The organism is Microbacterium oleivorans, assembly GCF_001691565.1.
In the GTDB taxonomy this organism is placed as follows: domain Bacteria; phylum Actinomycetota; class Actinomycetes; order Actinomycetales; family Microbacteriaceae; genus Microbacterium; species Microbacterium oleivorans_B.
In genome coordinates, this window is record NZ_MAYO01000003.1 from 2092810 (window position 1) to 2147951 (window position 55142).

The 55142-nt window shown below is 70.2% G+C and carries 58 protein-coding genes (2 of these 58 only partly in view); 30 read left to right on the top strand and 28 right to left on the bottom strand.

Translation table 11 applies throughout. The features are described 5' to 3' along the window. On the bottom strand, positions 1-554 hold the 5' portion of the coding sequence (gene purM, locus BBA86_RS12780; protein ID WP_065571899.1) for a phosphoribosylformylglycinamidine cyclo-ligase. It extends 565 nt beyond the left edge of the window; 554 of the gene's 1119 nt are visible here — the first part of the coding sequence; it begins with the start codon at positions 552-554; the stop codon falls past the left edge of the window. Between the two features lie 79 nt (positions 555-633). Between purM and BBA86_RS12785 the strand changes: the two genes are divergently transcribed. Continuing rightward, on the top strand, positions 634-1242 hold the full coding sequence (locus tag BBA86_RS12785) for a zinc-binding alcohol dehydrogenase (protein WP_065571900.1): 609 nt from the start codon (positions 634-636) through the stop codon (positions 1240-1242). On the opposite strand, the gene BBA86_RS12790 is transcribed toward BBA86_RS12785, so the two are convergent. From BBA86_RS12790 to BBA86_RS12800, 3 genes are read right to left on the bottom strand one after another with little or no spacing between them, the layout of a single operon-like run. Next, positions 1243-1560 carry a potassium transporter Trk gene (locus tag BBA86_RS12790; protein WP_065571901.1) on the bottom strand — a complete coding sequence of 106 codons (318 nt, stop codon included), beginning with the start codon at positions 1558-1560 and terminating at the stop codon, positions 1243-1245. A 22-nt stretch (positions 1561-1582) separates the two neighbouring features. Then, the gene (locus tag BBA86_RS12795) at positions 1583-2335 is read right to left on the bottom strand and encodes an HtaA domain-containing protein (RefSeq protein ID WP_065571902.1); all 753 of its coding nucleotides are present in this window, start codon (positions 2333-2335) and stop codon (positions 1583-1585) included. Positions 2336-2368: 33 nt separating this feature from the next. Continuing rightward, a complete protein-coding gene (locus tag BBA86_RS12800; protein WP_065571903.1) occupies positions 2369-2839 on the bottom strand; it encodes a MarR family winged helix-turn-helix transcriptional regulator in 471 nt (156 codons plus the stop codon). A gap of 55 nt (positions 2840-2894) precedes the next feature. Here BBA86_RS12800 and BBA86_RS12805 point away from each other — a divergent pair, with 55 nt between their 5' ends. Next, on the top strand, positions 2895-3773 hold the full coding sequence (locus BBA86_RS12805) for an NmrA family NAD(P)-binding protein (protein WP_083199589.1): 879 nt from the start codon (positions 2895-2897) through the stop codon (positions 3771-3773). Positions 3774-3778: 5 nt separating this feature from the next. Here the strand turns inward: BBA86_RS12805 and BBA86_RS12810 are convergent, their stop codons facing one another. Together BBA86_RS12810 and BBA86_RS12815 are read right to left on the bottom strand one after the other, a co-directional pair. After that, complete coding sequence (locus BBA86_RS12810) at positions 3779-4663, bottom strand: hypothetical protein (RefSeq protein WP_141677879.1); 885 nt, start codon at positions 4661-4663, stop codon at positions 3779-3781. A 55-nt stretch (positions 4664-4718) separates the two neighbouring features. Then, complete coding sequence (locus tag BBA86_RS12815; protein ID WP_065571905.1) at positions 4719-5072, bottom strand: sterol carrier family protein; 354 nt, start codon at positions 5070-5072, stop codon at positions 4719-4721. A gap of 44 nt (positions 5073-5116) precedes the next feature. Between BBA86_RS12815 and purD the strand changes: the two genes are divergently transcribed. Beyond that, positions 5117-6388, top strand: coding sequence for a phosphoribosylamine--glycine ligase (gene purD / locus BBA86_RS12820; protein ID WP_065571906.1), 1272 nt, complete (start codon positions 5117-5119; stop codon positions 6386-6388). A gap of 63 nt (positions 6389-6451) precedes the next feature. Here purD and BBA86_RS12825 read toward each other — a convergent pair whose 3' ends face one another. From BBA86_RS12825 to BBA86_RS12835, 3 genes are read right to left on the bottom strand one after another with little or no spacing between them, the layout of a single operon-like run. Continuing rightward, positions 6452-7942, bottom strand: a complete 1491-nt coding sequence (locus tag BBA86_RS12825; RefSeq protein ID WP_065571907.1) for an MFS transporter — start codon at positions 7940-7942, stop codon at positions 6452-6454. Beyond that, on the bottom strand, positions 7939-8562 hold the full coding sequence (locus tag BBA86_RS12830; protein ID WP_065571908.1) for a PadR family transcriptional regulator: 624 nt from the start codon (positions 8560-8562) through the stop codon (positions 7939-7941). The genes BBA86_RS12825 and BBA86_RS12830 overlap by 4 nt, the downstream gene beginning before the upstream one ends. 53 nt (positions 8563-8615) lie before the next feature. Continuing rightward, positions 8616-9158, bottom strand: a complete 543-nt coding sequence (locus tag BBA86_RS12835; RefSeq protein ID WP_065571909.1) for a hypothetical protein — start codon at positions 9156-9158, stop codon at positions 8616-8618. On the opposite strand from BBA86_RS12835, the gene BBA86_RS12840 reads away from it, so the two are divergent. Both BBA86_RS12840 and BBA86_RS12845 read left to right on the top strand, forming a co-directional pair. Continuing rightward, positions 9157-10095 (top strand): phosphoribosylaminoimidazolesuccinocarboxamide synthase, encoded by a 939-nt coding sequence (locus tag BBA86_RS12840; protein WP_223247097.1) that lies wholly within the window; start codon positions 9157-9159, stop codon positions 10093-10095. The two genes, BBA86_RS12835 and BBA86_RS12840, sit on opposite strands and share 2 nt — an antisense overlap. Positions 10096-10173: 78 nt before the next feature. After that, the gene (locus BBA86_RS12845) at positions 10174-11532 is read left to right on the top strand and encodes a uracil-xanthine permease family protein (RefSeq protein WP_065571911.1); all 1359 of its coding nucleotides are present in this window, start codon (positions 10174-10176) and stop codon (positions 11530-11532) included. Between the two features lie 16 nt (positions 11533-11548). Here BBA86_RS12845 and BBA86_RS12850 read toward each other — a convergent pair whose 3' ends face one another. The 5 genes from BBA86_RS12850 to BBA86_RS12870 all read right to left on the bottom strand — a co-directional run bounded on the left by BBA86_RS12850 (position 11549) and on the right by BBA86_RS12870 (position 17402). Next, positions 11549-12571, bottom strand: a complete 1023-nt coding sequence (locus tag BBA86_RS12850) for a LacI family DNA-binding transcriptional regulator (protein ID WP_223247098.1) — start codon at positions 12569-12571, stop codon at positions 11549-11551. A gap of 44 nt (positions 12572-12615) precedes the next feature. Continuing rightward, entirely contained in the window at positions 12616-14061 is a 1446-nt protein-coding gene (locus tag BBA86_RS12855; protein ID WP_065572315.1) for a GH1 family beta-glucosidase, read from the bottom strand. Between the two features lie 43 nt (positions 14062-14104). After that, a complete protein-coding gene (locus tag BBA86_RS12860; protein WP_065571912.1) occupies positions 14105-15022 on the bottom strand; it encodes a carbohydrate ABC transporter permease in 918 nt (305 codons plus the stop codon). After that, positions 15019-16047 (bottom strand): carbohydrate ABC transporter permease, encoded by a 1029-nt coding sequence (locus tag BBA86_RS12865; protein WP_065571913.1) that lies wholly within the window; start codon positions 16045-16047, stop codon positions 15019-15021. Before BBA86_RS12865 ends, BBA86_RS12860 begins: the two co-directional genes overlap by 4 nt. Positions 16048-16127: 80 nt before the next feature. Next, complete coding sequence (locus BBA86_RS12870) at positions 16128-17402, bottom strand: ABC transporter substrate-binding protein (protein ID WP_065571914.1); 1275 nt, start codon at positions 17400-17402, stop codon at positions 16128-16130. 229 nt (positions 17403-17631) lie between these two features. On the opposite strand from BBA86_RS12870, the gene purS reads away from it, so the two are divergent. Together purS and purQ are read left to right on the top strand one after the other, a co-directional pair. Beyond that, positions 17632-17877, top strand: coding sequence for a phosphoribosylformylglycinamidine synthase subunit PurS (gene purS / locus BBA86_RS12875; protein ID WP_065571915.1), 246 nt, complete (start codon positions 17632-17634; stop codon positions 17875-17877). Then, a complete protein-coding gene (gene purQ / locus BBA86_RS12880; protein WP_065571916.1) occupies positions 17874-18581 on the top strand; it encodes a phosphoribosylformylglycinamidine synthase subunit PurQ in 708 nt (235 codons plus the stop codon). The genes purS and purQ overlap by 4 nt, the downstream gene beginning before the upstream one ends. Positions 18582-18587: 6 nt before the next feature. Here the strand turns inward: purQ and BBA86_RS12885 are convergent, their stop codons facing one another. Then, the gene (locus BBA86_RS12885; RefSeq protein ID WP_065571917.1) at positions 18588-21134 is read right to left on the bottom strand and encodes an excinuclease ABC subunit UvrA; all 2547 of its coding nucleotides are present in this window, start codon (positions 21132-21134) and stop codon (positions 18588-18590) included. A 55-nt stretch (positions 21135-21189) separates the two neighbouring features. Between BBA86_RS12885 and BBA86_RS12890 the strand changes: the two genes are divergently transcribed. Further along, complete coding sequence (locus BBA86_RS12890) at positions 21190-22104, top strand: 2-hydroxyacid dehydrogenase (RefSeq protein ID WP_065571918.1); 915 nt, start codon at positions 21190-21192, stop codon at positions 22102-22104. On the opposite strand, the gene BBA86_RS12895 is transcribed toward BBA86_RS12890, so the two are convergent. Then, positions 22105-22623 carry an adenine phosphoribosyltransferase gene (locus BBA86_RS12895; protein ID WP_065571919.1) on the bottom strand — a complete coding sequence of 173 codons (519 nt, stop codon included), beginning with the start codon at positions 22621-22623 and terminating at the stop codon, positions 22105-22107. 64 nt (positions 22624-22687) lie between these two features. Between BBA86_RS12895 and BBA86_RS12900 the strand changes: the two genes are divergently transcribed. From BBA86_RS12900 to BBA86_RS12915, 4 genes are read left to right on the top strand one after another with little or no spacing between them, the layout of a single operon-like run. After that, complete coding sequence (locus tag BBA86_RS12900) at positions 22688-24379, top strand: alpha-amylase family glycosyl hydrolase (RefSeq protein ID WP_065571920.1); 1692 nt, start codon at positions 22688-22690, stop codon at positions 24377-24379. Between the two features lies 1 nt (position 24380). After that, complete coding sequence (locus BBA86_RS12905) at positions 24381-25406, top strand: LacI family DNA-binding transcriptional regulator (RefSeq protein WP_065571921.1); 1026 nt, start codon at positions 24381-24383, stop codon at positions 25404-25406. Between the two features lie 10 nt (positions 25407-25416). Beyond that, positions 25417-26631: an amidohydrolase gene (locus BBA86_RS12910; protein ID WP_065571922.1), complete on the top strand. Its 1215-nt coding sequence runs from the start codon at positions 25417-25419 to the stop codon at positions 26629-26631. After that, positions 26628-27440: a hypothetical protein gene (locus BBA86_RS12915; RefSeq protein WP_065571923.1), complete on the top strand. Its 813-nt coding sequence runs from the start codon at positions 26628-26630 to the stop codon at positions 27438-27440. Before BBA86_RS12910 ends, BBA86_RS12915 begins: the two co-directional genes overlap by 4 nt. Here BBA86_RS12915 and BBA86_RS12920 read toward each other — a convergent pair. After that, complete coding sequence (locus tag BBA86_RS12920; protein WP_065571924.1) at positions 27434-28498, bottom strand: VanZ family protein; 1065 nt, start codon at positions 28496-28498, stop codon at positions 27434-27436. The two genes, BBA86_RS12915 and BBA86_RS12920, sit on opposite strands and share 7 nt — an antisense overlap. Positions 28499-28560: 62 nt before the next feature. On the opposite strand from BBA86_RS12920, the gene BBA86_RS12925 reads away from it, so the two are divergent. The 3 genes from BBA86_RS12925 to sufU are packed head-to-tail and all read left to right on the top strand — an operon-like array spanning position 28561 to position 32408. Then, a complete protein-coding gene (locus BBA86_RS12925) occupies positions 28561-30612 on the top strand; it encodes an APC family permease (protein ID WP_065571925.1) in 2052 nt (683 codons plus the stop codon). Between the two features lie 42 nt (positions 30613-30654). Then, a complete protein-coding gene (locus tag BBA86_RS12930) occupies positions 30655-31950 on the top strand; it encodes a SufS family cysteine desulfurase (RefSeq protein WP_223247099.1) in 1296 nt (431 codons plus the stop codon). Further along, positions 31947-32408 (top strand): Fe-S cluster assembly sulfur transfer protein SufU, encoded by a 462-nt coding sequence (gene sufU, locus BBA86_RS12935; protein WP_065571926.1) that lies wholly within the window; start codon positions 31947-31949, stop codon positions 32406-32408. The genes BBA86_RS12930 and sufU overlap by 4 nt, the downstream gene beginning before the upstream one ends. A gap of 33 nt (positions 32409-32441) precedes the next feature. On the opposite strand, the gene BBA86_RS12940 is transcribed toward sufU, so the two are convergent. The 4 genes from BBA86_RS12940 to BBA86_RS12955 form a co-directional block, all read right to left on the bottom strand. After that, positions 32442-33410 carry an SRPBCC family protein gene (locus BBA86_RS12940; protein WP_065571927.1) on the bottom strand — a complete coding sequence of 323 codons (969 nt, stop codon included), beginning with the start codon at positions 33408-33410 and terminating at the stop codon, positions 32442-32444. Positions 33411-33433: 23 nt separating this feature from the next. Further along, entirely contained in the window at positions 33434-33775 is a 342-nt protein-coding gene (locus BBA86_RS12945) for an ArsR/SmtB family transcription factor (protein ID WP_065571928.1), read from the bottom strand. A gap of 62 nt (positions 33776-33837) precedes the next feature. After that, complete coding sequence (locus BBA86_RS12950) at positions 33838-34125, bottom strand: metal-sensitive transcriptional regulator (protein ID WP_065571929.1); 288 nt, start codon at positions 34123-34125, stop codon at positions 33838-33840. A gap of 81 nt (positions 34126-34206) precedes the next feature. Further along, on the bottom strand, positions 34207-34479 hold the full coding sequence (locus BBA86_RS12955) for a helix-turn-helix transcriptional regulator (protein WP_065571930.1): 273 nt from the start codon (positions 34477-34479) through the stop codon (positions 34207-34209). Between the two features lie 91 nt (positions 34480-34570). Between BBA86_RS12955 and BBA86_RS12960 the strand changes: the two genes are divergently transcribed. From BBA86_RS12960 to BBA86_RS12980, 5 genes are all read left to right on the top strand, one after another. Next, positions 34571-36040, top strand: coding sequence for a proton-conducting transporter membrane subunit (locus BBA86_RS12960; protein WP_065571931.1), 1470 nt, complete (start codon positions 34571-34573; stop codon positions 36038-36040). Beyond that, on the top strand, positions 36037-38592 hold the full coding sequence (locus tag BBA86_RS12965; RefSeq protein ID WP_065571932.1) for a DUF2309 domain-containing protein: 2556 nt from the start codon (positions 36037-36039) through the stop codon (positions 38590-38592). Before BBA86_RS12960 ends, BBA86_RS12965 begins: the two co-directional genes overlap by 4 nt. Next, positions 38589-38912 carry a P-II family nitrogen regulator gene (locus BBA86_RS12970; RefSeq protein ID WP_065571933.1) on the top strand — a complete coding sequence of 108 codons (324 nt, stop codon included), beginning with the start codon at positions 38589-38591 and terminating at the stop codon, positions 38910-38912. Before BBA86_RS12965 ends, BBA86_RS12970 begins: the two co-directional genes overlap by 4 nt. Next, positions 38909-39727, top strand: a complete 819-nt coding sequence (locus tag BBA86_RS12975) for a DUF6671 family protein (protein WP_065571934.1) — start codon at positions 38909-38911, stop codon at positions 39725-39727. Before BBA86_RS12970 ends, BBA86_RS12975 begins: the two co-directional genes overlap by 4 nt. A 175-nt stretch (positions 39728-39902) precedes the next feature. Next, a complete protein-coding gene (locus BBA86_RS12980) occupies positions 39903-41219 on the top strand; it encodes an HNH endonuclease signature motif containing protein (RefSeq protein WP_065571935.1) in 1317 nt (438 codons plus the stop codon). A gap of 24 nt (positions 41220-41243) precedes the next feature. Here BBA86_RS12980 and BBA86_RS12985 read toward each other — a convergent pair whose 3' ends face one another. After that, positions 41244-41582 (bottom strand): TraR/DksA family transcriptional regulator, encoded by a 339-nt coding sequence (locus tag BBA86_RS12985; RefSeq protein ID WP_065571936.1) that lies wholly within the window; start codon positions 41580-41582, stop codon positions 41244-41246. 97 nt (positions 41583-41679) lie between these two features. Here BBA86_RS12985 and BBA86_RS12990 point away from each other — a divergent pair, with 97 nt between their 5' ends. Continuing rightward, positions 41680-41901 (top strand): hypothetical protein, encoded by a 222-nt coding sequence (locus tag BBA86_RS12990; RefSeq protein ID WP_065571937.1) that lies wholly within the window; start codon positions 41680-41682, stop codon positions 41899-41901. A gap of 6 nt (positions 41902-41907) precedes the next feature. Here BBA86_RS12990 and BBA86_RS12995 read toward each other — a convergent pair whose 3' ends face one another. Together BBA86_RS12995 and BBA86_RS13000 are read right to left on the bottom strand one after the other, a co-directional pair. Next, a complete protein-coding gene (locus BBA86_RS12995; RefSeq protein WP_189318469.1) occupies positions 41908-42423 on the bottom strand; it encodes a septum formation family protein in 516 nt (171 codons plus the stop codon). A 53-nt stretch (positions 42424-42476) separates the two neighbouring features. Beyond that, entirely contained in the window at positions 42477-43061 is a 585-nt protein-coding gene (locus tag BBA86_RS13000; RefSeq protein WP_189318470.1) for a septum formation family protein, read from the bottom strand. Positions 43062-43198: 137 nt separating this feature from the next. On the opposite strand from BBA86_RS13000, the gene purL reads away from it, so the two are divergent. From purL to BBA86_RS13010, 3 genes are read left to right on the top strand one after another with little or no spacing between them, the layout of a single operon-like run. Beyond that, the gene (gene purL / locus BBA86_RS13005) at positions 43199-45520 is read left to right on the top strand and encodes a phosphoribosylformylglycinamidine synthase subunit PurL (protein WP_223247100.1); all 2322 of its coding nucleotides are present in this window, start codon (positions 43199-43201) and stop codon (positions 45518-45520) included. Next, positions 45517-45651, top strand: coding sequence for a hypothetical protein (locus BBA86_RS14745; RefSeq protein ID WP_262981987.1), 135 nt, complete (start codon positions 45517-45519; stop codon positions 45649-45651). The genes purL and BBA86_RS14745 overlap by 4 nt, the downstream gene beginning before the upstream one ends. Positions 45652-45659: 8 nt before the next feature. After that, on the top strand, positions 45660-46391 hold the full coding sequence (locus BBA86_RS13010; protein ID WP_065571940.1) for a YqjF family protein: 732 nt from the start codon (positions 45660-45662) through the stop codon (positions 46389-46391). Positions 46392-46397: 6 nt separating this feature from the next. On the opposite strand, the gene BBA86_RS13015 is transcribed toward BBA86_RS13010, so the two are convergent. Then, complete coding sequence (locus tag BBA86_RS13015; RefSeq protein ID WP_223247101.1) at positions 46398-46796, bottom strand: DUF4259 domain-containing protein; 399 nt, start codon at positions 46794-46796, stop codon at positions 46398-46400. A gap of 83 nt (positions 46797-46879) precedes the next feature. Between BBA86_RS13015 and BBA86_RS13020 the strand changes: the two genes are divergently transcribed. After that, a complete protein-coding gene (locus tag BBA86_RS13020; protein ID WP_065571941.1) occupies positions 46880-47743 on the top strand; it encodes a hypothetical protein in 864 nt (287 codons plus the stop codon). Between the two features lie 10 nt (positions 47744-47753). Continuing rightward, entirely contained in the window at positions 47754-48506 is a 753-nt protein-coding gene (locus BBA86_RS13025; protein ID WP_065571942.1) for a hypothetical protein, read from the top strand. A 13-nt stretch (positions 48507-48519) separates the two neighbouring features. Here BBA86_RS13025 and BBA86_RS13030 read toward each other — a convergent pair whose 3' ends face one another. The 3 genes from BBA86_RS13030 to BBA86_RS13040 are packed head-to-tail and all read right to left on the bottom strand — an operon-like array spanning position 48520 to position 51705. After that, a complete protein-coding gene (locus BBA86_RS13030; RefSeq protein ID WP_065571943.1) occupies positions 48520-49434 on the bottom strand; it encodes a glycine betaine ABC transporter substrate-binding protein in 915 nt (304 codons plus the stop codon). A gap of 52 nt (positions 49435-49486) precedes the next feature. Next, positions 49487-50407 (bottom strand): ABC transporter permease, encoded by a 921-nt coding sequence (locus BBA86_RS13035; RefSeq protein WP_065571944.1) that lies wholly within the window; start codon positions 50405-50407, stop codon positions 49487-49489. Further along, the gene (locus BBA86_RS13040; RefSeq protein ID WP_065571945.1) at positions 50407-51705 is read right to left on the bottom strand and encodes a glycine betaine/L-proline ABC transporter ATP-binding protein; all 1299 of its coding nucleotides are present in this window, start codon (positions 51703-51705) and stop codon (positions 50407-50409) included. The genes BBA86_RS13035 and BBA86_RS13040 overlap by 1 nt, the downstream gene beginning before the upstream one ends. Positions 51706-52085: 380 nt before the next feature. Here BBA86_RS13040 and BBA86_RS13045 point away from each other — a divergent pair, with 380 nt between their 5' ends. The 4 genes from BBA86_RS13045 to BBA86_RS13060 form a co-directional block, all read left to right on the top strand. Then, the gene (locus BBA86_RS13045) at positions 52086-53252 is read left to right on the top strand and encodes a MalY/PatB family protein (RefSeq protein ID WP_065571946.1); all 1167 of its coding nucleotides are present in this window, start codon (positions 52086-52088) and stop codon (positions 53250-53252) included. A gap of 130 nt (positions 53253-53382) precedes the next feature. After that, positions 53383-53766, top strand: coding sequence for a GntR family transcriptional regulator (locus BBA86_RS13050; RefSeq protein WP_065571947.1), 384 nt, complete (start codon positions 53383-53385; stop codon positions 53764-53766). After that, positions 53763-54659, top strand: coding sequence for an ABC transporter ATP-binding protein (locus BBA86_RS13055; protein ID WP_065571948.1), 897 nt, complete (start codon positions 53763-53765; stop codon positions 54657-54659). The genes BBA86_RS13050 and BBA86_RS13055 overlap by 4 nt, the downstream gene beginning before the upstream one ends. Continuing rightward, on the top strand, positions 54656-55142 hold the 5' portion of the coding sequence (locus tag BBA86_RS13060) for a hypothetical protein (RefSeq protein ID WP_065571949.1). The gene runs 209 nt beyond the window's last position; 487 of the gene's 696 nt are visible here — the first part of the coding sequence; the start codon lies at positions 54656-54658; its stop codon lies off the right edge, out of view. The genes BBA86_RS13055 and BBA86_RS13060 overlap by 4 nt, the downstream gene beginning before the upstream one ends.

Below are 55142 nucleotides of genomic sequence, written 5' to 3' on the forward strand. Positions count from 1 at the left end.
ACGACGTCGCCGGAGCGGACGCGGTCGGCGCCGAGGACGGCATCCGCTTCGACGACACCCGTCGCGGCTCCCGCGACGTCGTAGTCGTTGATGCCGAGGAGCCCGGGGTGCTCGGCGGTCTCACCGCCGACGAGCGCGGTTCCCGTGGCGGAGCAGCCGTCGGCGATGCCGCGCACGATGTCGGCGATGCGCTCGGGGAACACCTTGCCCGTCGCGATGTAGTCGGTCATGAAGAGCGGCTTCGCCCCGACCACGACGATGTCGTCGACGACCATGCCGACCAGGTCCTGGCCGATCGTGTCGTGCTTGTCGATCGCCTGCGCGATGGCGACCTTCGTGCCGACACCGTCGGTCGAGGTCGCGAGCAGCGGCTTGGCGTAGCCGAGCAGAGCGGATGCGTCGAAGAGGCCTGCGAAGCCGCCCACACCCCCGAGGACCTCAGGGCCCTGGGTGCGACGGACGGCCGATTTCATCAACTCGACGGCGAGGTCTCCCGCCGCGGTGTCGACGCCGGCAGCGGAATAGGGATCGGTGGGAGTCGAGGCCACCCGCACAGCCTACCGGCCACCGGACCGCGTGATCCGCCATCGACGCCGAGGGACGCCGACCACAGGCGGGCCATAGGATGTCGCCATGAGCGGGGCTGAACGGCCCGAATGGGTCGTACGGGAGGACGCGAGCACGACGGTGCTCGTCGCGCTGTACGTGCGCCAGGCGCTCGGCATCCGTGCACCCGAGGAGCTCCCCCACCTGCGGGGCGCCCCCGCCGCGCAGCCCGTCGACGACGATGACGCGGCCGTGCTGCAGCGGCAATGGCTCGCGTACTGGGCGATGTCGGTCGAGCCGCAGGCGCACCCGTCCCCCGTCCCGCTCGATCTGGTCGACGGGTTCGAGACGCTCGCCGTGCTTCCCGTCGAAGGATTCGACGAGCTGCGGGCCGCCATGGCTCCGCTGGCGGAGGATGCCGTCGCGTACGCGAACTGGGCGAGCGATCGCTACGCCGCGCAGGCCCGTTCGGGCTCGTCCAGCAGCTACCGCGCCTACGCCAGTGCGATCGCCGAACACGAGCGGCGCGTCGGTCGGCGGGCGCACTCGTTCGAACTCAACGTGCAGGTGCTCCCGCTGACGCAGCGGGGCGTGTGGTGGATCGGTTCGCTCACGATCGCCGTCACCGATGGGCTCCGCGGAGACGTTGCGGCGTTCGATCCGGCGATTCAGCCGATCATCGCAGAACTCGCCTGATCACTCCGCGTCGTCGACGCGTTCCCGCTCGATGCGCACCGTCGTGCTCCGACGGCCGAGCACGCGGTCGAAGACGAGCGCGACGACGCCGCCGAGCGCCACACCGGCCGGCACGCAGCCGAGCAGCAGGAAGCCGAAGACCTGGCTCTGCGAGTAGGTCGCGCCGGTGTTCTCGCTGATCTGACCGTCACCGAACGCGTACGTCAGGATGAGGGCGACGACGATGCCGAGTGCCGCCCCCGCGGCGAAGAACGCGGCGAACCGAGGAGTGCGCCGCAGCTGCGCGGACTCGACGTTCGTTTCGGAATGCTCGGCCATGAGTCCATTGTCCACCCCCGCCTCACGGACGCGGGTCGTCGACCATCTCCGGCTGCGCCGTACGAGCGCTGTTCCGCTTGCGCCGCTGCACCGATCCGACCGCCAGGAGCGCCGCGAGGAGCGCCGCGATCCCCACGACGACGACGGGAACCAGGATGCCGGTGCCCCCGGCGTCCTCCTTGTCATCCGCCGGCGACGCCGCGACCTCAGCGGGATCAGCGGTGGTGCAGGTGGCCACGACCGTCAGGTCGAGCGTGCCGCCCGAGCCGGACCAGAGGACCTCGCGCCCCTCCGGGGTGAGCTCTGTCGCGGCACCCACGCCGTCGAGGTTGACGGTGTCGTCCGACTCGGAGACCGCAGCAGCGCGGAAGTCGATCGTCGCCACCGGCGCCTGGGGCATCTGATCGGCACCGTCGGCCTGCACGTCGAAGAGCAGGGATCCCTTCTCGCCGTCGACGACGAGCGTCGGTGCCGAAAGGGTGGTCTTCACACCGGCCGCGCTCGTGAAGACCAGGGAACCGTCGAATCCGACGCTGCCGGCCGGAGCGACCGGCTCGAGGACGCCCTTCCCGCCGTCGAATGTGAGGGCGCCGTCGGCGGTGGCGACGGAACCCGTCGCCCGCACGTCGGCGGCACCGGCATCCCACACGACCTTCGCCTCCGTCACCGTGCAGGTGCGAGGGGCGGCATGAGCGGGGCCCGCGCCGACCAGGGGAACGGTCGCGGCGAGGGCGATCGCGAGGATCGCGGTCGCCCCGAGGTGTCGTGCCTGCATGCGGTTCCTCTCCGCAGGAGATCGTACCGGCGGCTACGGGACTCCCAGGTCCTGGCGCGAGACCGAGGATGCGGGCGCGTCCAGCATCGGTCGCAGGGCGGTGGCGACCGCTCGGGTGCGCTCGCGGTCCTCGCCGAACCACTCCTCGCTCGCTACGACGACAGGCCATGCCTCGGCCAGCAACGTCGACCCCTGCGCCGTGAGCCCCAGCCGGGAGTGCCGGCCGCGACCGGGCGCGGTCCGGCGCTCGATCAGGCCTCTGTTCGTCAGGCCGGCGAGCAGCGGCGTGACGCTCTGCGGCCGGATGCCGACCGCGCGGGCGAGGTCGGCCTGGCTGAGACCGTCCGCCGCCGCCAGCTGAGACAGGGCACCGAACTCGACAGGCGTGAGCTGCAGCGGCGCGAGGGCTTCGCCGAGTCGGCGCGCGATCTCGCGCGCGGCGCGGACGACGGTCCAGGCGGTGATCGCATCGATCTCATCGCGGGTGACGGGCTTGACGGACATGGGTTCAGGATAGGTATCGTTGTCGAGTATCAGAAATCTGATTCTAGGAGGATTGATGGGAAACATCGTCGCAGTGACCGGCGCGACCGGGGACGTCGGCGGCAAGACCTTGTCACTTCTGCACGCGGCGGGAGTCCCGGTGCGGGCGATCGTCCGCAGGCAACGCCAGGCGAACGCCTTCGCGGCGCGCGGGATCGACGCCCGCGTCGCCGATCTCGGCGATCCGCACGCGCTGACCCGCGCGCTCGAGGGCGTCGATCAGCTCTTCCTCGTCACCGCGGTCTCGCCGGAGCAGGCGGAGCACGGCGCTGTCGGGGTGGCCGCCGCTCGAGCCGCGGATGTGCGCGCGATCGTGCACCTGTCCGCGTCCGACGCCGCCGAGGATTCCCCGCTCCCCTGGGCTGCCGCCATCTGGACGACCAACGAGCTCGTGCGTGCGAGCGGACTGGCGTGGACGATCCTCCACGCATCGGGGTTCATGTCCAACCTGACGTCCTCTGCCCCGGCACTGCGGCGCGGCTTCCTGCCGCAGACGATGGGCGACGGCCGCATCCCGTGGATCGACACCGCGGACATCGCCAGGGTCGCGGCACGCGTCCTGCAGGACGGCGTTCACCAGGGAGCAGAGCACGTCCTCACCGGACCCGAGCTCCTTGACGGCCGCGCTCTTGCGCGTGCCCTCAGTCGCGGACTCGGGCGCGAGGTCCGCTACGTCCACCTGCCCAGCCGAGTGTTCGCCGGAATGCTCAGACTGACCGGCATGCCGACCTGGTTCGCCGAGGGCCTGCGCCAGCAGTTCGGACGCGTCGCACGCCGAGCGATGGACGGCATCGACCTGCGCACCGACGACGTCGAGCGTCTCACCGGACACCCGGCGCGATCGGTGACGGCGTGGGCGCGGGACAACCGCGCGACCCTGCTCGGGATGGGCTGAGCGACTCAGCGTCCCAGCGGTGCGAGGCTGGGGTGTTCCGCGACGGCGTCGGGACCGTACGTCATCAGGACCGTGATGACCGCCGCCGCCGGAACCCCCGGCCCGTGCAACATGAGCGGCTCAGCTGAGTCGAACTGGCATACGAGCGACCATTGTTCGACCTCGGGGTAGACCGCCGTCATCGCCCCGTAGTCGAAGCTCAGCCACTGTCCATTGGCATGGCAGATCAGCCTCTGGTTCGATGCGATCAGTCGCACACCCTGGTGTTCGCGCCACTGCGCGGCCGCGGCGGCCTCGGCTGCGGAGCGTCGTGCAGCGTTGCCCGCCGCGGTGACGGCGAGACCGGCCGCGACGAAGAGAGGATGACCGAAGAAGAAGCCCCCCGATTGCGCGTACGAGACGTTCTGACCGTAGAAGCGGGCGTAGGTGGCCGCTGTGTCGACGAAGAAGACCTCGTTCGGGCGGGGAATCACGTCCCACACCCGGATCTGCGGCGGCACCTGATGGGCGGCGAGCGTTGCGCGCAGCTGCGACGTGTCCGCCCACGCCCGAGCGAACTGCTCCTGCTGTGCGCGATCAGCGAGTTCAGCGCGGTTGTATCTTCCCGTTGCGTGCCGGCGATCACGCCTCCACCCGCTCACGGCTTTCACAACGCCGACGATGAAGAACACCAGGGCAATGAGTGGAAGCAGGAAAGCCAGTCCCAGAAGGCCGAGAGCCGCAAGGGAGGCGCCGACATCGGCCGGATCATCGGGGTCGACCTCCGAACTGATCGCCGCAGTCCACGAGATGAACACGACGTATGCGAGCACGCCGAGGATCAGAGGCACCACCCAGCTCAGATGCCTTCGCACGCGGCCGGAACGACGCTTCCCCTCGAACTCTCCCACGGCGCCAGTCTTGCATTCCGCGACGACGTGATCGTCGAGCTCTCCACAATGACCATCAGGGCCGGAGCGGAAGGAGGCCGTCGAGGTTGGCCCGCACGCCCGACGCGCGGACGGAGCCGGTCGCGACGGCGTCGGCCCAGGCCGTCTGGCCGGTGGCGAGCGCGATCCAGGTCGCGGCATCCGTCTCGATCACGTTCGGCGGAGTGCCCCGCGTGTGACGCGGCCCCTCGACCACCTGCACGGCACCGAAGGGCGGGACGCGGACCTCGACGGAGTTGCCGGGCGCCTTCTCGACGAGCAGCTGCAGGAGATAGCGGACCGCGGTCGCGAGGTCGGTGCGCGCCGCGGAGCCTGCCGCGACGGCGGCGAGCGCGTCGCGGCCGTCTCCGGTGCTGATCGTGCGGGCCATGGATGCCACCGTAACGCGCGAGCGCCGCTCGGTAGTCTGGCGGGGTGAAGATCCTGGTCCTCGGCTCGGGCGCGCGCGAGCACGCCATCATCCTCGCTCTGGTCGCCGAAGGCGCCGGGCACGAGATCTTCGCGGCCCCCGGCAACGCCGGAATCGCCGCGGACGCGACGCTCGTCGCCGACCTCGATCAGAACGATCCCGCAGCCGTCACCGCCTTCGCGAACGAGCAGCACATCGACCTCGTCGTGATCGGCCCCGAAGCGCCCCTCGTCGCGGGCGTGGCCGATGCGCTGCGCGAGCGCGGCATCCCCGTGTTCGGACCGGGCAAGGCCGCGGCGCAGATGGAGGGGTCGAAGGCGTTCGCGAAGCGGATCATGGATGCCGCCGGTGTCCCGACCGGCCGCGCGGCGCGCGCGCAGACCCGCGACGAGGTCGCCGCCGCGATCGACGAGTACGGCGCCCCCTACGTCGTGAAGGCCGACGGGCTCGCTGCCGGCAAGGGCGTCATCGTCACGTCCGACCGCGACGCGGCTCTCGCCCACGCCGACACCTACCTGCCGGGCGGGCCCGTGCTCGTCGAGGAGTTCCTCGCCGGCCCCGAGGTCTCGCTCTTCTTCCTCAGCGACGGCGACACCGTCCGCGCACTCAGCCCCGCGCAGGACTTCAAGCGGGCACTCGACGGCGACGAGGGCCCCAACACGGGCGGCATGGGCGCCTACTCGCCCCTCCCCTGGCTCGCCGAGCGGTTCGGCAGCGAAGAGGCGTTCGTCGCGCAGGTGACCGCGGAGGTCGCCGAGCCCGTCATCCGTCAGCTGGATGCCGAGGGCACCCCCTTCATCGGACTGCTTTACGCCGGGCTCATCCTGACTGACGCCGGCGTGAAGGTCATCGAGTTCAACGCTCGGTTCGGCGACCCCGAGACGCAGGTCGTCCTCCCCCGCCTGACGAGCCCGCTGTCACAGCTGCTGCTCGCCGCCGCGAGCGGCACGCTCGAGTCGGAGCCCGCTCCCGAGTTCTCAGCCGAGGCGGCCGTCACCGTCGTGCTGGCGAGCGAGGGATACCCCGAGCAGCCGCTTACGGGTCGGCCTCTCACGGGAACGGATGCCGCGGCATCCATCGACGGCGTCCACCTCGCCCACGCCGCGACGAAGAACACCGACGGCGGCCTCGTCGCGACCGGTGGCCGCGTGCTGAACGTCGTGGCCCTCGGCGCGGATCTCGCCGACGCGCGCGGCCGGGCGTACGTCGCCCTCGAGCACATCTCGCTCGAGGGGGCGCACTACCGCCGCGACATCGCCCTCAGCGCCTCGCAGTGACCCTCAGCGCCTCGCAGTGACCTTGAGCGCTTCGCCGTGACCTTCAACGCTTCGCCGTGACCTTCAACGCTTCGCGAGGTGCGCGGGGCGACGGAGGAACAGCACCATCACGACGCCGAGCGCGATGACGCCGGCCGGGAGCAGCATGGCCTGGCCCATGGCGGTCGAGAATCCCTCGGCGACGGCCGGCGGCATCCCGCCACCGCCTCCGAAGTCGCCGCCCGCGGCATCGACGGCACCGGGCAGGTTCGCCTCGAGGCGCGCCTGCATGACCGCGGCGATCGCGGCCGACCCGATGACCGAACCGATCGTCCGCGTCGTGTTGTAGATGCCCGAGCCCGCGCCCGCCTGCTGCGGCGGCAGGTTGCGGGTCGCGGTCGTCGCGAGCGGACCCCACATGCCGGCGTTCGCGACACCGATGATCGCCGACGGGATGAGCAGCAGGAGGACAGGCGCCTCCGTGTTCATCAGGAGCACGTAACCGACGAGACCGACCACCATGAGCGAGAGTCCGGGCACGAGGAGGACGCGCGGGTCGACGCGGTCGAGGATGCGGCCGGCGAAGGGCGCGAGGACGCCCGACAGCACCGCCATCGGAATGAGGAGCAGTGCGGACTCGGTCGGGGTGAGGCCGCGCGCGAGCTGCGTGAAGAACGCCATCGGCAGCGCCATGCTCGTCACGGTGAAGCCGACGGCGGCGATCGCGAGGTTGGAGATCGCGAAGTTGCGGTCGCGGAACAGCGCGAGCGGCACGAGGGGTTCGCTCTTCGTGCGCGCCTGCGTCCAGACGAAGACCGCGAGCACGGCGACACCGGCGACGATCATGATCCACACCCACGGCGCCCACTCGTAGTGCTGCCCCTCCTGCAGGCCGAAGACGATGAGGAACAGGGCGACGGCGCTCAGCACGACGCCGAGAACGTCGAAGCGGTGCGGATGCGTCTCGAGCTGCGGGACGAGGCGAACGGCGAGGACGAAGGCGATGATGCCGACGGGGATGTTGACGAAGAAGATCCACTCCCAGCCGAAGCCGTCGACGAGCAGACCGCCCGCCAGCGGGCCGACGAGCGTGGCGACACCGGCCGTGGCGCCCCACAGGCCCATTGCGGCGCCTCGCCGCTCGGCCGGGAACGTGCGGGTGATGACGGCCATCGTCTGCGGCGTCATGAGCGCGGCGCCGAGGCCCTGCGCGGCGCGCGCGAAGATCAGCATCTCGAGCGAGCCCGAGAGGCCGCAGGCGAGCGAGGCGAGCGTGAAGACCGCGAGGCCGATGAGGTAGATGTTCTTCGGCCCGAACCGGTCACCGAGTCGGCCGGTCACGAGCAGCGGGACCGCGTAGGTGAGCAGATAGGCCGAGGTCACCCACACGACGTTGTCGAGATTGCTCGTGGACGGATCCAGGGCGGCCTTGATGGCGGGGTTCGCGACGGAGACGATCGTCGTGTCGACGAGGATCATGAAAAACCCGAGGACGAGAGCCCAGAGGGCGGGCCAAGGGTTCGTAGGTGCGGATGGGGCGCCCGGGGTGCGGACGGTGGTCGTGCTCTCGCTCATGCGCGTGCGGCTTCTCTCTGTGCCAGATAGCGGTCGGTGGCCGGGATATCGATGACTCCCCAGACGGTGTCGGGATGACGGATGAACTCGACCGCGTCGTCGAGCCAGGCGATGTCGGCGGCGAGCAGAGCCGCCTGCCGGTGGACCTCGATGAGGAACTGCGGGTGCGACCCGTGAGAGATGGCGGTGTCGCGGGCGCTCCGGTGCGCACCGAGGGATGCCGCGAGCAGCTCCCGCCGTTTCTCGAGCAGCGCGAGCACCTCGGCCCGATCGAGGTTGTGCGCCTCGGTCAGAGCGATGCGGAACCGCTCGGGGTTCTCGATGGAGGGCAGCTCGTGCCGAACCCAAGCCAGAAGCGCCCGAGCCCCGGCATCCGTCAGCGTGTAGGTCGTCCGTTCGGGGCGGTTCCCCTCGCGGTCGCTGCCCGCCTCGGCGATGAGCTCCTGCCGTTCGAGGCGCGCGACCGTGTGGTAGATCGTGCCGTGCGTGAGGGCGATCAACCGGTCGGCGCGGCGCTCGCGGAGCAGGCGCACCATCTCGTAGGGGTGCATGTCGTCCTCGTGGAGCAACGCGAGGAGCATGATCGCGGTCGGGGTGAGCCGAGCGACGGCATCCGCCATGAGGACCCCCTTCGCACGATTAGTCCATGTGGACTATACGCCTGATCGCCGGATCACCCTGTGGAGTCGTCGGCTCGGAGGACCGCCCAGGCGCGATCGACGCCGTCGGTGATCGCGGTGATCTGGATGCCCACCATCCGGCTGACGGTGATCCCCGTGACGCGTCCCGGAGCGCTGCACACCTGCGTCACGGTGATGGGTCCCGTGATCGTCACCGGCGGATCGTCCTCGCCCGCTGCGGGACTCAGCGACAGGGTGATGGTGGCGTCTCGGGGGACGCAGTCGAAGTCGAGCGTGTACGCCTGCTCGCGCACGGCGCTCGCGGCCACGTTCAGTTCGGTCTGCGGCTCCACGCCGACCGCATCGCCGTCGAACACGAAGCGGGTCGCCTCGAGGGGATTCTCGTCCGGAACCCGGTACGACGGGTCGTCAGGCTCCTCAACCGACGCAGACGCGGACGGGCTCGGAGACGGCAGCGGGACGGACGCGGACGGGCTCGGCGAGGGCGCCGCGTCATCCACCCCCGTCGTGGAGATGCAGCCGCTCAGACCGAGCAACAGCGCGAGGGCTGTCGGGACGAGCAGCGGGCGGCGCATGACGACAGAGTACGCACGGGCCTGCGCCGCCCGCGATAATGGCCGGGTGACGGATGCCGCGACTGCCCTGCCCGGATGGACCCACGTGTACTCGGGCAAGGTCCGGGACCTCTACCGACCCGCCGACGGCACGGACGGACGGATGCTGGTGGTCGCCAGCGACCGCGTCAGTGCGTTCGACCAGGTGCTGGACCCGGGCATCCCCCAAAAGGGCGAGCTCCTCACCCGCCTGAGCCTGTGGTGGTTCTCCCAGCTCGCCGGCGGCGACGGAGGACGGCCCATCTCGAACCACCTGATCGACGGCGTCGAGCCGCCCGCCGAGGTTGCCGGTCGCGCCATGGTCGTCCGAGAGCTCGACATGCAGCCGCTCGAGTGCATCGTCCGCGGTTACCTCACCGGGTCGGGCTGGGCCGAGTATCAGGCCGACGGTACGGTCTGCGGCATCGCGCTCCCGTCGGGCCTGCACAACGGCGACCGCCTGCCCGAGCCGATCTACACCCCCGCCTACAAGGCACCGCTCGGCGAGCACGACGAGAACATCTCGTTCGAGCGCAGCGTCGAGCTCGTCGGCGAGACCCGCGCGGCCGCCCTGCGCGATGCCTCGCTCGAGATCTACCGCCGCGCCGCTGCCCTCGCCGAGGCGAAGGGGCTGATCCTCGCCGACACGAAGTTCGAGTTCGGCTACGACGCCGACGGCACCCTGACCCTTGCCGACGAGGTGCTCACGAGCGACTCGTCACGGTACTGGGATGCCGAGACCTGGCGCACCGGGTCGACGCCCGCCGAACGCATGGCGAGCTTCGACAAGCAGATCGTCCGCGACTGGATGGGCGCGAACTGGGACAAGCAGGGGACGCCCCCCACCGTCCCGGCAGCCATCGTCGAACAGACCGCGGCCAAGTATCGGGAACTCCTGGACCGACTCGCCGCGGCGTGACGCGGTCGGTCCGCCGCGTACAGCCGGCTCCCAGGTAGCCTGACCCCAGGCATCCCCCACCATCTGAGGAGCACGCGCATGCCCATCTGGACCCTTCACGGCGATGGACGTCGCGTCGCCCCCGGAGCCGTCGTCACCCCGAGCGAGCGTCTCGGCTGGGGCAGCACGGTCGCGATCGGCGCCCAGCACGTCGTGGCCATGTTCGGCGCGACGTTCCTCGTGCCGCTCCTGACCGGATTCCCGGTCAGCACGACGCTGCTGTTCTCGGGGCTCGGGACCCTCCTTTTCTTGATCCTCACCCGCAACAAGCTCCCCAGCTACCTCGGGTCGTCCTTCGCCTTCATCGCGCCGATCACGGCCTTCGGTCCCGGTCAGGGCAAGCCGCTCGACAGCCCTGAGCAGATCGGCCAGGCGCTCGTCGGCGTCTTCGTCGCGGGCATCCTGCTCGCGGGCATCGGCTTCCTCGTGCAGGCCACGGGCACCCGCTGGCTCGAGAAGCTCATGCCGCCCGTCGTCTCCGGCGCGATCGTCGCGCTCATCGGCCTCAACCTCGCTCCGGCGGCGTGGAACAACTTCAAGACCGACGCCGTCCTCGCGACCATCACCCTGGTCGCCTGCATCCTGTTCGCCGTGCTCTTCCGCGGCATCCTCGGCCGCGTGTCGATCTTCCTCGGCGTCGTCGTCGGCTACATCGCCGCGCTGGTCATGGGCAAGGTCGACTTCTCGGGCGTGACCGCACTCATCGAGAGCAACCAGTGGATCGGGCTGCCGACCTTCCACCTGCCGTCCTTCGGCGACCCGGTCGCGTGGGGCCTCCTGCCGATGTTCCTGCCCGTCGTCCTCGTCCTCGTCGCCGAGAACGTCGGCCACGTGCGCGGTGTGGCGACCATGACCGGCGACCCCACGGTCAACACGCGCACCGGCCGCGCCCTTCTCGCCGACGGCCTCGCGACGACCCTCGCCGGCGCGTTCGGCGGCTCGGGCACGACCACCTACGGCGAGAACATCGGCGTCATGGCTGCAACCCGCATCTATTCGACGGCGGCGTACTGGGTGGCCGGAATCATCGCCGTGCTGCTGTCGTTCTCGCCTGTCGTCGGTGCGGTGCTCTTCACGATCCCGAGCGGCGTGATCGGCGGCGTCACGACGGCGCTCTACGGCCTCATCGGCGTCATCGGCATCAAGATCTGGGTCGACAACCAGGTCGACTTCTCGCGCCCCGTGAACCAGTACACGGTCGCCGTCGCCTTCGTCATCGCCATCGCGAACTTCACGATGGACCTCGGTCAGCTGCAGTTCGGCGGCATCGTGCTCGGCACCGTCGCGGCCCTCGTGATCTACCACGCCGGCAACGCGATCGCGCGGGCTCGCAAGACCGGGGCGGACGACGGTGGCCCGATCGTCCCGATCGGTCAGCTCGGCGGCGACCCGGACTGAGTTCCGGCGTCGCCGTTCAGGCGGATTCGCGGACGACGAGCTGCGTGTCGAGCAGCGTCTCGTGCGGCGGGAATCCGCCGCCGAGGAGCGTGAGCAGCACGTCCGCCATGACTTCGCCCTGCTGGAGCGAGGGCTGTCGCACGGTGGTCAGCATCGGGGAGACCGACGTGGCCACCGGAGAGTCGTCGTAGCCGACGATCGCGACGTCCTCGGGAACGCGGAGCCCCGCACGCGCGAGCTCGACGAGGATCCCGCGGGCCATGAGATCGCTCGCGGCGAAGAGGCCATCGAACTCCGCGCCGGCGTCGAGGATCCGCCGCACGGCCGCCGCTCCCGCCTCCGCCGTGAAGTCGCCGTCTTCGACCGCGACGGGCGTCAGGCCCGCGGCATCCACTGCTTCGAGGAACCCTGTCAGACGATCGATGCCGCCGGGCATCGTCCGCGGGCCGGTGATGGTCGCGAGACGCGTCCGGCCCTGGTCGATGAGGTGCTGCGTGGCGAGGCGACCCCCCTCCACGTTGTCGACGTCGACGTAGTAGTCGCGCTCGCGCTCACGGACGGGACGACCGCCGTAGACGACGGGCATCGCGGCGGCGATGCGGTCGATGAAGGCGTCGCTCGTGTGGTGCGAGACGATGATCGCACCGTCGACGGCCCCGCTGCGGAGGTACTCCGTCGCCTTGTCGTCGGGGTCGTCGCTGGCGATGATCAGGTTGAGCACGTAGTCGGACTTCGAGACCCGCTTGTTGATGCCGCTGACGATCGCGGCGAAGAACGGGTCGCCGAAGAACCGAGTGGTGTCCTCGGGTACGACGAGGGCGACCGCCATCGTCGCCCGGCTCGCGAGCGACCGCGCGGCTCGGTTGGGCACGTAGTTGAGCTCGTCGATCGCCCGGCGTACGGCGGCGAGCGCAGCGGGACTGACCGCGGTCGACCCGTTCACCACGCGCGAGACGGTGGAGCGGGACACCCCGGCTGCGGCGGCGACCTCTTCAATGGTCACCGGCGACGCGATGGTCACCGAGGGGGCGCTCGTCACCGGCGAGTGAAGGGTTTCGGACACGGTCACCTCGGGGAGTGCAGTCAGTCGATCGCTCGGTCGGCGATGACCCGACGATACTCCAGCGCGCTGTCCTTGAACGTCCGTTCCTGGGTGTCGTAGTCGACCCGGATGAGCCCGAACCGCTTGTCGTACCCCCACGCCCACTCGAAGTTGTCCATGAGCGACCAGTAGAAGTAGCCGCGCACGTCGACGCCGGCATCGGCGGCGTCGAGGATCGCTTCGAGGTGGCCGCGCAGGAAGTCGACGCGGTCCGCATCGTGCACCCGGGTCTCGCCGCCCTCGACGACGGACTCGTCATCGTAGGCCGCGCCGTTCTCCGTCACGAACAGCGCGGTGCCGGCATCCTTCGCGTACTCGTCCCACACCCGCTCGAGCAGCACCGTCAACCCGGCGGGTTGCACCTCCCAGTGCATCGCCGTGCGCGGGAGTCCCCGCTCGTACCAGTGGATGCCGTCGCCCGCCGGCCACGGCGACCCCACGACGCGGTCGGTCGGGGCATCACCCGGCAGGGGCGGGTCCGCAGGAGCCGTGCCGCCGACGAACTCGCCGTGGTAGTAGTTGACGCCCAGCACGTCGAGCGACTGCGAGATCGTGGCGAGGTCGCCGGGGAGAACGGCCGCCTCGAACCGGGCGACCTCAGCAGCGTCGACCGCGCGGATGTCCTCCACGATGTCCTCGGGGTAGCTCCCCCGGAAGATCGGGTCGAGGAACCACCGGTTGAACTGTCCGTCGATGCGGCGGGCGGCGTCGACGTCCTCGGGCCTGGCCGGATCGGCCGCCTCGGCGACCGTGAGATTCAGCGTGATGCCGAGGTTCAGCGCGGGGTCGCGGCGCCGCAGCTCCTCGACGACGAGGCCGTGCCCGCGCAGCAGGTGGTGGGATGCCAGCATCCCGTCACCGATGCTGAACCGGCCGGGCGCGTGGATCCCGCCCGTGTAGCTGAGGAACGACGAGCACCAGGGTTCGTTGAGGGTGGTCCAGTCGGTGACGCGATCGCCGAGGGCGTCGTGCACCGTCAGCGCGTACTCCGCGAACCGCTCGCTCGTCTCGCGGGCCGTCCATCCGCCGCGTTCCTCGAGCGCCTGCGGCAGGTCCCAGTGGTAGAGCGTGAGCCACGGACGGATGCCGGCCGCGAGGAGCTCGTCGACGAGACGCTCGTAGAAGTCGATGCCCTTCGGGTTGACGGGACCGCCGTCGGGCCGCACGCGCGACCACGACGTCGAGAACCGATACGTGTCGAGGCCGAGCTCCGCCATGAGCGCGACGTCGTCTCGGTAGCGGTGGTAGTGGTCGCACGCGACGTCGCCGTTGTCGGCGCCGATGACGGCGCCCGGCACGCGGCTGAACGCATCCCAGATCGACGCCGTCCGACCGTCCTCGAAGGCGGCTCCCTCGATCTGGTACGCGGCGGTCGCCGCCCCGAAGAGGAAGTCGGTCGGGAAGGGGCGGGGGGTTCGGACGGGCACGGGGGCAGAGTACTCCTGCGAAAGGACGTTCACGGTGAGGCCGTCAGCCCTTGACCGCGCCGGCCATGATGCCGCTGACCAGCTGCTTGCCGGCGAAGACGAACAGCAGGATGAGGGGCACGGTCGCAAGGAGCACGCCCGCAAGCACCTTCGAGTAGTCGACGAAGTAGTTCGCCTGCAGCAGCGACAGAGCGACGGGGAGGGTCGGGCTCTCGCGGTCGAGCACGATGAAGGGCCAGAAGAACTGGTTCCAGGCTCCGACGAACGTGAAGAGGAACAGCATCGCGGCGGCAGGGCGGGCAGCCGTGACACCGACCGTCCAGAACGTGCGGATCTGGCTGGCTCCGTCGACGCGCGCCGCCTCGATGAGCTCATCGGGCACCGTCTGGCCGATGTACTGGGTCATCCAGAACACGCCGAAAGCGCTCGTGAGGGCCGGGACGATGATGGCGCCGATCGTGCCGGTCCACCCCATGTCGGCGAAGAGGATGTACAGCGGGACGACACCCAGCTGCATCGGGACCGCCATGGTGGCGACCACGAAGGCGAGCAGGAACTTGTTGCCGCGGAAGCGCAGCTTCGCGAACGCCCAGCCGGCGAGTGTCGAGAAGACGACGACGGATGCCGCGATCAGCGTCGAGCTGAAAATCGAGTTCCACAGCGCCAGCCAGAAGTTGACCGCAGGGTCGTTCACCACGGACAGAGCGTTGTTGACGAAGTTCGCGCCCGGGAACCACGACATGTTCGGATCGTTGATCGTGAACTGGTCACCGGAGCCGATGAGGAACGACCAGTAGTAGGGGAAGATCGCCGAGACCGCGACGACGCCGAGTCCGACGTAGACCCAGAATCCAGCGCGGACGCCGCGGATGCGGGTGGTCCGCTCGCCGCGACGACGCCGGGGCGCGTTCGGGATGTTCTCTTCGACGATGGCCAGGGGCGGCTCGCTGACGGTGGTCATCGTGCGGTGTCCTTCCGTGCGCGTCGCGGCATCTTCACGCCGCGGCCGCCCTCGTCGCGGACGAGGCGGCGGGTGATGAGGAGGTTCGCGAGTCCGATCACCACGATGATGATGAAGAGGATCCACGCGAGGGCGGCGGCGCGACCGAAATTGAACTCGCCCCACCCGATGTTGTAGAGGTACAGCGTGATCGTCAGCCACTGCTGGGCGGGTCCGCCCTCGCCGGTGTTGTCGAACATGCGGGGCTCGTCGAAGATCTGCAGTCCGCCGATCGTCGAGGTGATGATGACGAAGATGAGGGTCGGACGCAGCGACGGCAGAGTGATGCTGACGAACTGGCGGAACGCTCCGGCCCCGTCGACGGTCGCCGCCTCGTAGTACTCGCGGGGCACGGCCTGCATGGCGGCGAGCAGGATGAGGGCGTTGTAGCCGGTCCAGCGGAAGTTGACCATCGTCGAGATCGCGACGTGGCTCCAGAACGGGTCCTTGTGCCACGCGATCGGGTCCAGTCCGACGCTCGTGAGCGCGTTGTTCACGAGTCCGTGCACGTCACCGAACATGTTGCTGAAGATCAGCGCGACCGCGACGGGGGCCATGACGAAGGGGAGCAGCACGCTCATCCGCCAGAACGTCTTCGCCCGGATGTTGCGGTCCAGCATCGCAGCGATGAAGAGCGCCAGGAGCAGCTGCGGGACCGTGGAGAGCAGGAAGATGCTGAAGGTGTTGCGGAGGGCGACCCAGAACTTCGGGTCGTTCAGGATCCAGGCGTACTGATCGAATCCGACGAAGGTGCCGGAGTTGCGGATGAGGTCCCACTCCTGGAAAGAGATCACGGCGGTGAACCCGATGGGGAACAGGCCGACGATCGCGAACAGGATGAAGAAGGGCGAGATGTAGAGGTACGGCGAGACCTTCACGTCCCAGCGGCTGAGCCGCTGGCGGAAGGAGAGCACACGGATCGGACGGTCCGCGGCGGTGGGCCGGTCCTCCACGGGGGTGTGTGGGCGGATGTCGGTGGTGGTCACGAGTCGTCTCCGTGGTGGTCGAACGATGGTGGGGATGCCGGCCGCCGCAGGGCGCGGCCGGCATCCCGGTCAGGGACGGATCAGAAGGCTTCGACCTCGGCGACCCAGGTCTTCCACGCGGCGTCCTCGGACTCCGACTTGTCGAAGACGCGGTTGACCGCATTCTGCAGAGCGTCGTGGTACTTGAAGTAGTTCGCGCTCTTGAACGGAAGGACCGTGACGGCCTCGGCGCGGTCGGCGCCGATCTCACCGGTCTTCGCACCGTTGTAGTAGTCGTTGACGTACCCCTGGAGGTCGGCGTTCTCGTACGCGTCGACCTGGCTCGGGAAGGCGCCCACGTTGACGAACGCCTCGACCTGCTGCTCCGGAGCGGACAGCCACTCGGCGAGCTTCTGCGCTTCCTTGACGTTCTTGCCGTTGGCGGGGATGGTCAGGTACGAGCCGCCCCAGTTACCGCCACCGTTCGGGAACGTGTTCGCGATCTTCCAGTTCTTCTGGTCCGGCGCGTAGCCGGAGATGATGCCCTGCATCCAGCCGGGGCACAGGACCGTGGCGAAGTCGTCGCCCTGGAAGGACGCGATCCAGTCGTCGCCCCACTGCGCCGAGTAGGCGGAGTTGGGGACGGCGCGCTCGACGACACTCTTGTAAGCATCGGCGATCTCGGGGTTCGAGGTCGCGATGACGGAACCGTCGGGCTTGTCGTAGGTGTACTCGATCTGGTTGACGATGCCCTGCAGAACCGAGTTGGCCGAGTCGATCATGGCCTTGCCCGATGCCTCGCGGTACTGGTCTGCCACGTCGAAGTAGTTGTTCCAGTCGCCGTCGAACAGCGCCTCGACCTCGGCGGGCTCGGACGGCAGGCCGGCGGCCTCGAAAAGGTCCGACCGGTAGCAGATCGCCTGCGGACCGATGTCCGTGCCGTACCCGATGATGTTGCCCTCGGGGTCGGTTGCGGCCTTCTCCTTCCAGTCCAGCCAGCGACCCTTGAGGTCGTCGGGAACAGGGGCGAGCAGGTCGGAGTACTGCATGGCCTCGCTCAGCCAGTCGACCTCGACGGCCTCGATGTCGGCGAGACCGCCCTTGCCGAGCTTCTGGAAGAAGTTCTTGCGGGCGTCACCCGACTCGGCCGCCTTGTTGTGGACGATCGTGACGTTCGGGTTCGCGTCCTCGTACTTCTGGAGGAACTCGTCGGTGTAGCCGAAGTTGTTGAAGGTCGCGATGGTCAGCGTGACCTTCTCGCCTTCGGCTCCGGTGCCGCCCTGGTTGCCGCCGCCGGCACAGCCGGCGAGGACGAGAGCGGAGGTGGTGGCGACGCCGGCGATCAAGCCGACGCGGCGCAGGGCGCGTGCGTTCACAGAACACTCCTTTGTGGTGTGGCGAGAGCAAGGTGCAAGGGTCTCCGCGTGGGAGCGCTCTCATCGAGTGGTGTCGACGGTATGGGATCGCTCCCACGAGTGTCAAGAGAGCGCTCCCATGAGGTCTGTCACGGTTTGGTCACAGCGCGCGGAGAGTGCGGACGGTGCGGCACGCCCGCGGGCTCTAGACTGGTCGCGCACCCTGCCCGCGACATCCCGGAGCTTTCTGATGCCCACCATCGTCGTCGACGTCATGCCCAAGGCCGAGCTTCTGGACCCGCAGGGGAAGGCCGTCGCCGGAGCGCTGCAGCGCCTCGGCCACGCCGGGTTCGGCGACGTCCGCATCGGCAAGCGCTTCGAGCTGACGGTCGACACCGCCGACGAGCAGACCCTCGCCGCGGTCCGCACGATCGCCGAGGAGATCCTCTCGAACTCCGTGATCGAGGACGTCGTCGGCATCGAGGTCGTCGAGTGACCGTCCGCGTCGGGGTCATCACCTTCCCCGGCTCGCTCGACGACGGCGACGCCCGCAGAGCCGTACGCCTGGCCGGCGCCGAGCCCGTCGCCCTCTGGCACGGCTCCCACGACCTCGAGGGCGTCGACGCCCTCGTTCTGCCCGGCGGTTTCAGCTACGGCGACTACCTGCGCGCGGGGGCGATCGCCGCGCTCGCGCCGATCATGTCCGAGGTGAAGGATGCCGCAGCCAAGGGCATGCCGATCCTCGGCATCTGCAACGGGTTCCAGATGCTCGTCGAGGCCCACCTGCTGCCCGGCGGCCTGATCCGGAACGCCCACCAGCAGTTCATCCGCCGCGACCAGCGCCTCGTCGTCGAGAACGCGGACACCGCCTGGACGAGCGAGTTCCGCCGCGGCCAGGAGATCGTCATCCCCCTGAAGAACGCCGACGGCGGCTACATCGCCTCCGACGAGACGCTCGCGCGCATCCAGGGTGAGAACCTCGTCGCCTTCCGCTACGCCGGCGTCAACCCGAACGGGTCGATGGACGACATCGCAGGGCTCACCAACGAGCACGGCAACGTGGTCGGCCTCATGCCGCACCCCGAGCACGCGATCGAGCCCGGCTTCGGGCCCGACACCGCGGTCGCGATGCGGTCGGGCGTCGACGGCCTGAGCTTCTTCACGGCGGCCGTCTCGGCCGTCGTGCACTCCGCGGCCTGAGCCGGTTCAGGCGGTCAGACGCCGCGCCAGGTACGGCGCGGTACGGCTGTCGGGGTCCTGGGCGACGGCATCCGGTGTCCCCTCCGCGACGATGCGACCTCCGGCATCCCCGCCCGACGGACCGAGGTCGATGACCCAGTCGGCCGCCGCGACGACGTCCATGTCGTGCTCGACGACGACGACGGTGTCCCCCGCGTCGACGAGCGCGTGCAGCTGCGCCAGGAGTCTCCGCACATCGGCGGGGTGGAGCCCCGTCGTCGGCTCGTCGAGCAGATAGAGGGTGTGGCCCCGCCGCGCGCGCTGCAGCTCGGTCGCGAGCTTGATGCGCTGCGCCTCACCGCCCGACAGCTCGGTCGCCGGCTGACCGAGGCGCAGGTAGCCGAGCCCGACGTCCTGCAGGGTCCGGAGGCTGCGGGATGCCGCGGGCACCGCCTCGAGGAACGTCGCCGCCTCGTCGACCGTCATCGCGAGGACGTCGGCGATGTTCTCGCCGCCGTAGGTCACCTCGAGCGTCTCGGGGTTGTAGCGGGCGCCGTGGCACGTCGGGCATCGACCGTAGCTGCCCGGTAGGAACAGGAGTTCGACCGTGACGTATCCCTCGCCGAGGCACGTCTCGCACCGGCCGCCCGCGACGTTGAACGAGAACCGGCCGGGCGCGTAACCGCGTTCGCGCGCGAGGTCGGTCGCGGCGAACACCGTGCGGACGGCGTCGAAGAGCCCGGTGTAGGTGGCGAGGTTCGACCTGGGGGTGCGACCGATCGGCTTCTGATCGACGCGGACGAGCCGGTCGAGGGCGTCGAGTCCTGTGACGGCCCGCACCCGCATCGCGTCGGCCGCCGCCGTCGGCACCATCGCCTCGGCGATGCGGTCGGACGGCTCGTCGGCGTCCGCCGCACCGTCGGCATCCGGATCGTCGACGGCACCGCCGCGCAGGTGACGCTCGACGACGTCGCGCAGCACGCGGCTGACGAGCGTGGACTTCCCCGAACCCGAGACGCCCGTCACCGCGGTGAAGACGCCGAGGGGGACCTCCACGTCGAGTCCGTCGAGGTTGTGCAGCGAGACGCCCTCGAGCGAGAGGATGCCGGTGGCCCCCCGACGCTCGCGGGACGCGGCCTCGTCGTCCTCAGGGAACAGGAACGGACGCGTCGCCGATTGGGCGACACCCGCCAGCCCCCCGACCTCGCCGGAGTAGAGCACCGCGCCGCCGGCCTCACCCGCGCCGGGGCCGACGTCGACGATCCAGTCCGCACGACGGACGACGTCCATGTTGTGCTCGACGACGAAGACGGAGTTGCCCGAAGCGCGGAGCTGTTCGAGCACGTCGAGCAGGGGCGCCGCGTCGTCGGGGTGGAGCCCGGCCGACGGCTCGTCGAGGACGTAGACGACGCCGAACAGGCCCGACCTCAGCTGGGTCGCCAGGCGCAACCGCTGCATCTCGCCGGGAGAGAGCGTCGTCGTCACGCGGCCGAGCCCGAGGTAGCCGAGACCGAGGTCGAGGAGCACCTGGATGCGCGCGACGAGGTCGGTCGTGATGGCCACGGCGACGTCGGTGCGCTCACCCGATTCGGTGGTCGGGAGGGCGGGCGCGGCATCCCGGATCTGCGTCGTCGGACGGAGCACGTCGGCGAGCTCGCGGATCGGCAGGGCGTTCAGCTCCGCGATCGTTCGGCCCGCGAATGTGACAGCGAGCGCCTCGCGGCGCAGGCCCGTGCCGCCGCAGAGCGGGCAGACGCCGGTGCGGACGAAGCCGAGCACGCGGCTGCGCATCGACGCGCTCTGCGAGTCGGCGAGGGTGTGGAAGACGAACTTCTTCGCGCTCCAGAACGTGCCCTTGTAGGGCTTCGCAACGCGGTCGCGCTGCGGCGTGATCTGCACCACGGGCTGCTCGTCGGTGAACAGGAGCCAGTCGCGGTCGGCCTGGTCGAGCTCGCGCCACGGGCGATCGACGTCGTAGCCGAGGGCGATCGTGATGTCGCGGAGGTTCTTGGCCTGCCACGCCCCCGGCCAGGCGGCGATCGCGCCGTCGCGGATGCTCAGCGACGGGTCGGGCACGAGGGTGTCCTCGGTCACGGTATGCGCGACGCCGACACCGTGGCACTCGGGGCAGGCGCCGGCGGCCGTGTTCGGCGAGAACGCGTCGGAGTCGAGGCGCGTCGTGAACCCGGACGGGAACGTGCCCGCCCGCGAGAACAGCATGCGGAGGGAGTTCGACAGGGTCGTGACGGTGCCGACGCTCGAGCGCGAGCTCGGTGCGCCGCGGCGCTGCTGCAGCGCGACGGCGGGCGGGAGGCCGGTGATCGAATCCACGTGAGGGTCGTGGCCCTGCTGGATCAGCCGCCGCGCGTAGGGCGCGACCGACTCGAGGTAGCGGCGCTGCGCCTCGGTGAAGATCGTGCCGAAGGCCAGCGACGACTTGCCCGAACCCGAGACACCGGTGAAGGCGACGATCGCGTCGCGGGGGACGTCCACATCCACGTCCCGCAGGTTGTTCTCGTTCGCCCCGCGCACACGGACGAAGGCGTCGGGGTTCGCGCGGGGGTTTTCAGGCATCGAACCAGCCTAGGTGTCGGCCGGGTCCCCCGGGCCGGGCGATAGCCTCGGATGCATGGCTTCGATCAGCGTCAGCGTCCCCTCCGCCCGCCTCGCCGAGGAGCTCTCCGACATCGACGGGGCGGACGTCTTCGTCTGGAAGATGGATGCCGCCGCCCCGCGTTCGCGCATCGATCTCGTCGTTCCGCCCTACATGGCGGGCAACCCGCTCGGATGGCTCGAGGGAATCGAGGTCGGCCTCGTCCAGGGTCAGTCGATCGGCTACGAGGGCATCGAGGACCGCCTTCCCGCAGGCTCGGTGTTCGCGAACGCGGCGACCGTGCACGAGGCCGCGACGGCAGAACTGGCCGTCGCGCTCACCCTGACGGCGCAGCGCGGCATCGACCGGTTCGTCCGGGCGCAGGCGTCCGGCGACTGGGCGCCGGTGCAGACCACGGGTCTCGCCGACCGCCGCGTCCTACTGCTCGGCTACGGCGGCGTCGGCAAGGCGATCGCGGCGCGTCTCGCCCCCTTCGAGGTCGAGCTCGTTCCCGTCGCCTCGCGCGCGCGCGACGAGGACGGTGTCCACGTCCACAGCGCGGACGAGCTGGCGGAGCTGCTCCCGGGGGTGGACATCGTCGTGGCCTCGCTCCCCGGGGGCGACCAGACGCGGCACATCATCGACGACGCATTCCTCGCCGCCCTCGCCGACGGCGCCCTCGTCGTCAACGTGGGTCGCGGGTCGCTGGTCGACACGGACGCCCTCGTCGCACACGTCCGGAGCCGCGGCATCCGGGCAGCCCTCGACGTCACCGACCCCGAACCGCTTCCCGCGGACCACCCGCTGTGGTCCCTGGAGGGCGTCGTCATCGCTCCCCATGTGGGCGGCGCGACCGACGCGATGCACCCGCGGATCGTGCGACTGCTGCGACGCCAGATCGGCCACCTGCTGGCGGGCGAGGAGCCCGAGAACGTCGTGATCCGGACCTGATCAGACGGTGAAGACGCTGTGCACGGGGCCGCACACGGTGCGGCCCTCGAGTGCAGTGAGCTCCATGAGCACGGACGTGCCGGCGAGGCTGTAGCCGAGCTGCTCGAGCAGCTGCTGCCCCGCGCGGAGCGTTCCGCCGGTGGCCAGGACGTCGTCGACGAGCAGGACCCGCGCACCCTCGGCGAGGTCGCCCGACATCTCGATCGTCGCACTGCCGTACTCGAGGTCGTAGCTCACCGAACCGGCGGGACGCGGCAGCTTGCCCGCTTTGCGGATCGGCGCGAGGCCCGTCCCCGAGGCGATCGCGATCGCGCCGGCGAGCAGGAAGCCGCGTGCCTCGACGCCCGCGACGACGTCGAACGAGCCGATGAACGGTTCCGCCATCGCCATGGCGATGGTGCGCAGCCCCGCCGGGTCGGCCAGCAACGGCGAGACGTCGCGGAAGAGGATGCCGGGTTCGGGAAAGTCGGGGATCGTCGCGATGAGCGATTCGGCTCGGGCGAGTGCGTCGGGATTCACTGGGTCCAGGGTACTCGCCCTGCGTCATATCGCTTGCGCAAGCGCTTGCACTAGGCTGGCGCGCATGACTTCGACCCCCTCCCCGACCGCCACCTCGACGCTGGCCCCGATCGGCGAGAGCCGTCCCGGTGCCGAGTGGTGGCGCACCGCCGTGATCTACCAGATCTACCCCCGCTCCTTCGCGGACGCCTCGGGCGACGGCATCGGCGACCTGCCCGGCATCACGTCGCACCTCGACGACCTCGCCTCGCTCGGCGTCGACGCCGTGTGGCTGAGCCCCTTCTTCACCTCGCCGCAGAAGGATGCCGGCTACGACGTCGCCGACTACCGCGACGTCGACCCGCTCTTCGGTACCCTCGGCGACTTCGACGACATGCTCGAGGCAGCCCACGCCCGCGACATCCGCGTCATCATCGACCTCGTCCCGAACCACTCCTCCGACAAGCACGTCTGGTTCCAGCAGGCCCTCGCCGCCGCTCCCGGCAGCCCCGAGCGCGCCCGCTACATGTTCCGCGACGGTCAGGGCGAGAACGGCGAGCTGCCCCCCAACAACTGGGAGTCCGTCTTCGGCGGTCCGGCATGGACCCGCATCGAACCCACCTCCGCCGAAGATCCCGGCCAGTGGTACCTGCACCTGTTCGACAGCTCGCAGCCCGATTTCGACTGGACCAACCCCGAGGTGCGCGCCGAGTTCGAGGCGACCCTGCGCTTCTGGCTCGATCGCGGCGTCGACGGCTTCCGCGTCGACGTGGCCCACGGCCTCATCAAGGCCGACGGACTGCCCGACTACACCCCGCCGGCCGAGGCCGACTCGATGGGCGGCGCTGAGCCCGTGCCGTATTGGGGCCAGGATGGTGTGCATCAGGTGTGGCGCGAATGGCACCGCGTGCTCGACGAGTACGAGGGCGACCGCGCGCTCTGCGCCGAGGCATGGCTGCCGACGGTCGACGAGACCGCGAAGTGGGTGCGGCCCGACGAGATGCACCAGGCGTTCAACTTCCCGTACGCGATGAGCGAGTGGGATGCGGCGCAGCTGCGCGAGATCATCAGCGAGTCCCTGCGGGCCTTCCCCGCCGTCGGCGCTCCCGCGACCTGGGTTCTCTCCAACCACGACGTCATCCGCCACGCGACCCGCCTCGCTATGCCGGGTCACCCCCAGGGCCACGGCGTCGGGCCGGACACCCCCGGCAAGCCCGACCCCGCCGCCGGCCTGCGTCGCGCTCGCGCGGCGACGTCGCTCATGCTGGCCCTCCCCGGCTCGTCCTACCTGTACCAGGGCGAGGAGCTCGGCCTTCCCGAGGCGATGGAGCTGCCCGACGACGTCCGCGAGGACCCGACCTGGTTCCGCACGAACGGCGAGCGCTACGGCCGTGACGGATGCCGGGTCCCGCTGCCCTGGACCGCCGACCAGGGCGCGTTCGGCTTCAGCCCCACGGGCGAGAGCTGGCTGCCCCAGCCGGCGGAGTGGACGGCACTGGCCCGGGACGTGCAGGAGGACCAGCCGGACTCGACGCTGTGGCTGTACCGCACACTCCTCGCGACCCGTCGCGCACACGAGCTGGGAGCGGGATCGCTGGAGTGGCTGGACGGCTACGGCGACGACGTCATCGCGTTCCGGAACGGCGATGTCACGGTCATCGCCAACGTCGGCACGACCCCGGTCTCGCTCCCGAAGGGCACGCTGCTCGTCGAGAGCGACGCGTTCGCGGGTCGCGAACTGCCGGCCGACACGACCGTGTGGATCGCCGCGGACTGACGTGACCGGCATCGACGACGTCGCCCGCGCCGCAGGCGTCTCGGCGGCGACCGTCTCACGTGCGCTGAGCGGGCGCGGGCGCATCTCGGATGCGACCCGCACCCGCGTGCGGGCGGCCGCAGCAGACCTCGGCTACGTGGTGTCGGCTGCGGCATCCGCTCTGGCGACGGGGCGTGCCGCGAACATCGGCGTCGTCGTCCCACTGCTCGACCGGTGGTTCTTCGCGAACGTCCTCGACGGCATCGCGAGCCGCCTCGCCCCGCAGGGCTACGACATGACGCTGTACAGCATGAGCGAGGACCGGATCCAGCGGGACGGCGTGCTGGACGTGTCACTGCGGCGCGGCCGGGTCGACGGGCTCGTCGTCCTCTCCGTCGCGCTCACCGACGACGAGATCGACCGGCTCCTCTCTCTCGACCTGCCGGTCGTGGGTCTCGGCGCCACCACGCCGCGCCTGCCCGCGCTGCGCGTCGACGAGCTGGCCGTCGCCCGGGCAGCGACCGAGCACCTGCTGCACCTCGGTCACCGGCGCATCGCGCACATCGGCGCGGGACACGCGGGAGATCCCGGCCTCGACATCCCGTCGCTGCGCCGGCACGGTTTCACCTCGGCGATGGCGGATGCCGGCATCTGGGACGCCCCCTTCGCCGCAGCGGAGTTCACCATCGACGGCGGGCATCGCGCCGCGCTCGCCCTGCTGGACGGTGACGAACCGCCGACGGCGATCTTCGCGGCATCCGACGAGATCGCATTCGGCGCCATGTTCGCCGCGAGGGACCGAGGACTCGATGTGCCGGGAGACCTCTCGGTGATCGGTGTCGACGGGCACGAGATGGGCGACTTCTTCGGGCTCACGACGGTCGCCCAGTTCCCGCACGAACAGGGTGAGCGCGCCGCGGACGCCGTCCTCGCGGCGCTCGAAGGACGGCAGGAGCTCGGCGACCTGGCGTTCCGCCTCGTCGAGCGGACCTCGACGAGCGCTCCCCGTGGAGGACTCGCTGAGGTAGCAGGCCGTCCCTCGCCGTAGGCTCGAAGGTATGCCCCTCGATCTCGAAGCGATCTACACCGACCTGCACCGGCATCCGGAACTGTCGTTCCAGGAGACCCGGACGGCCGGCGTCATCACACGCGAGCTCGCATCGCTCGGCCTCGACTACGAGGAGGGCGTCGGCCGCACCGGTGTCGTCACCGTGATCCGCAACGGCGACGGCCCCGTCGTCTGGCTGCGCGCCGACATGGACGGCCTCCCGGTTCCCGAGCAGACCGGTCTCCCCTATGCGAGCACCGCCCGCGGCGTCGACCCCGCCGGTCAGGACGTCCCGGTCATGCACGCCTGCGGCCACGACATGCACGTGACCGCCCTGCTGGGCGCGCTCGAGAAGCTGAGCGCCACCCGCGACGAGTGGTCGGGTACCGTCGTCGCCGTCTTCCAGCCCGCCGAGGAGTACGGCGCCGGCGCGCAGGCGATGATCGCCGACGGCGTCTTCGACCGGTACCCGAAGCCCGACATCGTCCTCGGCCAGCACCTGACCCCGCTGCCCGCCGGAACGATCGGGGTGCGGCCGGGCACGCAGATGGCGGCGTCCGACGGCATCACGGTCACCCTGCACGGCCGGGGCGGCCACGGGTCGCGCCCCCACTCGACGATCGACCCGATCGTCATGGCGGCGGCGACCGTCATGCGTCTGCAGACCGTCGTCTCGCGCGAGGTGGACCCCCGTGAGATGGCCGTCGTCACCGTCGGCTCGATCCACGCCGGCCTGAAGAACAACATCATCCCGGCCGAGGCGACCCTCGAGCTCAGCCTGCGCTACCCGGACGACGAGGCGCGCGCCGACATCCTCGCGCGCGTCGAGCGCGTCGTCCGTGCGGAGGCCGCGGCATCCGGCGCGGAGCAGGAACCCACGATCACCACCCTCCACACCCTTCCGCCGACCATCAACGACGCGGACGCGACCGGCCGGCTGACCTCGGCGATGGATCGCGCATTCGGGGAGGGCACCGTCGTCGACCCCGGCATGTTCACCGGCAGCGAGGATGTGTCCTGGTTCGCCCGCGAAGCCGGCGTTCCGCTCGTCTACTGGTTCTGGGGCGGGGTCGACCCGCAGCAGTACGCGGATGCCGCCGCCGCGGGTACGATCTCGCGCGACATCCCGACGAATCATTCCCCGTTCTTCGCCCCTGTCCTGCACCCGACCATCGAGCGCGGCGTCGACGCTTTGACCGTCGCCGCGCGGGAGTTCCTCACGTGAGCAACGACGACTGGCTGCCCTTCGCCCCCCTCGACCCGCAGGAGCACGAGAAGCCCCGGCGGCCCGAGAACCCGAATCGCCTCCCGATGATCCTCGGCGCGGTCGCTGGCGTCCTCCTCGTCGCGGTGATCGTGGTCGTCAGCGTGTACCTGCTGCGTGCGACCGAACCGACCACCGCCGCGCCGCCGCCGGCGAGCTCGACGGCGGCGCCCCAGCCCTCGCCATCGGCACCGCAGGACCCCGAGCCGTCCGAGCCCGTCGAAGAGGAGCCGCCCGCAGCGGCATCCACCATCGAACTGAACGGGTCGGGTTTCACGGTGAAGACCGCCGACGGCACGGTCACCCACCGCTGGGCCGATGATTCCGGCCCCGTGATCGCTGCGCTGACCAAGGCCTTCGGCACCGCCCCGAAGGAGGACTTCGTCAACGGCGACGCCGAGAACTGGGCGTACGACATCTACGTCTGGCCGGGGTTCCGGCTGTACGACGTCTTCCTCGGCGACGGCGGCCGTTCCCGCGGCGAGGTTCCGGCACCGACCTGGGCGACCGTGACGACGGGATTGCCTCAGGATGTGCAGGTCACGAACGAGTTCGGCGTCTCCGTGGGTGACAGCCTCGACCAGGCCCGGAGCAAGGGACCGTTCGATGAGTTCACGCTCACCAGCGGGCGCGTGCGCCTCACCTACGGCGAGGGCCGAGGGAAGTTCTACAGCAACGGGTCGCGCGAGTTCAGCGCCTTCGTCGAGTCGGACGAGTCCGCGCAGAAGGTCGCGTCGATCACCTACACGTTCCGCGCCCGGGGTCAGTGATCGGCGGAGTCCGATGAGCGCGCGTCGACGAGCCGGCGACCGCTGAGGACCCCCGGCAGCCCGCGCGCCGCGGGTGTGGCGAACGCCAGGACGAGCCACGTCAGCACGAACAGGCCGACGAGGATGCCGCCGGCGGCGCCCAGTTCGCCGAGGACGAGGTAGCCCCCGATACCGCCGAGGAAGCGGAGCGCCCGGGCGAGGGGTTCCGCGAGGCGCCCGCCCTCGTATCGGAGCTCGACGCACAGGTCGCCGACCGTGCGCCCCGTCACGAGGACGACCGCGAGCCACACCGCGATCGGTACCCATCCCGAGGCGATGTCGGCGATGACGCCGTCGGAGACGAGGTCGCTGCGGCGGAGCGCGTACTGCAGGAAGAGCTGCACCGTCGTTCCCGCGGCGCCCGCGAGGACGGCGGTGCCGAGCAGGTCGCACACGACGCCGAGCAGCCGGCGCCCGCGGGTGACCGGGCGGGGAGCCCCGGCATCCGTCGCCTTCTCGACGCCGCGCAGGCGGGCGGGAACGAGCAGTCCGAGGACCGACCCGACGAGGGCGCCCAGAGTGTTCGTCAGCAGGTCGCCGACGTCGAACAGCCGGTACCCGCACGGGAAGATGCCCCAGACACCGGTCAGCTGAGTCGTCTCGATGATCAGCGACAGGACGAATCCGGCCAGGGTGCCGACGAGGACTCCGCGACGAGCGACGACCCGGATCAGGAATCCGAGGGGGACGAAGAGGAGGACGTTGAACACGACCTGCAGCAGACGGACGTCCGTCAGGGGCGACCCGTCGGCGAAAGCACCGACGACGTCGTCGACGGTCGGCGCGAGTGACAGGACCGCACCCGAGCAGCGATAGTCGTCCGACGCGGGAAGGGGCAGAAGGGTGTAGCTCCAGATCGCCAGGAAGTAGACGAGGGATGCCGCCCAGAACCCGACCCGGCCGACGCTGAGGCGGCCGCGACGACGGTAACTGACGGCCACGACCGGCACGAAGAGGATGAGGCCCACGACCGCCCCGAACAGGATCGCGACGACCGCCGGGAAGACTTGTCCGCTCACCTCGCGAGTCTAGGGAATAGTCCGCGACCCGCCCGCGTTGCGGCGGGTTCGCGTGAGGCGTAATGTCGCCCGCCGTGACCAGTGACAGCCGCGACCCGAACGCGGTCCCCTCCCCCGCCGTGAAGCGCATGCTGATCGGCGAACCCCTCGACACCGAGAAGCTCGAAGGACAGCTGCTTCCGAAGAAGCGCGCGCTGCCCATCTTCGCGTCGGACGCGCTGTCGTCGGTGGCCTACGCGCCGCAGGAACTCCTGATGATCCTGCTCATCGGCGGGACGGCGTTCATGGCCTTCGCGCCGCCGGTCGCCGCCGCGGTCGTCGTGCTGCTCGTCGTCGTGGTCCTCAGCTACCGTCAGCTCATCAAGGCGTACCCGTCCGGCGGCGGCGACTACGAGGTCGCTCGCACCAACCTCGGCGAGAAGGCCGGTGTGGTGGTGGGATCCGCCCTCCTCGTGGACTACGTCCTCACCGTCGCGGTGTCGGTGTCCTCCGGCGTCGACAACATCATCTCGGCCCTCCCCTTCCTCAACGCGTGGCGGGTGGAGCTCGCGGTGGGCTTCGTGATCCTTCTGGTCATCGTCAACCTGCGCGGCGTGCGCGAGGCGTCGCAGGCCTTCGCCATCCCGACGTACGTCTTCATCGGCTCCGTCGCCCTCATGATCGGCACCGGCCTCTTCCGCTGGGCGATCGGCGACGCCCCCGTCGCCTCGAGCGCGGCGTACACGGTCGAGCCCGAGGCGCTGTCTCAGGTCGCGTTCATCCTGCTGCTGCTGCGCGCCTTCTCGAGCGGCTGCTCCGCCCTCACCGGTGTCGAGGCCGTCAGCAACGGCGTGCCCGCGTTCCGCACCCCCAAGGTGAAGAACGCGCAGACGACACTCGTGCTCATGGGCGGCATCGCTATCGTCCTCTTCGCGGGGCTGACCGCTCTCGCGCTCATCGCGGGCGTGCACTACGCCGAGAACCCGTGCAAGCTGATCGGCTTCGACTGCGCCGCAGGTCCGCAGCCGAGCCTCATGGCGCAGGTCGCCGCGGCCACCTTCGGCGGCGACTCGGTCTTCTTCTTCATCATCCAGGCCGCCACCGCCTGCGTCCTGCTGCTGGCCGCCAACACGGCGTTCAACGGATTCCCCCTGCTCGGGTCGGTGCTCGCCCGCGACAGCTACGCCCCCAAAGCGCTGAACTCCCGCGGCGACCGCCTCGTGTTCTCCAACGGCATGCTGATCCTCGGCGGCGCGGCGATCGCGATCCTCGTGGTCTTCCAGGCGAACCTGACCACCCTCATCCAGCTCTACATCATCGGCGTCTTCGTGTCGTTCTCGCTGGGCCAGATCGGCATGGTCCGCCACTGGCGTCGCGAGCTGCGGCTCCTCAAGGGCAACACGCCCGCGCGTCGGGGCGCCGTCTCGGGCCTCGTCATCAACACCGTCGGGGCCGCGTTCACGGTCGCCGTCCTCGTCATCGTGACGATCACCAAGTTCACGCACGGGGCCTGGTTGGTGTTCCTGGCGATGCCGGTCCTCGCGTTCCTCATGATCGGGGTGAACCGGTACTACCGCGACGTCGAGCACGAGATCGAGATGGACGACACCGTGAAGTTCGGGGCGTCCGGCGATCTCGCGATCATCCTCGTCGGCAGGCTGCAGAAGCCCGTCGCGAAAGCCATCGACTACGCCCTCGCCGCCAAGCACGAGAAGACGCTCGCGGTCCACGTCGCGGTCACCACCGACGACATCGCCGAGTTGAAGGCCGATTGGGAGTACCACCGGATGCCGGTACCCCTGGTCGTGGTCGATTCGCCGTACCGCCACTACGCATCGCCGCTGATCGGCTTCATCGAGAAGTACCGCGAGAAGCACGGCCCCTCCGTCGTCACGGTCTACCTGCCTCAGTACATCGTCGGGCACTGGTGGGAGACGCCCCTCCACAACCGCCGCGCCCGCCGGATCGCGCAGCAGCTCATGATGGTCCACGGCGTGACCGTGACGCTCGTCCCCTGGCTGCTCGACTCGTCCGAGATCGTCTACGGTCGTCGCTCGCGACCGCTTCCGGGCGACGACCGCGGCGGTCGCATCGATCAGCGTCATTACGGTCTCGTCGAGCACTCGGAGAACTGAGGCTCCGGACCGTGCGACCGCTCACCGGCGTAGCCTAGAGGGGTGACTTCTCCCGCCCTGTCCGAGCCGGCCACGCTCGATGCTGCCCGGCTGCGCGAGGACTTCCCGATCCTCCAGCAGGAGGTCAATGGCCACCCGCTCGTCTACCTGGACTCCGCGGCGACGAGCCAGAAGCCGCGCCAGGTGCTGCAGGCCGAGTACGACTTCCTCACCCGCAGCAACGCGGCCGTCCACCGCGGCGCCCACACCCTCGCCGCCGAGGCGACGGACCTGTTCGAGGATGCCCGGGCCACCGTCGCGCGCTTCGTCGGCGCCCGCGAGGAGCAACTCGTCTGGACCAGCGGCGCGACCCAGGGCCTCAACCTCGTGGCCTACTCGATCGGCAACGCGACGCTCGGGCGGGGGGCCCCGGCATCCGCTCGGTTCGTCCTGCTGCCCGGCGACGAGATCGTCGCGACCGAGACCGAGCACCACGCGAACCTGATCCCGTGGCAGGAACTCGCGGCGCGCACCGGCGCCGTGCTGCGACACATCCCCGTGCAGGACGACGGCCGCCTCGACATGGATGCCGCGGCCCGGATCATCGGCGAGCGCACCCGGATCGTCGCGTTCTCGCACGTGTCGAACGTGCTCGGGATCGTGAACCCGGTCGCCGAGATCGTCGCGCTCGCGCAGAACGTCGGTGCACTCACGGTTCTCGACGCCTGCCAGTCCGCCCCTCACATGCGGCTCGACCTGCCCGCCATGGGCGTCGATCTCGCCGTCTTCAGCGGCCACAAGATGCTCGGCCCCTACGGCGTCGGCGGCCTGTACGGCCGGAGCGACGTACTCGAGGCGCTCCCACCGTTCCTCACGGGCGGATCGATGATCACGACCGTCACCCTCGACGATGCCGGCTACCTGCCCCCGCCGCAGCGATTCGAAGCCGGCACGCAGCCGATCGGTCCCGCGGTCGGCCTCGCCGCCGCGGTCTCGTACCTCGAGAACGCCGGCATGCCCGCCGTGCACGCGCACGAGGCGCGGCTCGCGGCGCGTATGCGCGAGGGACTCGTCGACCTCCCCGGCATCCGTCTGCTCGGCGACGCCGACGGTGCCGAGCGCGTGGGCCTCTGGAGCTTCGTCGTCGACGGCGTGCACGCGCACGACGCCGGCCAGTTCCTCGACGCGCAGGGCATCGCCGTGCGCGTCGGACACCACTGCGCGGCTCCGCTTCACCGGAGGTTCGGCGTGACGGCATCCGTCCGCGCGTCCGCCGCCCTGTACAACACCGACGCCGATGTCGATGCCCTGGTCGATGCCGTCAGCGGCATCCGGTCCTACTTCGGAGTGAACGAATGAACGGTCTCGACTCGCTGTACCAGGAGCTGATCCTGGACCACTCGAAGCACCCGCACGGGCAGGGCCTGTCGCCCGAAGAGGGCCGCTCGGCGAGCTCTCACCAGCACAACCCGATGTGCGGCGACGACATCACGCTCCGCGTGCGCGTCGACGATGCGGGTGAGCGCATCACCGACCTGTCGTGGGAGGGGTCGGGCTGCTCGATCTCGCAGGCCTCGGCCTCGATGCTCGCCGCTCTGATCGAGGAGGACGGCGGGGACGACGGGATGCCCCGCGAGGACGCCGTGAAGCTCATCGACGGGTTCCGTGAGGCGTTGCGCTCGCGCGGAGCGATCCCGCTCGACGAGGAGACCTTCGCCGACGCCGCAGCCCTGTCGGGGGTGTCGAAGTTCTCGGCTCGCGTGAAGTGCGCGATGCTCGCCTGGGTCGCGCTCGAGGACGCCCTCGCCCGGGCCTGAGCCGGCGGACGAGGGCATCGCTTCGAGCAGGCGTCACGCTGCCTGCAGCACCTCGCGCTCGAGACGAGCGTAGGACGCCTCCATGCCGTCGGCCATGCCCGTCGCGAGGATCATGTCGCGCGTCTGGACGTCGGGGTACTCGATGAGGAGGGTGAGGAGCGTCGCGCCGTCCTCCTCGTAGAATTGCAGGTCGTTCGTCGTCGACGGGCCGTCCGTCCCGATCATCCTCTCGGTGCTCACCGAGCGCCGGGGCTCGTCGAGGAGCAGCGTCTCGCCCTCGAAGCCGAAGCGGGTATCGGGCTTGCCGTCCTCCTCCCACACGTTCCGGTAGTGCTCGCCGACGACGCATTCGACCATCGACCACCCCTCGGGCCCCAGCATCCACTTCCGCATCAGGTCGGGTTCGTGGTGGGCGCGCCACACGAGATGCCGCGGACCGTCGACGAGCCGGGTGATGCGGACGTGGGTGTCGTCGAGCAGCTCGACGTTCGTCCCCTTGCCGTGGAACCAGTCGCGCAGGTCATGGAGGACCGTGTCGAGCTGGTCCATCGCCATGCGCGACCCTTCGACGGCGCCCATCGCGACGACCTGCTCGAGTGCCTCGACCGAGGTGAAGTAGGTGATGTTCGACAGCCGAGACCCCGTCTCGGTCTCGTCGAACGAGAAGCGCATGCGCATGGAGGGGAAGTCGGCCATCGGCTCGCCGTTCTCGTCGGCGAACGCGTCGAGCACCTCGAAGGCACGGCCTTCGTCGATCGCGAGGAACTCCCACGTGCCGCGCGAGGTCTCGCCCGTCGGGCTCGTCATCGCGTAGTGGGCATGGCCCCCGACGGCGAAGTCGAAGGCGGTGAAGGTCGCCGGCCACCCGGGAGGCCCCCAGAACCGCTCGAGTTGGCGCGGCTGCGTGAACGCGCGCCACAGCCGGTCGACGGGCGCGTCGACGTCGGCGGTGAGCGTCATGGTGAGGTTCTCGGTATCGGTCGTGATGTCGGTGACGGGCATGTCTCACTCCTTCGTGGGATGGGTCAGTTCTCGGGCTCGGCCAGAAGGGCGTCGAGCCGGTCGATGCGGGACCGCCAGAGCTCCTCGTACTGTCCGAGGAGTGCGCGGGCACGGGCGATCACGTCGGGGTCCGCCCGGACGAGGCGCTCGCGCCCCTCGGCGCGCTTGACGACCAGCTCTGCCGCCTCGAGCACGGCGACGTGCTTCTGGACGGCTGCGAACGACATGTCGTACTCCGCGGCGAGCGCGGAGACGGATTGTTCGCGCTCGAGGGTGCGACGCAGGATGTCGCGCCGCGTCGCCGTCGCCAGGGCATGGAAGACGCGGTCGATCTGATCATCGCTGAACTCCGTTTGTGCAACCATTTGGTTGTACGTTAGAGCAAGGGATGCCGGGCGTCAAGAGGTCTCCTGTCGACCTCGACCGGTCAGGCGAGCGAGAGGAAGAGCTTCTCGAGCTCCTCGGGCGCGATGTCCCCCTCCGGGTCGGTGAGACACTCACGCAGTGCCGTCGAGACGAGGAGGAACCCGGCTCGATCGAGCGCCTTCGACACCGCAGCGAGCTGCGGGACGACGTCACGACACGAAGCATCCTCCTCGACCGCGGCGATGACGGCGGAGAGCTGGCCCTGCGCACGCTTGAGACGATTGACGACTTTGCGCTTGGCCTCAGGATCGTGTGAGGTCGAGTCTTCGACCCGAGTCGCCTCATCCATGCCGCCATCCTCTCGTCGGAATGACATCGATCATACCCCCAGGGGTATGAAGCACGTGGCTCCCGCAGGCGCCGGCGGGGGTCAGCCCCGCAGCGCGCGGAGCAGCTCGCCGACGGCGTGGTCGCTCTCGATGGGATGCCGCATCGGAAGGTCCTCGACGCATTCGTAGCGGTTGCGTCGACCTTCCTTCTCGCGGCGCAGGTACCCGTCGTCGACGAGGTCGCTCAGGATGCCGTGGGCCGTGCGTTCGGTGATGCCCACCGCGTCGGCGATCTCTCGCACGCGAGCCCCCGGGTCGCGGGCGACGTAGATCAGCACATGGGCGTGATTCGTGAGGAACGTCCAGTGGCCCATGGGGTCAGCATAGCCGTGCGGCAGTCGGGTTACCGGTTTTGAGTAACATGCGTTTTGACACCGGTAATTCATTGCAGGTAATGTCCTTCGCATGTCGATGCTCGTCCTCCTCTCGACCGCTGCGCTGCTCGCCGCGGTCGCCGCCGCTGCCCTCCCGGATGCCGCGCGTCGGCGCACCCCGGCCTCCCTCGCGATCTGGCCCCTCGCCCTCGCGACCTTCCTCGCCGCGGTCGGCGCCATGACCGCCGCGGTCGGCGGTGGCGACCTCGCCGGTCCGCTCGTGGCGTTCCTCGTCGTCGCGCTCACCGTCGTCGTGCAGCTCTACGCCGAGCGCAACCTGCGCGGCGACCCCCGCTCACGGCTGTTCTTCGGGTTCTCCTCCCTCGCGGCTCTCGGATCGGTCGCGAGCGTCACGGCGGGCGACCTCCGCCTCCTCGCCGCAGGATGGACCCTCGCCACCATCAGCACCGTCGTCCTCATCCGCGCGGGCGGAGACGGACCGCAGACGCGCGTCGCGACCCGGCGCAGCGCTGCCTTGCTGCTCCTCGGGGATGCGGCCCTCTGGGCAGCGGTGATCACGGTGATCACGACGACCGGATCGGCGTCCCTCTCCGCGCCGGCGACGCTCTCCCCCGTCCCGGCCACGGCCGTCAGCGTGCTCGTCGCGATCGCCGCCATCGCTCGCGCAGGATCGTTCCCGCTGCACGGCTGGCTGCCGACGACCGCGGCGACGACCACGCCCGTCTCCGCTCTGCTGCACGCCGGCTTCGTCAACGCCGGCGCGATCCTCCTGCTGCGCTTCGCACCCGTCCCCGCCGAAGCGGGGCCCTGGGTCGTCGGCGTCGCCGGGGGCGCGACGATGCTCCTCGCGAGCCTCGCGATGCTCACCCGGCCCGACGTCAAAGGACGCCTCGTCCAGTCGACCGCCGCGCAGATGGGGTTCATGCTCGTCGCCTGCTCGCTCGGCGCCTTCGGACTCGCCCTCGTGCACGTCTTCGGCCACGCGCTGTACAAGGCGAGCCTCTTCCTCGGCGCCGGATCGGCCGTCGAGCGCGCGCTGGCGGCACGCACCACCGACGCGGCGCACCCCTCCCGGCGCGGGGGGATCCTCGGCGCGGGAGTCGTCGTCGCGGTGGGGATCGCCGCGGTCGCGGCCGGCGGCATCCTGTCCCACGCGGCGGCCATCCTGCTGCTGTTCCCGCTCGCCACCGCCGCGGTCGCTGGGGCGCGCATCGGTGGAAGCGGCGCCACCACGGCAGCACGGACCGGCCTCGTGGCCGCCGTGGCCGCCGCCGTCGCGGGGTACGCGCTGGTCGTCTTCCCCGCAGCAGAGGCGCTCGTGCCGACAGCGGCCGCCGCGACGCTCCCGCCCGTCGTCGCCGTGGTCCTCTTCCTCGCCGGAGCCGGGCTCGCCGTCGTCGCGCGCACCTCCGGCCGCTTCGCCGACCGGATGTTCGCCGTCGGCTTCGCGTGGGGCAGGCCCGCGCTTCCTACGCCCTCCGTCCGCCCCTCCACCCCGGCCGTTCTGACCGGACCCCTCGAATACGGGAGCACTCGATGACCACCGTCGCCACACCTGCCCGGTACGCCACCGTCCGCGGATGGGTCGCCGCCTCCGCCCGCTCCATCGCGCCGCACTTCCCGATCGAGACCTTCATCGCCCGCAACCCCGTCGCGGGGTACGAGACCCTCGACCACGAAGAGGCGATGCGGCGGATAGCCCACGATCACGGCGTGCTCCTCACCCCGTCCGAGGAACGCTTCCGCGCGCTCCACACCGACGGGCGCATTCCGCTCGCCGACCTCGTCGCGGCGCTGCACCAGCTGGTCCCCGAGGCACGGTCGCCGCATCCGATCGTCGCCGACGAGTTCGTCACGACCGCGACCGAGGTGCTGCTGCAGGACCTCCTCGTCTCGCCTCCCCGCGCGGCGACCTCCACCGCGCTCCCGACGCCCGCGAGCGGGCTGTCGCCACGGGTGCACGCCCGCGTCGACGACCTCACGAGCCGCTGGCTCACCGCGCTGTTCGGCGACGCCGCCTGGTCGACTCCGACGCGGGGAGAGGGGATGTGGGATGCCTGGCGTCGCCTCGCGGCGCTCGACCCCACCCTCCCGCGGCGGGTGCGCGCCGGCATCCGGTCGACCCCGGCGGAGCCGGCGGCGGCGATCGACGTCGCGCTCGAGCACTGGGGACTCGAGGGGGACGGCGCGGAGGAGTTCATCCGCGCGCACATCCTCGCTCAGCCCGGGTGGTCGGCGCTCGTGCGCCACACGGCGGCGGAATCCCGGAGCGTCGACCTGGTCTCGCTCGTCGCCATCCGCGCGACACTCGAGCGGCTTCTGCTGCCCGCCGGGGCGACGCTTCCCGTCCGCGCACCCTCCACGGGCCGGGATGAGGAGGCGCGGCTCTTGGCCGTGGCGACCGCGCTCCGCGCCGACCTGACCGTGCCGGACGTGCGGGCAGCGCTCGGGCGCATCCTGTCGCTCACCGACGCCTACACCCGGCTGAGCATCTGGCAGGAGGCGTACGAGCGGCGAACGGCTCGTGCTCTCGCGCCGGCGAGCGCGCCCGTCCTGCGCACGCTCGAAGAGACCCCTCGTCCTCTCGCGCAGGCGATCTTCTGCATCGATACGCGCTCCGAGAGCTTCCGGCGCCACCTCGAAGCGGCCGGCCCGGTCGAGACGCTCGGCTTCGCCGGGTTCTTCGCCGTGCCGATCTCGTTCCGACCCGCCGACGGTGCGCCCGGCGTGGCGTCGTGCCCGGTCCTCCTCACGCCTCGCGTCGCGGTGAGTGAGTCGTCGGTGGAGCGGGACGCCCTGGGCCGCTGGCGTCGGCATCGGACGGCGATCGCCGAGCGCGGTCGCGCCGCGCACGCCCTCGGCGAGTCGACCCTCGCGCCCTACGCCTTCGCGGAGACGGCCGGATGGTTCTTCGGCGCCGCCTCGGTGACGCGCACCCTCGCTCCACGGTTGTGGTCGTCGGTGCGGACCGGGATGCGGCGTGCCAAGCCGACCACGCGCGTCGACGCGGACGTCGTGTTCAGCCTCGACGAGCGCGTGCTGTACGCCGAGACGGCGCTTCGCATGATGGGTCTCGTCGACGGCTTCGCTCCGATCGTGCTCGTGTGCGGACACGGGGCATCCGTCACCAACAACCCCTTCGCGAGCGGTCTGCAGTGCGGAGCGTGCGGCGGACACGAGGGCGAACCGAACGCACGCGCGGCGGCGACGATCTTCAACGACCCGGCGACGCGCGACGCCCTCGCCGAGCGGGGCATCACGATCCCCGACGACACGCTCTTCGTCGCGGCGCAGATGGACACCGTGACCGACGAGGTGACGCTGCTCGAACCCTGGGCCCTCCCGGCCAGTCACGAGATGCGTGTGCTCGAGCTGACCCGGCACCTCGAGACGGCGCGGCAGGCGAACGCCGCCGACCGGCTCGCCGGGCTGCCCGGTGCCGACCGCGACGGCGACGCCGTGCGGGAGACGCTCCGCCGCTCGAGCGACTGGGCGGAGGCGTTCCCCGAGTGGGGTCTCATGGGCAACGCGGCCTTCATCGTCGGGCCGCGCGCGATCACCGCCGGCGTCGATCTCGGACGGCGCGCCTTCCTGCACAGCTACGAGGCGGCTGCCGACCCCGACGGGACCGGGCTGGAGACGATCCTGACCGCGCCGCTCGTCGTCGCCCAGTGGATCAACGCGCAGTACGCCGCCTCGACCGTCGCGCCCGACCGGTTCGGCGCCGGACCGAAGCCGCTCCACAACGTCGTCGGCACCACCGGCGTGCTCTCGGGCTTCGGAGGCGACCTGCGGATCGGGCTGCCGTGGCAGTCGGTCGGCGTCGGCCGCCACGCCCACCACGAACCGGTGCGCCTGCAGGTGTTCGTCCAGGCTCCGCTCGCGCGCATCAACGAGATCGTCGACGAATCGGAGGTCGTGCGGAACCTCGTCGTGAACCGCTGGATCACCCTCCGCGCCCGTGAGCACGACACCGCCCGCTGGATGCGCTTCGGGCGCTACGGCTGGGAGACCGACGATCTCGACACGACCCCCGTCACCGGCATGCCCGTCGGCGACCACGAGACCACCACGAAGGAGAACCGCTCATGAGCACGTCCGACCTGACCCCGATGACCAAGATCGAGGTGGTCGTCGCCAGCGACGACGTCGCCGAGGTGTCCGCCCTCATGCAGTCCCTCGGGGCCCGCGGTTACACCGCGATCACCGGCGTCGCGGGCGTCGGGCACCACGGCCACCGCGGCGGCCGGCTGCTGTTCAACGACCACGACACGCTGACCCTCCTCGTCTCGGTCGTGGCGCCGGACAAGGCCGATGGGATCATCTCCGGCATCCGTCCCGTCCTCGATCGGGCGTCCGGTGTGATGTTCGTATCGCCGACGGCGGTGAGCCGCCCCGACTACTTCGCATGAGCGGAGCTTCCCCGTATGCGGGGATGACGGTCGCCGTGGGCACGATGCACGGGAAGGACGCCGCGTTCGCTCCCGCCTTCGCACGGTGGCTGGATGCCGGGGTCCGGCCGTCCGCCGACCTCGACACCGACGCCCTCGGCACGTTCACCCGCGACGTGCCGAGGGCGATCAGCCCGGAGGATGCGGCGATCACCAAAGCCCGCGCCGCATCCTCCGAGCTCGGCACGCCCCTGGGCCTCGCGACGGAGGCGTCGTACGCGCCGGCGTTCGGCGGGTTCGGCCCGGTGGTGCACGAGGAGCTCGCCGTGTTCGTCGACGTGAACCGCGGCATCCATGTCACTCATGGCGTGCGAACCTTCGCGGACGTCGCGCCGGCGCGGACCGTGACCGACGAGGGGGAGGCGGGGCAGTACCTGGAGCGCATCGGCTTTCCGCACCAGGCTGTCGTCGCGCGGAGCGAAGGGGCACTGCGGAAGGGGATTCAGGATGCGGCCGTCGTACGAGACCTGGTGCGCCGCGGTCCCGTCGTCCTCGAACCCGATCTACGGGCCCACCTGAATCCGGAACGACGCCGGACTCTCCGCCGCCTGTCGTGGATGCTGGCGGCACGGCTGCGGACGCCGTGTTCTGTATGCGGATGCCCCGGCTTCGGACTCGTGGATGCGGAAAGAGGCGTGCCGTGCGCCGCGTGCGGGGAACCGACCGCGCAGGTGTGCGCGGAGGTCCACGGGTGCGCAGCGTGCGGCGAGCGCGAGGTGCATGCTCGGGCGGTCTCGGTCGCGGACCCCGCGACGTGCAGGTGGTGCAATCCCTGAGGCGCCGTGCGGTCGACGTGACGGTCCTGCTGACGGACGGCACCGAGGGTGACCGGACTGGCAGCCCTGTGCGATTGAGCCGGGCGAGAGCATTCTCATTTCCAGGCTGTTCATCACGTGTGGTTCGGGTGGATTTCGGGATCCGGATGTCGGAGGTGGGTGAGAGAGTGCAGGTATGACGGACGCAGCGGAAACCCCCGATGGTGAGGCGTATCTCACCGCCATCACGGGGATCGTTGCAGACGTCGAACGTGTCGGCCGGCAGGTCGCCGCGGGGCAGATCGCGGAGCTTCGCGTGCTCGCCGCCGCGGGACGGTTGGCCGAGGAGCAGGGTGGGCACCCGCACGTGAAAGTGCGGCTGAGCGACATGGTGCTCCGGTCGATCGCCGCCGAAGTCGGCGGCGTGATGCGCGTCGCGGACCGCACCGTGCAACGACGGATCGGTGAAGCCCGGCTGATCATCGAAGGGTTCCCCGCCGCGGTCGCCGCGTGGGAGGCGGGGCGGATCGTGCGAGGTCATGTGCTCGCGATCGTGGATGCCGGTGCGAACCTGCCCGCAGAGCTGTGGCCCGAGTTCGAGAAGGTCGCGATCGAACGGTGCGACCGCGATACCCCGAACCGGGTGCGAGGTGAGTTGGAGATCCTCGCGCACCGGATGCACCCCCGGAGTTTTGCGGAGCGGCATGAGGGAGCCGCGGCGGGAAGGTGTGTGCGGTTGGTGCCGGGGCGGGACGGAATGAGCGACCTGATCGCGACCCTCCCGACCGTGATCTCCGAGGGGATCCACGACCGGCTCACCCAGCAAGCGCGGGCGATCGTCGACACGCGAGCGGAGCGTGCCGGAAACTCAGACGTCGTTGCGACCGACGCGCGCACCACCGATCAGGTCCGCGCGGACGTCTTCGCCGATCTCCTCCTCGCCGGCACACCCGCACTCGACGACACCCGTGACACGACCGCCGGACCGCTCGGAGCGATCCGCGCGCGCGTGCAGGTGCTCATGCCTGCCGCGGCCTTGACGGGTTCGGACGACGGACCCTGCGACCTCGCTGGCCGGTCCCCGATCGACCCCGCGACCGCCCGCACACTCGCAGGTGACACCGGGATGTGGGAGCGGCTGTTCCACGACCCGACCACGGGGGTGACGGTGTCGACCGACTCGTACCGGGTCCCGTCCGGGATGCGCCGGTTCCTGCAAACCCGAGACCAGCACTGCCGGTTCCCCGGATGCCGCGTCGCCGCCATCCGGTGCGAAGTCGACCACACCCACGACCACGCCCACGGCGGCAGGACCGAACTCACCAACCTCGCCCACCTGTGCCAACGGCACCACTCGATGAAGCAGTTCACCGCCTGGAAAGTCCGACAACTCACGGGTGGAGTCCTCGAATGGACCTCACCCCTCGGCAGGACCTACAGAGAAGACGCACCCACCCCGGCCGTCGCCTTCACCCCTGCCGAAACGCACCCCGGAGACCCCGCACCCTTCTGAGAGAGGCCCGGCTCGCGGGCGCGGTCAGACGAGCGACGCGCACGCGACGCACATCGTCGCCTGCGGCCTGACCTCCAGTCGCGCCTCAGGGATCGCACGACCGCACCGCTCGCAGACGCCATAGGTCCCGGCATCCACCCGCGACAGCGCCGTCGCGACCTGCGCGAGCTCATCGCGCGTCGACGCGCGCAACGCGTCCACCCGCTGCCACTCCCCCGACAGCGTCGACCCCTCGGGATCGTGCTCGTCATCCGCCGTCGCGTCGGCGCGGTCGACTCGCAGCGCGGCGTCGTCGGCCTCGAGGCGGGCCAACTGGTCCGTCAGCTCCCGTTCCCGCGCACGCAGACGATCGATCGAATCCATCCGGTCAGCGTAGGCCTACCCACCGACTCGCCGACCGTCAAGACCGTCGCGGCCGCGGCATCCCCCATTCAGAGTAAGCACAACGGAAGGAGCCCCCATGGCTGAGAACGACGGCACCGAGACCGACAGCACGGAGCACGACAGCACCGAGCACGACGACCCCGAAGAGATGCCCGACACCGAGGAACTCGAGGAGCCCAGCGTCGCCAAGGAGCCCGGCGAAGAGCCGAAGGCGCCGCCTCAGCAGGACGGGGAGCCCAGCCACCACGCGGTCGGGATCGGCGTCATCGACTCCGATCCCGACGACGCCGAGGAGTGAGTCGGACTACTCGCCGACGCCCTTCAGCGATCCGGTGAGCGTCTCGCCCTCGGGCGCCGTCAGGACGCAGGACACGAGGCGGTCGTCCCGGTACTCCCACGTCTCGCGCGACGGCGAGTAGTACGAGAAGTCGTACTTCGAGTCTTCGTAGCTGACCCCGATGTACTCGTCGAAAGCCGGGAGACACTCGTCGGCGGCCGCCTCATCGATGGCGTCCACCGTCGGGTACTCGCCCTCGGGGAGCGTGAAGTCGTGGTACGCCTCGAATGCGTGCTTCTCGTCGCAGGGGACCGCCCGAACGGTGCTGGTCTGCTCCTCGCCGGTGGCCGCTGCGAGCGCGTCGTCGAAGAAGCAGTCGCCGACTGTGATGGTGAACACGTCGAGGTCGCCTCCGGACTCGATCTGCCCGTTCTCATCACGACCCGCGCCGCCGAGCAGCGTGCTGAGCGACGACGCGCATCCCGACAGCATCACCGCCGCGACCAGCAGAGCAGCGACAGCACCCGAACGACGAACAGACATGGATCCCCCCAGGATCATCACGCGACAAACGACGGTTCAGAGTATCGGAGTCGTCACGAGACGAAACCGCCCGAACCGGCGGCGCTCCCCGCGATGGTTCCCTCCTCGAGACCGATGACGCATCTCGCCATCCGATCGCCGTGCGCCCAGGAATCCGCCGTCGGCAGGTAGTACCAGTACTCGAGCGTCGAATCCTCGTACGATCCGCCGACGTAGTCGGCGAAGGCCTCGTAACAGACCTCGTTCGCCGCCACCTCCACCTCCTCCTCGCCGGGGAACTCCGCCGTCGTCGAAATGGCGTCCGGGAAGTGGGACATGCCCAGGTCGCTCTTCGCGTACAGCTCGTACCAGTGCGGCTCCTCGCACGGGATGAGGAGGATCGACCACGCCCCCTGCGGGTCGTACTCGCTCGGTTCGTCGTAGCAGTCGCCGACCCTGAGATTCACGAAGAGCATGTCGTTGTCGACGTCGTCGGTCTCGGAGGCGGCCGGCGGCGCGGGCCGCTCACCCCTCGCGTCGAGGATCGCCCCCGCGACCGCGGACGCCACCTGAGTGCACCCGGACAGGACGGGCGTCAACGCCACGGCCGCGACAGCGGCCGCGAAAACGGCACGGCGCCGCGAGTGAGCTGTCGACATGGATCCCCCAGGAGTGTGCGTCGAGCTGATGGCGTCAGAGTATCGGAGCGGAGCCCCCGAAGACACGACGGGATGCCGGTGCCCCGCCGATAGGATGGGGGCGTCCCCCGGCATCCCGAGTCTTGGAGCCCAGCCGCGTGAGCATCCCCGTCGCAGACACTGTCCAGAACGCCGTCGCCACGCCGGAGAAGGAGCAGCCGTACGGCGCGCTCGGCCTCAAGCCTGACGAGTACGACAAGATCCGCGAGATCCTCGGCCGCCGCCCCACCTCGGGCGAGCTGGCGATGTACTCCGTCATGTGGAGCGAGCACTGCTCCTACAAGTCCTCGAAGATCTACCTCCGCCGCTTCGGCGATAAGGTCTCGGACGAGATGAAGGAACGGCTCATGGTCGGCATGGGCCAGAACGCCGGCGTCGTCGACGTGGGCGAGGGCTGGGCCGTCACCTTCAAGGTCGAATCCCACAACCACCCGAGCTACATCGAGCCGTTCCAGGGCGCCGCGACCGGCGTCGGCGGCATCGTCCGCGACATCATCTCGATGGGCGCGCGCCCCGTCGCAGTCATGGACCAGCTGCGCTTCGGCGACATCGACGACCCCGACACCGCCCGCGTCGTGCACGGCGTCGTCAGCGGCATCAGCTTCTACGCGAACTGCCTCGGCCTGCCCAACATCGGCGGCGAGACCGTCTTCGACAAGGTCTACCAGGGCAACCCGCTCGTCAACGCGCTCGCAGTCGGCGTCCTCCGCCACGAGGACATCAAGCTCGCCAACGCGACCGGCGCCGGCAACAAGGTCGTGCTGTTCGGCGCCCGCACCGGCGGCGACGGCATCGGCGGCGCATCGATCCTCGCCTCCGACACCTTCGCCGACGGCGGTCCCACCAAGCGTCCCGCCGTGCAGGTCGGCGACCCGTTCGCCGAGAAGGTGCTCATCGAGTGCTGCCTCGAGCTCTACAAGGGCGAGCTCGTCGAGGCGATCCAGGACCTCGGCGCCGCCGGCATCTCGTGCGCGACGAGCGAACTGGCCGCCAACGGCGGCTCGGGCATGAAGGTCGATCTCGAGAAGGTGCTGTTGCGCGACCCGTCGCTCACGCCCGAGGAGATCCTCATGAGCGAGAGCCAGGAGCGCATGATGGCGATCGTCGCTCCCGAGAAGCTCGACGCGTTCCTCGCGGTCGTCGAGAAGTGGGATGTCGAGACGAGCGTCCTCGGCGAGGTCACCGGCGACGGCCGCCTGCAGATCTTCTGGCACGGCGAGCAGATCGTCGACGTCGACCCCTCGACCGTCGCGGTCGACGGCCCCGTCTACGAACGCCCCGTCGCCTACCCGACCTGGATCGACGCGCTCCGCGAGGACTCCGCCGCGGCCCTCGAGCGGAGCGATGACCCCGAGGTGCTGCGCGAGCAGTTCCTGAAGCTGCTCGGCAGCCCGAACCTCGCCGACACGTCGTGGGTCACCAACCAGTACGACTACTACGTCATGGGCAACACGGCCCTCAGCTTCCCCGACGACGCGGGCATGATCCGCGTCGACGAGGAGTCGGGTCTCGGCTTCGCCATCGCCACCGACTGCAACGGCCGCTACTGCCAGCTCGACCCGTACGCGGGTGCGCAGCTCGCCCTCGCCGAGGCCTACCGCAACGTGGCCGTCACGGGTGCCGAGCCCACCGCCGTCACCGACTGCCTCAACTTCGGCAGCCCCGAGAACCCCGAGGTCATGTGGCAGTTCGGGCAGACCGTCGACGGTCTCGCAGACGCGTGCTTCGAGCTCGGCGTACCCGTCACCGGCGGCAACGTCAGCTTCTACAACCAGACCGGCGACCAGCCCATCTTCCCGACGCCCGTCGTGGGCGTCCTCGGCATCATGGACGACGTCTCGCGACGCATCCCCAGCGGCTGGCAGGATGCCGGCGAGAACATCTACCTGCTGGGCACGACGTCGATGGAGCTCGACGGTTCAGCTTGGGCCGACACGATCCACGATCACCTCGGCGGCCGCCCGCCGAAGGTCGACCTCGCCGGCGAGAAGGTGCTCGCGGGTCTGCTGCAGGCCGCGCGCGACGAGATGCTCGTCTCGAGCGCGCACGACCTCTCCTCCGGTGGCCTCGCTCAGGCTCTCGCCGAGGCGACGACCCGGTTCGGCGTCGGCGCCCGCGTGTGGCTGCGCGAGATCATGGAGCGCGATGGCGTGGATGTCGCGACCGCCCTCTTCAGCGAGTCGACCGGCCGCGTCATCGTGTCGGTGCCGCGCGAGGAGGACGTGAAGTTCCGCGGCCTCTGCGAGGGGCGCGGCTACCCCGTGCTCCGCATCGGCGTGACCGACGACGCCCCCGAGGGGGAGCAGCCCAGCCTCGAGATCCAGGACGTGTTCACCCTCCCGGTCGGCGAGCTGCGTCGCGTCGCCAAGGAGACGCTTCCCGCCGCGTTCGGCGCTGTCGTCGACGAGGTCCCCGCGTGAGCGACGACCCGGAGTACGCGGAGTTCGCCGGACGCAAACGCGCCCGCACGAAGGTCATCGCCTGGACCGTCATCATCGCGATGGTGCTCGTGGGCGGCGGCGCGACCGTCCTCACCCTGCTGTTCGGCTGACCCGGATCATGGACGCGACCGCGCCTGCCCTGCCGGGTCGCGCGGTGCTGCGGCAGCGCTGGAGCGGCGCGTGCTTCCTGCACTGGCGGGTGGACCCCGCACAGGTGGCACCGCTCCTCCCGCCCGGGACCGAGCCCGATCTCTTCGACGGGTCGGCGTGGGTCGGGCTGATCCCGTTCGTCCTCAGTGAGTTCCGGTTCCTCCCGCTGCCCCCGGTCCCGTTCGTCGGTCGGTTCGTCGAGATCAACGTCCGCACGTACGCGAAGGATGCCGCCGGCCGCCGCGGCGTCGTCTTCCAGACCCTCGAGGCCGAGCACCTCCTGCCGGTGCTCGGCGCCCGCGCCGTCTTCGGCCTGCCCTACCGCTGGGCGAAGGCCGCGATGCGGACGGACGGCGACGCTCTCGAGTACGCGTCGCGACGCCATCCGGGATTCGGCGACCGGGTGCGCACCCGCATCCGCGTCACCCCCGGGAACGAGGCCGTCGACGATGAGCTGAGCCGCTTCCTCACGGCGCGCTGGGGCTTCCACGAGCGGCACCTCGGCCGCACGATCTGGGCCGCGAACGAGCACGAGCCATGGCCGCTCGTCCGCGCGACGGTCGACCGCCTCGACGACGGCCTGCTGGCGGATGCCGGCTTCCCGGGTCTCGCGGAGCGCGCACCCGATTCCGTGCTCGCGATGCCCGCGCGGCATCCCGGCGTCGTCACCCGCTTCTCGGGTGCACGACTCGTGCGCTGACGCGCGTCAGGCGGGGAGCGCGTCGCGGACGCGAGCGAGAGTCGCCCGCCACTCGTCGAGCTCGTCCGCGTCCTCCCAGAGCTCGGCGAGCTCGGACTGCCCGCCGACCTTGTCGAGCGCGGCGCGAGCCGCCGTCACCGCGGATGCCGGCGGCGCTCCGACACGGGCGAGGAAGCCCTCGACCGACTCGGTGTCCTCCGCCTCGGACAGCGCGAGACCCGCGCCGTGCGCGACGACCGCAGCTGCGGCGACGGCGACCTCGTCGGCGCCCGTGTCCGTCTTGTCGTCACCCAGGTACTCCTGCAGCACGTCGGTGACGACGTCCCACGAATCCGCCTCATCGAGCTCCCATGCCCAATCCGCCGCGGTGTCGTTGCCGAACGGTTCTTCGCTCCATGTGCCCATGCGGCAGAGCGTAGCGAGTGCGAGCAACAGAAGAACGCTCGATCCCTGGGAGCGCGTCCACCCGTCGCGGATAGCATGGCGGCATGCAGCTCTGGATCGTGGGGATCGGAGCCGCACTCGCGGAGTTCTGGTGGGTCGCCCCCGCCGCCGCAGGTGCCGGCGCGGTCGGATTCGTCGGCGTCCGCCGCGGGCGGACGACCCGCGCCCGCCGCCTCGCCCTCACCGCCGCGCAGCGCGAACTGCAGCAGGCGCGTACCGACGCGATCGGGGCGCGCGCCGCCGCACGCGTCGCGCAGGCCGAGCTCAGCCGTATCGACGCCGAACGCGCTACCGGCCGCGCCCGCCCCGACGACGTCCGCGCCGCGCGGCGGGCGCTCGAGACCGCTCAGCGCGCCAAGGCTGCAGCGAGCGCGACGATCCGCGTCGCCCGCGCCCGTGTCAGCGCTGAGCGTGCCGCCGTCCCCGCCCGTGGCACCGATCCGAAGCACCTCCCCCTCGCCCGACTCATGGCTGCCCACGACGCGATCGCCGCCCGCTGGATGGAGTACGAGACGGATGCCGCCCGCCGCCTCGCCTTCCCTGCGCTCAGCGACGTGCGCGTCCCCGCCACGGCCGAATTCCTGCGCCTCGAGGGCATCGCCCGCGAAGTGCGCCCGGCATCCGCCACCGCTCCTCTCACCCCCGAGCAGTTCACGGCGTACCGTTCCGCCGTCGACGAAGCCGGTCGCGCGTTCGTCATCGCCGAGCAGGAGGCCTGGCGTCTCGCCGGGCACCGCCCCGACGACGTCCCGACGGACCACTCCGCCGCGGCGCGATGGACGATCGTCGCGACCGAGGCGATCGCCCGCTCGGTCGACGGCATCACGCGCGCGGCCGAAGGCGCGGCATCCGCTCTCGACGCCTACCGGTCGCGACGCGGCGGTCGTGACGACCGACCCCGCACGTAAGGTGTAGCGGGTGGACGGATTCTGGGCCTTCGCCGGCAACAACTGGTGGCTCGTGTTCCCGCTCTTCGGTCTCGCCTCGGCCGCAAGCGGCTCGTGGGCGTCCGCCTCGAAGCGTCGGCACAAGCAGCGCCTGGAGATCATGAAGGCGAAAGCCGAGCTCACCGCCGCCCGCGCCGCCGCCAAGCGCGGCATCGGCTCGGCCTCCGCAGCCGAGGTCGAGGCGCCGTCCCAGTCGCTTGCCGATCAGCTCGACGACCTGCGCGCCGTGCACGACGAGGTCACGCACCGCTGGCTGGACTACGAGCTCGACGTCGCCAAGCTCATCGCCTTCCCGTCGATGAGCGATGGCCGCGACCCGCTCACCGCCGGGTTCCTGCGCGCCAAGAAGGTCGCCGACCGCGCGCGCCCGGCCGACAGCGTCAAGCCCTCGGCCGACCAGGTGCGCGAGTACCGCAAGGCCGTCACCGACTTCGAGGTCGCCTTCGACCTCGCCGAGCGCGAGGCCCGTCGCGTACGCGATTCGGGACTGACCGACGCGGAGCGCAAACGGCTGGCGACGGCATCCCGCATGCTCGCCGTCGCGACCGACGATGCCGCGACCCCCGCCGAGCGCCACCTCGCCTACCAGCGCGTCCGCGAGGAGATCGACGGACTCATCGCCCTGTCGGACGAGGCGGTCGAGGTGCTCGAGAAGAAGGTCGCCCAGCCGCTCACCGAGCGCCCGAACGACAACGGGGACCCGGCCGAAGCCGGATCCCCGTGACGTCATCGACCGATCAGTCGGTGACGATCGTGTCGTAGGCGTCGGGGTTCTCCTTCAGCCATTCGTCGATGGCCTCGGCGTACTTGCCCTCGCCGTAGGTGTTGACGACGGTGTCCTCGAGGCTCGCGTACTGCTCGTCGTCCAGCTTGATGCCGGCGATGAGCTTCGCCGCCTCGGGGTTCTCCTCCTTGAAGCCGTCGGTCGCGAGGAAGTGCAGGGCCTCAGCCTCGCCCATCGCGCCCTTCGGGTCCTCGAGGTCCTTGAGGTTGTACTTGTCGTTGGCCCAGAACGGACGCCACGAGGTCACCACGATGTCGCGCTTCGCCGCCTCGGCGCTGTCGAGCTCGGTGAGCATCGCGGCGGTCGAGGAGGTCACGAGCTCGTAGCTGTCCTCGAGGCCGTACCCGGGGAGCATCGACTCCTGCGTCTGCTTCGTCAGACCCGCACCCGGCTCGATGCCGTAGATCTTCCCGCCGAAGCGGTCGGCGTTCGCCTTCAGGTCGTCGATCGAGTCGATGTCGACGTAGTCGGGCACCGCGATCGTGAGCTTGGCGCCCTCGTAGTACGCGCCGAGGTCGTCGATCTTGTCGCCGTACTTGTCCATGTACGACTTGTGGGTCAGCTCGGGCCACGCCGACGGGTAGATGTCGACGTCGCCCTGGGCGAGACCGGCGTAGAGAGGCCCTGCCTCGGTGAGCTCCTGCATCTTGACCGTGTAGCCGGCCTTCTCGAGCTGGTCCTCGAGCAGATAGGCGGTGCTGAGACCGTCGGTCCACGAGGGGAGGTACCCGAGCGTGATGGTGCCGAGGCTGTCCTCACCGCCTTCCTGCGTGCCGCCTGCGGCCTGGTTGCCGGTGGCGCAGCCGGCGAGCGCGAGGGATGCCGCAGCCCCGATCGCGAGGATTCCGGTCAGGTGTCGCTTGTTCATGAGTGCCTTCCGTATGTGATTGCTGGTTCCGTATCGTGCAGGTCGGGGAGAGTCAGACGGCCACCGGCTCCGGGGCCGGGGTCGCGACGCGCGCGTCCTTCGGTCCGCGGCGACGCGCGATCGCGCCGAGGAGCGAGCCGCGCTGGTTCTTCAGCGCGCCGAGAGCGCCGGTGAGGCGGTCGAGGTAGACGGCGAGGATGACGACGCTGAGGCCGGCCTCGACGCCCTTCGCGATGTCGACCGTCGACATGGCCTGGACGATCTCCTTGCCGAGACCGTCGGCGCCGGCGATGCCGGCGATGACCGCCATCGACAGCGCGAGCATGATCAGCTGGTTGATGCCGGCCATGATGCTCGGCATGGCGAGCGGGAGCTGCACGCCGCGGAGGATCTGTCCGGGGGTGGCGCCGAACGCGTGGCCGGCTTCGACCGTCTCGCTGTCCACACCGCGGATGCCGAGCTCGGTGAGACGCACGCCCGGGGGCAGCGCGAAGATCACCGTCGCGACGACACCCGGCACGACCCCGATGCTGAAGAACACGATCGCGGGGATCAGGTAGACGAACGCCGGCATGCTCTGCATGAGGTCGAGCACGGGGCGGAGGATCGCGCTGAACGTGTCGTTCCGAGCCGCGGCGATGCCGAGCGGCACCGCGATGACGACGGCGATGGTCGCCGCCACGAGGACGAGCGCGAGCGTCTGCATCGAGGTCACCCACTGGCCGACGCCCAAGATGAGGACGAAGCCGACCACGGTGCCGATGGCGAAGCGCCACGAGCGGAGCAGCCACGCGAGAGCCGCGAAGACGATGATGACGGCGACGATCGGCAGCGACAGCAGCGCGTTCGCGAGCGCGTCGACGAACCAGCCGACGACCGCGGAGATGCCCGACAGGAGCCACCCGAGGGTGTCGCGGATCCAGTCGACGCCGGCGTCCGCCCATTCACCGATGGGAATGCGGAAACCATCCATCAGCGCACCTCCTCCTTCTCGGCGGCCGGTCCGTCGACCGCGCCTCCGGCGAGTGCTTCATCGATCACGGAGCCGGGCACCGGGTCGAGGATCACCGGGATCTCGGTGGTCTCGGTCGTCGAGGGTCCGAGAGCGGTGAGCAGCGTGATGCGCGGGATGACGCCGACGAGGCGACCCTCGGCATCCGTCACCGCCAGCGGCAGCGGCGACTCGGCCGCGGGGACGAACAGGTCGATGAGGACGTCGTCCTGACCGACCGCCTGCGGAACGGGCCGAAGCACGGACGACAGCGAGCTCTCGCCGCGGCGGACCAGCTTGAGGGCGTCACGGTCGCTGACCATGCCGAGGAGCTTGCGGCTGCGGTCGGTCACGTAGACGGCGGCCATGCGGGCGTCGCGCATGGTGCGCAGCGCCCGGCGGGGACCGGCGGCATCCGTCACCGACACCGAGCCGGGACGCTCCATGACGTTCGCGGCGGTGAGGACGCGGGCACGGTCGACGTCCTGCACGAACTGCTCGACGTAGTCGTTGGCCGGGTCGGTGAGGATGTCCTCGGGCGTACCGATCTGCACGATGCGGCCGTCGCGCATGACCGCGATGCGGTCGCCGAGGAACATCGCCTCGTTGAGGTCGTGCGTGATGAAGATGATCGTCTTCTGCAGCTTCTGCTGCAGCTCGAGCAGCTGCTCCTGCATCTCGCGCCGGATGAGCGGGTCGAGTGCACTGAACGCCTCGTCCATCAGGAGGATGTCGGTGTCGGCGGCGAGCGCGCGGGCGATGCCGACTCGCTGTTGCATTCCGCCCGAGAGCGCCGACGGCAGCTTGTCGCCCCAGCCCTCGAGCCCGACGAGCCCGAGGATCTCCTCGGCCTTCGCGAGACGCTCGGCCTTGCCGACGCCCTGCAGTTCGAGCGGATAGGCGACGTTCGCGGCGACCGTGCGGTGCGGCAGCAGGGCGAAGTGCTGGAAGACCATCGCAATCCGCTCACGGCGGATGCCGCGCAGCTTCGCCGCCGGGATGCCGGTGATCGGCTCGCCGTGGACGAGGACCTCCCCACCCGATGCGTCGTGCAGGCCGTTGAGCATGCGGATGATCGTGGACTTACCCGAGCCCGACAGGCCCATGATCACGAAGATCTCGCCCCGCTCGACGCGGAAGCTCGCATCGATGACGGCGGCGGTCCCGGCATCGCGGACCTGGTCTCGGGGTTCCCCGGCCTTCAGGCGCTTGACGGCCTGGCCGGGGTTGCGTCCGAAGACTTTGAACAGATTCTTCGCTTCGACAGCGGCAGTTGTCACGTGCTTCCCTCGGCGGGCGCGCACGCGTCCGCATCGGTAGCGCCCGGGTGGCGATCACCGGCAACCGCACGAGCGAAACCTCACTCGAGTGCAGCGCTCCGGCGACGAACATCGGGTCCATCGCCCAGACCGCCGACCATACGATCGCTCGGCGCCGACTCCCCAGGAAGTCGGTTCGAACGGCCGCGGACTGGTCGTCGAGGGCACGGGGCCCACGTTCGACGGTAACGAAGTCTGTTGACGTGGATCAAATCGAGCCACCCTCTTGACGGTGTCGCTTCGCGTCGGTATTCCGCGCGCGCACCCGCAGGGGCGACCCGGAATGACTCCCGGGGGTGCAGAGTTGAAGGGCACCGACCCCGACCGAGGAGCCACCACGCATGAGCGAGTTCGCCCGACGCATCGACGCCACGACGATCGACCACCTGAGGTCGACGGGCGCGACCAAGTGGTCGGCGGATGACGGGACGCTCGGCGCGTTCGTCGCCGAGATGGACTTCGGAATCGACCCCGCGATCACGGCGGCGCTGCACCGCGCCGTCGACGCCGGGTCCTTCGGGTACATGCCGCGCGGCATCGCCGCGGATCTCTCCGAGGCGACCGCCGAGTTCGTGGCACGCCGGTACGGGTGGCAGGTGGCGGCATCCGACGTCCAGCCCGTTCCCGACGTCATCATGGGTCTCGAGCTCGCGATGGAGCACTGCTCCGCGCCGGGATCGAAGATCATCGTGCCGACGCCGTCGTACATGCCGTTCCTCTTCGTCCCGCCGATGCGCGGGCGCGAAGTGATCGAGGTGCCCCTCGCCGTCCGCGAGGGTCGGTACGAGTTCGACCTCGACGCACTCCAACGCGCCTTCGACGACGGCGGCAACCTGCTGCTGCTCTGCAACCCCTACAACCCGGTCGGCCGGGTGTTCTCGCGAGACGAGCTCATCGCGATCTCCGAGGTCGTGGAGCGCAACGGCGGACGCGTCTTCTCCGACGAGATCTGGGCACCCCTCGTCTACAGCGGCTCGACCCATGTGCCGTACGCGACGGTCTCCCCCGCCGCGGCCCAGCACACGATCACGGCGATGAGCGCCTCGAAGGCGTGGAACCTCCCCGGGCTCAAATGCGCGCAGCTGGTGCTCACGAGCGACGCCGACCGCGAGACCTGGGAGCGACTCGGCCCGTTCGCCGGGCACGGCACCAGCAACCTCGGCGCCATCGCGAACACCGTGGCCTACCGCGAGGGCGACCCGTGGCTTGCCGACCTCGTGCCCTACCTGGAACGCAACCGCGACACCCTGCTCGACCTGCTCGCCGAAGAGATTCCCGATGCGTGGATGCCGAAGCCCGAGGGGACGTACGTCGGCTGGATCGACTTCCGCGCCACCGGCATCGGCGATCGTCCCGCCGAGTTCTTCACCCGCGAGGCCGGCGTCACCCTCACCGAGGGGACGATGTGCGGAGCCGCCGGGACGGGATCCGCCCGTCTGATCTTCGCGACGCCGAGGCCGATCCTCGAACAGATCGTGCGCCGCCTCGGCGCGTCCCTCCGGGCCTGACCGCCCGCCGATCGAATCCCGCGGCGCCCCTGGGGCGTCGCGGGATTCGTCGTTTTCGGCGTTGACACCTCGCAGGTTCAATGGTTACCTACTTATGTAACTAACCCACTAACGAGAACGCGGAGTCGGAATGGTCGACGAAGGACGCCCGCTCTTCCTGCAGATCGCGGAGAGCGTCGAGGACTCGATCATCGACGGCAGCCTGTCCGAGCAGGAACAGGCTCCGTCGACGAACGAGCTGGCGGCCTTCCACCGCATCAATCCGGCCACCGCGGCGAAGGGAATCGCGATGCTCACCGACAAAGGCGTCCTCGTGAAGCGCCGCGGCATCGGCATGTTCGTCGCCGACGGCGCTCGCGAGCTGCTCCTCACCGAACGGCGCTCGGCCTTCGCCGACCGCTACCTCGACCCGCTTCTGGACGAGGCCCGCAAGCTCGGCCTCGGACCCGACGACCTCGCCCGCCTCCTGGCGGAGCGCGCTCGGACCGCCACCACGAAAGGAACGTCACGATGACCGCCGTCATCGAGGTGAAGAACCTCACCAAGCGCTACCGCGACACGATCGCCGTCGACGATGTGTCGTTCGCGATCGAACGCGACGCCATCTACGGACTGCTGGGCCGCAACGGTGCCGGCAAGACGACCGTGATGTCGATCCTCACGGCCCAGAACTTCCCCACGTCGGGCGAGGTGCGCGTCTTCGGTGAGGCGCCGTACGAGAATGCCACCGTCCTCAGCCGCATGTGCTTCGTGCGCGAGAGCCAGAAGTACCCCGACGATGCGACGCCGACGCACGCCTTCCACATCGCGCGGCTGTTCTACCCGAATTGGAACCAGGCCGTCGCCGACCAGCTCATCCGCGAGTTCCGTCTGCCGGTGAAGACCCGCATCAAGAAGCTCTCGCGCGGTCAGCTCTCGGCCGTCGGCGTCATCATCGGGATCGCCGCGCGTGCCGAGGTGACCTTCTTCGACGAGCCGTACTTGGGACTGGATGCCGTCGCCCGCCAGATCTTCTACGACCGCCTCCTCGAGGACTACGCCGAGCATCCCCGCACGATCATCCTGTCGAGTCACCTCATCGACGAGGTCGCGAACCTCCTCGAGAAGGTGATCGTCATCGACGGCGGTCGGATCATCATGGACGAGGACACCGAGTCGATCCGCGGGCGTGCGTCGACGATCGTCGGCGACACCGCCGTCGTCGAGGAGTTCGTCGCCGGTCGCGAGGTCATCCACCGCGAGAGCCTCGGCCGCATCACCAGTGCCACCGTGATCGGCGCGCTGAGCGCCGAGGACCGCAGCGAGCTCGCCCTGGCGGGACTCGATGTCCTGCCGGTCTCCCTGCAGCAGCTCATCGTGCGGCAGACGCAGAATGCCGCTCACACCGACGAAGGAGCACTCCGATGAACCGCACCCTCAACGTCGTGCGCATGCAGCTCGTCAACCGCGCCACCTACATCTGGGTGCCGCTGATCATCCTCGGCGGCACACTCGTCATCAGCCTCGCGATCTTCGGGCTCATCGCCAGCAGCGGAGCCGACGCGGAGATGTTCGGCGGCGGCGCTCAGGCACCGCTGTGGTACTTCGGTGTCGTCGGCGTGCAGGCGCTCACCCTGACGTTCCCCTTCTCGCAGGCGATGAGCGTCACGCGGCGCGAGTTCTACCTCGGCACCCTCCTCACCGCCGCGCTGACGTCGTTCGTGCTCGCCGTCCTGTTCATCGTGGGCGGCCTCATCGAGCGGGCGACGAGCGGCTGGGGCCTCGGCGGCTACATGTTCTATCTGCCGTGGGTCTGGTCGCAGGGCCCCGTCGTCGCAGGACTGTTCTTCTTCGGGCTCGCGATGCTGTTCTTCGTCGTCGGGTTCTGTGCAGCGACCGTCTACAAGCGCT

What these genes read in the sequence shown, in the direction of transcription:
- BBA86_RS13020 (WP_065571941.1), top strand. Translation starts at nt 46,880, where the DNA reads ATGCAGCTCTGGATCGTGGGGATCGGAGCCGCACTCGCGGAGTTCTGG.
- BBA86_RS12800 (WP_065571903.1), bottom strand. Translation starts at nt 2,839, where the DNA reads ATGTCCGTCAAGCCCGTCACCCGCGATGAGATCGATGCGATCACCGCC.
- BBA86_RS13055 (WP_065571948.1), top strand. Translation starts at nt 53,763, where the DNA reads ATGACCGCCGTCATCGAGGTGAAGAACCTCACCAAGCGCTACCGCGAC.
- BBA86_RS12825 (WP_065571907.1), bottom strand. Translation starts at nt 7,942, where the DNA reads ATGAGCGAGAGCACGACCACCGTCCGCACCCCGGGCGCCCCATCCGCA.
- BBA86_RS12980 (WP_065571935.1), top strand. Translation starts at nt 39,903, where the DNA reads ATGACGGACGCAGCGGAAACCCCCGATGGTGAGGCGTATCTCACCGCC.
- BBA86_RS13010 (WP_065571940.1), top strand. Translation starts at nt 45,660, where the DNA reads ATGGACGCGACCGCGCCTGCCCTGCCGGGTCGCGCGGTGCTGCGGCAG.
- BBA86_RS13035 (WP_065571944.1), bottom strand. Translation starts at nt 50,407, where the DNA reads ATGGATGGTTTCCGCATTCCCATCGGTGAATGGGCGGACGCCGGCGTC.
- BBA86_RS12790 (WP_065571901.1), bottom strand. Translation starts at nt 1,560, where the DNA reads ATGGCCGAGCATTCCGAAACGAACGTCGAGTCCGCGCAGCTGCGGCGC.
- BBA86_RS12890 (WP_065571918.1), top strand. Translation starts at nt 21,190, where the DNA reads ATGGCTTCGATCAGCGTCAGCGTCCCCTCCGCCCGCCTCGCCGAGGAG.
- BBA86_RS12860 (WP_065571912.1), bottom strand. Translation starts at nt 15,022, where the DNA reads ATGACCACCGTCAGCGAGCCGCCCCTGGCCATCGTCGAAGAGAACATC.
- BBA86_RS12945 (WP_065571928.1), bottom strand. Translation starts at nt 33,775, where the DNA reads ATGGTTGCACAAACGGAGTTCAGCGATGATCAGATCGACCGCGTCTTC.
- BBA86_RS13045 (WP_065571946.1), top strand. Translation starts at nt 52,086, where the DNA reads ATGAGCGAGTTCGCCCGACGCATCGACGCCACGACGATCGACCACCTG.
- BBA86_RS12805 (WP_083199589.1), top strand. Translation starts at nt 2,895, where the DNA reads ATGGGAAACATCGTCGCAGTGACCGGCGCGACCGGGGACGTCGGCGGC.
- sufU (WP_065571926.1), top strand. Translation starts at nt 31,947, where the DNA reads ATGAACGGTCTCGACTCGCTGTACCAGGAGCTGATCCTGGACCACTCG.
- BBA86_RS12900 (WP_065571920.1), top strand. Translation starts at nt 22,688, where the DNA reads ATGACTTCGACCCCCTCCCCGACCGCCACCTCGACGCTGGCCCCGATC.
- BBA86_RS12950 (WP_065571929.1), bottom strand. Translation starts at nt 34,125, where the DNA reads ATGGATGAGGCGACTCGGGTCGAAGACTCGACCTCACACGATCCTGAG.
- BBA86_RS12960 (WP_065571931.1), top strand. Translation starts at nt 34,571, where the DNA reads ATGTCGATGCTCGTCCTCCTCTCGACCGCTGCGCTGCTCGCCGCGGTC.
- BBA86_RS12965 (WP_065571932.1), top strand. Translation starts at nt 36,037, where the DNA reads ATGACCACCGTCGCCACACCTGCCCGGTACGCCACCGTCCGCGGATGG.
- purS (WP_065571915.1), top strand. Translation starts at nt 17,632, where the DNA reads ATGCCCACCATCGTCGTCGACGTCATGCCCAAGGCCGAGCTTCTGGAC.
- BBA86_RS12910 (WP_065571922.1), top strand. Translation starts at nt 25,417, where the DNA reads ATGCCCCTCGATCTCGAAGCGATCTACACCGACCTGCACCGGCATCCG.
- BBA86_RS12845 (WP_065571911.1), top strand. Translation starts at nt 10,174, where the DNA reads ATGCCCATCTGGACCCTTCACGGCGATGGACGTCGCGTCGCCCCCGGA.
- BBA86_RS12835 (WP_065571909.1), bottom strand. Translation starts at nt 9,158, where the DNA reads ATGCGCCGCCCGCTGCTCGTCCCGACAGCCCTCGCGCTGTTGCTCGGT.
- BBA86_RS12940 (WP_065571927.1), bottom strand. Translation starts at nt 33,410, where the DNA reads ATGCCCGTCACCGACATCACGACCGATACCGAGAACCTCACCATGACG.
- BBA86_RS12840 (WP_223247097.1), top strand. Translation starts at nt 9,157, where the DNA reads ATGACGACAGAGTACGCACGGGCCTGCGCCGCCCGCGATAATGGCCGG.
- BBA86_RS12795 (WP_065571902.1), bottom strand. Translation starts at nt 2,335, where the DNA reads ATGCAGGCACGACACCTCGGGGCGACCGCGATCCTCGCGATCGCCCTC.
- BBA86_RS12985 (WP_065571936.1), bottom strand. Translation starts at nt 41,582, where the DNA reads ATGGATTCGATCGATCGTCTGCGTGCGCGGGAACGGGAGCTGACGGAC.
- BBA86_RS13050 (WP_065571947.1), top strand. Translation starts at nt 53,383, where the DNA reads ATGGTCGACGAAGGACGCCCGCTCTTCCTGCAGATCGCGGAGAGCGTC.
- BBA86_RS12830 (WP_065571908.1), bottom strand. Translation starts at nt 8,562, where the DNA reads ATGGCGGATGCCGTCGCTCGGCTCACCCCGACCGCGATCATGCTCCTC.
- BBA86_RS13015 (WP_223247101.1), bottom strand. Translation starts at nt 46,796, where the DNA reads ATGGGCACATGGAGCGAAGAACCGTTCGGCAACGACACCGCGGCGGAT.
- BBA86_RS12995 (WP_189318469.1), bottom strand. Translation starts at nt 42,423, where the DNA reads ATGTCTGTTCGTCGTTCGGGTGCTGTCGCTGCTCTGCTGGTCGCGGCG.
- BBA86_RS12885 (WP_065571917.1), bottom strand. Translation starts at nt 21,134, where the DNA reads ATGCCTGAAAACCCCCGCGCGAACCCCGACGCCTTCGTCCGTGTGCGC.
- BBA86_RS12955 (WP_065571930.1), bottom strand. Translation starts at nt 34,479, where the DNA reads ATGGGCCACTGGACGTTCCTCACGAATCACGCCCATGTGCTGATCTAC.
- BBA86_RS12785 (WP_065571900.1), top strand. Translation starts at nt 634, where the DNA reads ATGAGCGGGGCTGAACGGCCCGAATGGGTCGTACGGGAGGACGCGAGC.
- BBA86_RS13000 (WP_189318470.1), bottom strand. Translation starts at nt 43,061, where the DNA reads ATGTCGACAGCTCACTCGCGGCGCCGTGCCGTTTTCGCGGCCGCTGTC.
- BBA86_RS13030 (WP_065571943.1), bottom strand. Translation starts at nt 49,434, where the DNA reads ATGAACAAGCGACACCTGACCGGAATCCTCGCGATCGGGGCTGCGGCA.
- BBA86_RS12990 (WP_065571937.1), top strand. Translation starts at nt 41,680, where the DNA reads ATGGCTGAGAACGACGGCACCGAGACCGACAGCACGGAGCACGACAGC.
- BBA86_RS12815 (WP_065571905.1), bottom strand. Translation starts at nt 5,072, where the DNA reads ATGGCCCGCACGATCAGCACCGGAGACGGCCGCGACGCGCTCGCCGCC.
- BBA86_RS12975 (WP_065571934.1), top strand. Translation starts at nt 38,909, where the DNA reads ATGAGCGGAGCTTCCCCGTATGCGGGGATGACGGTCGCCGTGGGCACG.
- BBA86_RS12970 (WP_065571933.1), top strand. Translation starts at nt 38,589, where the DNA reads ATGAGCACGTCCGACCTGACCCCGATGACCAAGATCGAGGTGGTCGTC.
- BBA86_RS12925 (WP_065571925.1), top strand. Translation starts at nt 28,561, where the DNA reads ATGTCGCCCGCCGTGACCAGTGACAGCCGCGACCCGAACGCGGTCCCC.